At 72.2% G+C, this 56,741-nt stretch carries 50 protein-coding genes, 1 tRNA gene and 3 pseudogenes (1 of these 54 running past the window's edge); 32 read left to right on the top strand and 22 right to left on the bottom strand.

Annotation, left to right across the window (positions count from 1 at the left end; all coding sequences use genetic code 11):
• The 7 genes from ABT106_RS07535 to ABT106_RS07505 all read right to left on the bottom strand — a co-directional run.
• On the bottom strand, positions 1-478 hold the 5' portion of the coding sequence (locus ABT106_RS07535) for an ATP-binding protein (protein ID WP_351273692.1). 1,523 nt of this gene lie to the left of the window's left edge; the window shows 478 of its 2,001 coding nt (coding positions 1-478); the start codon lies at positions 476-478; its stop codon lies beyond the left edge, outside the window.
• Between the two features lie 286 nt (positions 479-764).
• Positions 765-1,157 (bottom strand): nuclear transport factor 2 family protein, encoded by a 393-nt coding sequence (locus ABT106_RS07530; RefSeq protein WP_351273690.1) that lies wholly within the window; start codon positions 1,155-1,157, stop codon positions 765-767.
• 88 nt (positions 1,158-1,245) lie between these two features.
• Positions 1,246-2,487 (bottom strand): cytochrome P450, cyclodipeptide synthase-associated, encoded by a 1,242-nt coding sequence (locus ABT106_RS07525; protein ID WP_351273687.1) that lies wholly within the window; start codon positions 2,485-2,487, stop codon positions 1,246-1,248.
• Between the two features lie 449 nt (positions 2,488-2,936).
• Positions 2,937-3,356 carry a hypothetical protein gene (locus tag ABT106_RS07520; protein WP_351273684.1) on the bottom strand — a complete coding sequence of 140 codons (420 nt, stop codon included), beginning with the start codon at positions 3,354-3,356 and terminating at the stop codon, positions 2,937-2,939.
• Positions 3,356-3,943 (bottom strand): hypothetical protein, encoded by a 588-nt coding sequence (locus ABT106_RS07515; RefSeq protein WP_351273682.1) that lies wholly within the window; start codon positions 3,941-3,943, stop codon positions 3,356-3,358. The genes ABT106_RS07520 and ABT106_RS07515 overlap by 1 nt, the downstream gene beginning before the upstream one ends.
• Positions 3,940-4,299 (bottom strand): PadR family transcriptional regulator, encoded by a 360-nt coding sequence (locus ABT106_RS07510; protein WP_351273679.1) that lies wholly within the window; start codon positions 4,297-4,299, stop codon positions 3,940-3,942. The genes ABT106_RS07515 and ABT106_RS07510 overlap by 4 nt, the downstream gene beginning before the upstream one ends.
• A 226-nt stretch (positions 4,300-4,525) precedes the next feature.
• Positions 4,526-4,726 carry a serine protease inhibitor gene (locus ABT106_RS07505; protein WP_351273677.1) on the bottom strand — a complete coding sequence of 67 codons (201 nt, stop codon included), beginning with the start codon at positions 4,724-4,726 and terminating at the stop codon, positions 4,526-4,528.
• A 170-nt stretch (positions 4,727-4,896) separates the two neighbouring features.
• On the opposite strand from ABT106_RS07505, the gene ABT106_RS07500 reads away from it, so the two are divergent.
• A complete protein-coding gene (locus ABT106_RS07500; RefSeq protein ID WP_351273674.1) occupies positions 4,897-5,700 on the top strand; it encodes a GNAT family N-acetyltransferase in 804 nt (267 codons plus the stop codon).
• A gap of 57 nt (positions 5,701-5,757) precedes the next feature.
• Here the strand turns inward: ABT106_RS07500 and ABT106_RS07495 are convergent, their stop codons facing one another.
• Positions 5,758-6,132, bottom strand: coding sequence for a DUF6415 family natural product biosynthesis protein (locus ABT106_RS07495; RefSeq protein WP_351273671.1), 375 nt, complete (start codon positions 6,130-6,132; stop codon positions 5,758-5,760).
• A 300-nt stretch (positions 6,133-6,432) separates the two neighbouring features.
• Between ABT106_RS07495 and ABT106_RS07490 the strand changes: the two genes are divergently transcribed.
• From ABT106_RS07490 to ABT106_RS07470, 5 genes are all read left to right on the top strand, one after another.
• Complete coding sequence (locus ABT106_RS07490; protein WP_351273668.1) at positions 6,433-6,558, top strand: hypothetical protein; 126 nt, start codon at positions 6,433-6,435, stop codon at positions 6,556-6,558.
• 32 nt (positions 6,559-6,590) lie between these two features.
• Positions 6,591-7,175 (top strand): RNA 2',3'-cyclic phosphodiesterase, encoded by a 585-nt coding sequence (gene thpR / locus ABT106_RS07485; RefSeq protein WP_351273666.1) that lies wholly within the window; start codon positions 6,591-6,593, stop codon positions 7,173-7,175.
• A gap of 349 nt (positions 7,176-7,524) precedes the next feature.
• Complete coding sequence (gene argG / locus ABT106_RS07480; RefSeq protein WP_351273663.1) at positions 7,525-8,973, top strand: argininosuccinate synthase; 1,449 nt, start codon at positions 7,525-7,527, stop codon at positions 8,971-8,973.
• Positions 8,974-9,184: 211 nt separating this feature from the next.
• Positions 9,185-9,685 (top strand): hypothetical protein, encoded by a 501-nt coding sequence (locus ABT106_RS07475; protein WP_351273660.1) that lies wholly within the window; start codon positions 9,185-9,187, stop codon positions 9,683-9,685.
• 302 nt (positions 9,686-9,987) lie between these two features.
• Complete coding sequence (locus tag ABT106_RS07470) at positions 9,988-10,332, top strand: GNAT family N-acetyltransferase (protein ID WP_351273657.1); 345 nt, start codon at positions 9,988-9,990, stop codon at positions 10,330-10,332.
• A gap of 149 nt (positions 10,333-10,481) precedes the next feature.
• On the opposite strand, the gene ABT106_RS07465 is transcribed toward ABT106_RS07470, so the two are convergent.
• Together ABT106_RS07465 and ABT106_RS07460 are read right to left on the bottom strand one after the other, a co-directional pair.
• A complete protein-coding gene (locus ABT106_RS07465; protein WP_502979252.1) occupies positions 10,482-10,928 on the bottom strand; it encodes a DUF7144 family membrane protein in 447 nt (148 codons plus the stop codon).
• 69 nt (positions 10,929-10,997) lie between these two features.
• A complete protein-coding gene (locus tag ABT106_RS07460) occupies positions 10,998-11,501 on the bottom strand; it encodes a hypothetical protein (protein ID WP_351273655.1) in 504 nt (167 codons plus the stop codon).
• Positions 11,502-11,709: 208 nt separating this feature from the next.
• Here ABT106_RS07460 and ABT106_RS07455 point away from each other — a divergent pair, with 208 nt between their 5' ends.
• A complete protein-coding gene (locus tag ABT106_RS07455; RefSeq protein ID WP_351273653.1) occupies positions 11,710-12,429 on the top strand; it encodes an antibiotic biosynthesis monooxygenase family protein in 720 nt (239 codons plus the stop codon).
• 340 nt (positions 12,430-12,769) lie between these two features.
• On the opposite strand, the gene ABT106_RS07450 is transcribed toward ABT106_RS07455, so the two are convergent.
• Positions 12,770-12,967 (bottom strand): hypothetical protein, encoded by a 198-nt coding sequence (locus tag ABT106_RS07450; RefSeq protein WP_351273650.1) that lies wholly within the window; start codon positions 12,965-12,967, stop codon positions 12,770-12,772.
• Positions 12,968-13,021: 54 nt separating this feature from the next.
• Complete coding sequence (locus tag ABT106_RS07445) at positions 13,022-13,186, bottom strand: hypothetical protein (RefSeq protein ID WP_351273647.1); 165 nt, start codon at positions 13,184-13,186, stop codon at positions 13,022-13,024.
• Between the two features lie 160 nt (positions 13,187-13,346).
• On the opposite strand from ABT106_RS07445, the gene ABT106_RS07440 reads away from it, so the two are divergent.
• From ABT106_RS07440 to ABT106_RS07425, 4 genes are read left to right on the top strand one after another with little or no spacing between them, the layout of a single operon-like run.
• Complete coding sequence (locus tag ABT106_RS07440; RefSeq protein ID WP_351273645.1) at positions 13,347-15,998, top strand: DUF4118 domain-containing protein; 2,652 nt, start codon at positions 13,347-13,349, stop codon at positions 15,996-15,998.
• On the top strand, positions 15,995-16,681 hold the full coding sequence (locus ABT106_RS07435) for a response regulator (RefSeq protein ID WP_351273642.1): 687 nt from the start codon (positions 15,995-15,997) through the stop codon (positions 16,679-16,681). Before ABT106_RS07440 ends, ABT106_RS07435 begins: the two co-directional genes overlap by 4 nt.
• Before the next feature lie 24 nt (positions 16,682-16,705).
• Entirely contained in the window at positions 16,706-17,125 is a 420-nt protein-coding gene (locus tag ABT106_RS07430) for an OB-fold nucleic acid binding domain-containing protein (protein ID WP_351273639.1), read from the top strand.
• Between the two features lie 3 nt (positions 17,126-17,128).
• Entirely contained in the window at positions 17,129-17,884 is a 756-nt protein-coding gene (locus ABT106_RS07425) for a DUF3159 domain-containing protein (RefSeq protein WP_351273637.1), read from the top strand.
• Between the two features lie 119 nt (positions 17,885-18,003).
• On the opposite strand, the gene ABT106_RS07420 is transcribed toward ABT106_RS07425, so the two are convergent.
• Positions 18,004-18,669, bottom strand: a complete 666-nt coding sequence (locus tag ABT106_RS07420; RefSeq protein WP_351273635.1) for a potassium channel family protein — start codon at positions 18,667-18,669, stop codon at positions 18,004-18,006.
• Positions 18,666-19,334, bottom strand: a complete 669-nt coding sequence (locus tag ABT106_RS07415; RefSeq protein WP_267723707.1) for a potassium channel family protein — start codon at positions 19,332-19,334, stop codon at positions 18,666-18,668. Before ABT106_RS07415 ends, ABT106_RS07420 begins: the two co-directional genes overlap by 4 nt.
• Positions 19,335-19,555: 221 nt before the next feature.
• Between ABT106_RS07415 and ABT106_RS07410 the strand changes: the two genes are divergently transcribed.
• Positions 19,556-21,625: an APC family permease gene (locus ABT106_RS07410; RefSeq protein WP_351273632.1), complete on the top strand. Its 2,070-nt coding sequence runs from the start codon at positions 19,556-19,558 to the stop codon at positions 21,623-21,625.
• Between the two features lie 145 nt (positions 21,626-21,770).
• Positions 21,771-23,102 (top strand): class I SAM-dependent RNA methyltransferase, encoded by a 1,332-nt coding sequence (locus ABT106_RS07405; RefSeq protein WP_351273629.1) that lies wholly within the window; start codon positions 21,771-21,773, stop codon positions 23,100-23,102.
• 514 nt (positions 23,103-23,616) lie between these two features.
• On the opposite strand, the gene ABT106_RS07400 is transcribed toward ABT106_RS07405, so the two are convergent.
• A tRNA-Arg gene (locus ABT106_RS07400) sits at positions 23,617-23,677 on the bottom strand.
• A gap of 27 nt (positions 23,678-23,704) precedes the next feature.
• On the opposite strand from ABT106_RS07400, the gene ABT106_RS07395 reads away from it, so the two are divergent.
• The 3 genes from ABT106_RS07395 to ABT106_RS07385 are packed head-to-tail and all read left to right on the top strand — an operon-like array spanning position 23,705 to position 25,036.
• Positions 23,705-24,016, top strand: coding sequence for a hypothetical protein (locus ABT106_RS07395; protein ID WP_351273627.1), 312 nt, complete (start codon positions 23,705-23,707; stop codon positions 24,014-24,016).
• A 20-nt stretch (positions 24,017-24,036) separates the two neighbouring features.
• Entirely contained in the window at positions 24,037-24,606 is a 570-nt protein-coding gene (locus tag ABT106_RS07390; RefSeq protein ID WP_351273624.1) for a class I tRNA ligase family protein, read from the top strand.
• A gap of 13 nt (positions 24,607-24,619) precedes the next feature.
• The gene (locus ABT106_RS07385) at positions 24,620-25,036 is read left to right on the top strand and encodes a helix-turn-helix domain-containing protein (protein WP_351273622.1); all 417 of its coding nucleotides are present in this window, start codon (positions 24,620-24,622) and stop codon (positions 25,034-25,036) included.
• Positions 25,037-25,137: 101 nt separating this feature from the next.
• Here the strand turns inward: ABT106_RS07385 and ABT106_RS07380 are convergent.
• Positions 25,138-25,320: pseudogene (locus ABT106_RS07380) on the bottom strand (phytanoyl-CoA dioxygenase); the annotation flags it as partial.
• Between the two features lie 520 nt (positions 25,321-25,840).
• Between ABT106_RS07380 and ABT106_RS07375 the strand changes: the two are divergent.
• From ABT106_RS07375 to ABT106_RS07350, 6 genes are read left to right on the top strand one after another with little or no spacing between them, the layout of a single operon-like run.
• Positions 25,841-26,773: a glycosyltransferase gene (locus ABT106_RS07375; protein ID WP_351273619.1), complete on the top strand. Its 933-nt coding sequence runs from the start codon at positions 25,841-25,843 to the stop codon at positions 26,771-26,773.
• Positions 26,766-28,391 carry a carbamoyltransferase family protein gene (locus ABT106_RS07370; RefSeq protein WP_351273617.1) on the top strand — a complete coding sequence of 542 codons (1,626 nt, stop codon included), beginning with the start codon at positions 26,766-26,768 and terminating at the stop codon, positions 28,389-28,391. Before ABT106_RS07375 ends, ABT106_RS07370 begins: the two co-directional genes overlap by 8 nt.
• 22 nt (positions 28,392-28,413) lie before the next feature.
• On the top strand, positions 28,414-30,513 hold the full coding sequence (locus tag ABT106_RS07365) for a phosphotransferase (RefSeq protein ID WP_351273614.1): 2,100 nt from the start codon (positions 28,414-28,416) through the stop codon (positions 30,511-30,513).
• A gap of 14 nt (positions 30,514-30,527) precedes the next feature.
• Positions 30,528-31,145 (top strand): hypothetical protein, encoded by a 618-nt coding sequence (locus ABT106_RS07360; protein ID WP_351273612.1) that lies wholly within the window; start codon positions 30,528-30,530, stop codon positions 31,143-31,145.
• The gene (locus ABT106_RS07355; protein WP_351273610.1) at positions 31,142-31,540 is read left to right on the top strand and encodes a hypothetical protein; all 399 of its coding nucleotides are present in this window, start codon (positions 31,142-31,144) and stop codon (positions 31,538-31,540) included. Before ABT106_RS07360 ends, ABT106_RS07355 begins: the two co-directional genes overlap by 4 nt.
• Positions 31,537-31,821, top strand: coding sequence for a PTS glucose/sucrose transporter subunit IIB (locus tag ABT106_RS07350; protein WP_351273607.1), 285 nt, complete (start codon positions 31,537-31,539; stop codon positions 31,819-31,821). Before ABT106_RS07355 ends, ABT106_RS07350 begins: the two co-directional genes overlap by 4 nt.
• A gap of 31 nt (positions 31,822-31,852) precedes the next feature.
• Here ABT106_RS07350 and ABT106_RS07345 read toward each other — a convergent pair whose 3' ends face one another.
• Complete coding sequence (locus tag ABT106_RS07345) at positions 31,853-32,737, bottom strand: phosphotransferase (RefSeq protein WP_351273604.1); 885 nt, start codon at positions 32,735-32,737, stop codon at positions 31,853-31,855.
• Between the two features lie 2,204 nt (positions 32,738-34,941).
• Between ABT106_RS07345 and ABT106_RS07340 the strand changes: the two are divergent.
• The 5 genes and pseudogenes from ABT106_RS07340 to ABT106_RS07320 form a co-directional block, all read left to right on the top strand.
• Positions 34,942-37,614, top strand: a pseudogene (locus tag ABT106_RS07340) (TIGR02680 family protein); the annotation flags it as partial.
• Positions 37,509-38,893: pseudogene (locus tag ABT106_RS07335) on the top strand (TIGR02679 family protein). The pseudogenes ABT106_RS07340 and ABT106_RS07335, both read left to right, overlap by 106 nt.
• Positions 38,894-39,018: 125 nt before the next feature.
• Positions 39,019-40,692 (top strand): SWIM zinc finger family protein, encoded by a 1,674-nt coding sequence (locus tag ABT106_RS07330; protein ID WP_351273602.1) that lies wholly within the window; start codon positions 39,019-39,021, stop codon positions 40,690-40,692.
• 246 nt (positions 40,693-40,938) lie between these two features.
• Positions 40,939-42,762 carry a GmrSD restriction endonuclease domain-containing protein gene (locus ABT106_RS07325; protein WP_351273599.1) on the top strand — a complete coding sequence of 608 codons (1,824 nt, stop codon included), beginning with the start codon at positions 40,939-40,941 and terminating at the stop codon, positions 42,760-42,762.
• On the top strand, positions 42,759-43,805 hold the full coding sequence (locus ABT106_RS07320) for a CBS domain-containing protein (protein WP_351273596.1): 1,047 nt from the start codon (positions 42,759-42,761) through the stop codon (positions 43,803-43,805). The genes ABT106_RS07325 and ABT106_RS07320 overlap by 4 nt, the downstream gene beginning before the upstream one ends.
• Positions 43,806-43,887: 82 nt before the next feature.
• Here the strand turns inward: ABT106_RS07320 and ABT106_RS07315 are convergent, their stop codons facing one another.
• On the bottom strand, positions 43,888-44,340 hold the full coding sequence (locus tag ABT106_RS07315; protein WP_351273594.1) for an Lrp/AsnC family transcriptional regulator: 453 nt from the start codon (positions 44,338-44,340) through the stop codon (positions 43,888-43,890).
• Between the two features lie 135 nt (positions 44,341-44,475).
• Between ABT106_RS07315 and ABT106_RS07310 the strand changes: the two genes are divergently transcribed.
• Complete coding sequence (locus ABT106_RS07310) at positions 44,476-45,477, top strand: asparaginase (protein ID WP_351273591.1); 1,002 nt, start codon at positions 44,476-44,478, stop codon at positions 45,475-45,477.
• A 219-nt stretch (positions 45,478-45,696) separates the two neighbouring features.
• Here the strand turns inward: ABT106_RS07310 and meaB are convergent, their stop codons facing one another.
• The 4 genes from meaB to ABT106_RS07290 all read right to left on the bottom strand — a co-directional run bounded on the left by meaB (position 45,697) and on the right by ABT106_RS07290 (position 52,016).
• On the bottom strand, positions 45,697-46,680 hold the full coding sequence (gene meaB / locus ABT106_RS07305; RefSeq protein ID WP_351273588.1) for a methylmalonyl Co-A mutase-associated GTPase MeaB: 984 nt from the start codon (positions 46,678-46,680) through the stop codon (positions 45,697-45,699).
• A 10-nt stretch (positions 46,681-46,690) separates the two neighbouring features.
• A complete protein-coding gene (gene scpA, locus ABT106_RS07300; RefSeq protein WP_351273585.1) occupies positions 46,691-48,880 on the bottom strand; it encodes a methylmalonyl-CoA mutase in 2,190 nt (729 codons plus the stop codon).
• Positions 48,877-50,733, bottom strand: coding sequence for a methylmalonyl-CoA mutase family protein (locus ABT106_RS07295; protein ID WP_351273582.1), 1,857 nt, complete (start codon positions 50,731-50,733; stop codon positions 48,877-48,879). The genes scpA and ABT106_RS07295 overlap by 4 nt, the downstream gene beginning before the upstream one ends.
• A 62-nt stretch (positions 50,734-50,795) precedes the next feature.
• A complete protein-coding gene (locus ABT106_RS07290) occupies positions 50,796-52,016 on the bottom strand; it encodes an ROK family transcriptional regulator (RefSeq protein WP_351273721.1) in 1,221 nt (406 codons plus the stop codon).
• Positions 52,017-53,039: 1,023 nt separating this feature from the next.
• Between ABT106_RS07290 and ABT106_RS07285 the strand changes: the two genes are divergently transcribed.
• From ABT106_RS07285 to ABT106_RS07270, 4 genes are all read left to right on the top strand, one after another.
• The gene (locus tag ABT106_RS07285) at positions 53,040-53,993 is read left to right on the top strand and encodes a TauD/TfdA dioxygenase family protein (protein WP_351273579.1); all 954 of its coding nucleotides are present in this window, start codon (positions 53,040-53,042) and stop codon (positions 53,991-53,993) included.
• A gap of 148 nt (positions 53,994-54,141) precedes the next feature.
• Entirely contained in the window at positions 54,142-54,705 is a 564-nt protein-coding gene (gene ssuE / locus ABT106_RS07280; RefSeq protein WP_351273577.1) for an NADPH-dependent FMN reductase, read from the top strand.
• 53 nt (positions 54,706-54,758) lie between these two features.
• Positions 54,759-55,793 carry an ABC transporter substrate-binding protein gene (locus ABT106_RS07275; protein ID WP_351273574.1) on the top strand — a complete coding sequence of 345 codons (1,035 nt, stop codon included), beginning with the start codon at positions 54,759-54,761 and terminating at the stop codon, positions 55,791-55,793.
• Positions 55,794-55,798: 5 nt separating this feature from the next.
• On the top strand, positions 55,799-56,623 hold the full coding sequence (locus tag ABT106_RS07270) for an ABC transporter ATP-binding protein (RefSeq protein WP_351273572.1): 825 nt from the start codon (positions 55,799-55,801) through the stop codon (positions 56,621-56,623).
• Positions 56,624-56,741 lie beyond the last annotated feature (118 nt).

The following is a 56,741-nucleotide window of genomic DNA, read 5'->3' as shown; positions in this document are numbered from 1 at the left end:
CTTCGGAGAACGGTTCCAGTTCGGCGAGGTGCAGGAGGCCGGCCCAGGCGGGGTCGGCGGTCCACTGGGGCTGTGGGGCGTGGCGGCCGGCGAGGACGGCGAGGGTGCCTTCCGCGGTGCGGGGCAGGAAGTGCTGCCACAGCCAGCTTTCCAGCCATTGGCAGTGTTCGAAGGAGTCGACGAACAGGACGGTGCCGGGATTGTTCAGGGCGGGGGCGGCGGCGCGTTCGAAGTCGGCCGGGTCGCGGCTGACGAAGCGGCCGTCGAGTTCGACGAGCGGCCGGCCGGCGGCCCGGGCCCGGTCGGCCAGGCAGCGCAGCAGCGCCGACTTTCCGATGCCGCCGGGGCCGTGGGCGTAGAACGCGAAGGGGGCGTGTGGGTCCCCGTCCAGTGCCTGGTCGAAGCGTGCGAGTTCCCTCTCGCGGCCGATGAACGCGCGGGTGCGCGCGGTGCGCAGTCTTTCTCCGACAGACGCCATGACGTCTCACATCCCCCTGTCCCGGTACCGGGACCCCTGTCCGGAAGTATTCTGGCGGGCTGGGCGGCGGCGGTCCGGTGCGGGGCACGCGTGGGTGGTGGTCGGTCACCACGCTGTGCCGGGGCGCCGCGCCGGCCGGTCGACGACCAGGCCCTGTCGGCCGAAGGACGGGGCGTCCGGTGGTGGGACGCCGAGTGGGCCGTCGGCCGGGCGGCCACTCTCCGAGGATCCTAACAAGCGTTCGGGTTTCGGAAGTTGGCCTGAACTGCGAGTGCTGTGACCGGCACTAGCTGACGTGTGCCAGGTTCCCGTCGTCGGAGTGGCCGTCGAGGTGGCGGGTGTTCTCCACTACGCGCCGGAAGCGTCCGTCGGGGGCGTGCTCGGCGAAGAGGTACACCTCGATGCGGGAGGTCTGGCCGTTGTGCTGGGTGATGGTGACGGTGTGGCGGTCGGCGTAGCGCGGTCCGTCGCGGAGTTCGTCGTGGACCTCGACGTGGCCGGAGCGGACCAGGGAGCGCAGGCGGGTCATGTGCCGGGCGAAGGCGGTGCGGTCGCTCCACACGCCGTCCGTGCACTGGTTGTAGTCGGGGGTGAAGTGGCGGTCCAGGGCCTCGTCGAGGCTGGGGAGGGGGGTGAACAGCAGGTCGTCGAGGGCGCGGGTGATGTCGGTCGGTGTCATCGCGGTGGTCTCCTGAGGCGGGTGGTGCGGGTGGGGGCGGGTGGGGCGGGTGTGGGGATCAGTGCGGGCGGGGTCAGTGCGGGCGGGGTCAGTGCGGGACGGGGGTGAAGTCCGTGACGGGGGTGAAGTCCAGGGGCAGGGAGGCGGGGCCGCGGGTGTAGAGGCCGGTTTCCCGGTAGGGGTGGCCGGGGCTGTGGCGGACCTGGTCGAGGAGGGGCAGGAGCATCGCGGCGACGGTCTCGAGCTCGGCGCGGGCGAAGGCGGCGCCGACGCACTGGTGGAGTCCGGTGCCGAAGGCCAGGTGCTGGGCGGCGGCGGTGAAGGAGCGGGCGGCGCCGAGATCGGGGCGGTGGATGTCGAAGGTGTCCGGGTCGGTGAACGCGTCGGGGTCGCGGTTGGCCGCGCCGATCATGCAGAAGACGGTGGCTCCCGCCGGGACGGTGGTTCCGGCGAACACGGCGTCCTGCTCGGCCTGCCGGGGGATGAGCTGGACGGGCGGGGTGTAGCGCAGGGTCTCGGCGATCGCGGCGGGCAGCAGGCCGGGATCCTGGCGGACCTGGGCCAGCTGCGCGGGGTGGTCGATGAGGTGTTTGAAGAGCAGGGCGAGGGTCTTGTCGGCGGGTTCGGTGGCGGCGGCCAGGACGTTGACGATCAGCGCGGTGACGTCGCGGTCGCTCATGGCGATGCCGTCGAACTCGGCGGTGCACAGCGTGGAGATGAGGTCGTCGCCGGGGTGGCGGCGGCGCTGTTCGATGACGGGGAGGAGGTACGCCTCCAGCTGCTCGGCGCAGTCCAGGCAGTGGCGGCGGCGTTCGGGGGTGAGGACGATGCTGGTGATGAACTCGGCGACGCCGCTGTGCCAGGCGGCGATCCGCCGCCAGTCCTTCTTGTCGAGGGCGAGGACGTCGAGGGTGACGTGGACGCCGAAGGGCTTGCCGAAGTCGTTGACGAGGTCCACCCGTCCCAGGGGCAGGAAGGGTGCGATGAGCTCGGCGGTGTTGGTGCGTACGGCTTGGATCTGCTCGTGCAGGGCGGGTCCGGTGAAGGCCCGGATGACGATCTTGCGTTTGGCGGTGTGCTCGGCGCCGGTCATCTGGGCCAGGACCGGGCCGCGCATCACCGGTTCGGCGCGTTCCTGGAGCGTCTCGGTGCTGAACGCCTCGTGGTCGGTCAGCACCCGCTTCACGTCCTGGTAGCGGGAGAGGAAGTAGCTGCCGGTTTCGGGCTCGTAGTGCACCGGTGTCCGCTCCCTCAGGCGGGCGAAGTGGCGGTAGGGATCGGCGGCGAAGTCCTCGGACAGGATGCTGAAGCGGGAATCGATCAGGGACATGGCGGGTGGACCTAACGGGTGAGGGAAGCGGGGGCTCGGGCCGGGCGGGGAGCGTGTGCTGCCCGGTGGTGGGGCGTGGGGTCCGGGATATGGGGCGGGGGTGCGGGGCGGGCGGCAGGGGGGCGGGACGGCGGGGGGCGGGACGGCGGGTGGTGCCTCCGTGGGCTGTCCGGGCCGGCCGGCCGTCTTCCCGCGTACCGGGTCACGCCGCGGGCCGCGGGCGTTCGCGCGGCGGTCCGGCGGCTGTGTCCGTGACGTCTTCGGCGGGGCCGCGGGGCTGACCGGCGGCGGGTGGGCGGTGGCCGCCGCCGGAGTGCGCGACGGTACGGGCACGGCACCGTGGTCCGGGACGGCCCGGGACGGCCCGGCCCGGCCCTGACGGCGTAGCCCTGCCCGGTCCTGACGGCCCGGTCCTGACGGCGTGGCCCCGCGAGATCCGAAGGGGCGCCCTACCGCGCGGGCGGGCCGGAGGGGCGTCCGCGTGACCGGCGGGTGGCGAGGATCGCCAGGTGCACGGCCAGGGCCCCGGCGGCCAGCCCGATCTGCCAGAGGGGGCCGCCGGAGGCGATGCCGGCCACCAGGTAGCCGGTGAGGATCACGGCGAGCACCGCGTCCGGCAGGACGCCGCCCCGCTTCCACCCCGCGCGGGGCGCGTCCGCTTCGGCCAGGCGCAGCGCGTACAGCTCCACGGGGCCGAACTCCTGCCCTGCGGCGTGTCCGGTGGCGTCGAGGTGGCCGGCGGCCTCCTCGGTCAGTTCCGCGGCGCGTGCGCGGGGTATCGCGTGGCGCTCTTCGAGCAGCCGGGTCAGCTCGCGCAGCCAGAGTTCGCGCTCTTGGGCGTCCGGGGCGTCCGTTTCGGGTTTCATCATCAGTCCTTCGGGGTCTTCGGTCGGTGTGCGCCGTACGGCAGGAGCAGCGCGAGGCCCGGCAGGCACAGGAGCGGGGCGGGGAGGTGGCCGACCGGCTCGCCGGGGAGGGAGGTGAGGGCGGCCGCGCCGAGCAGCGTCGCCGCGGCCACGGCCGCCCACCCCGGTGCGCGGCGCCGCCGGTTGGGGAGGGTGGGCAGGAGGCCGGCGCCGGCCAGGGCCGCGGCGATGAGCGCGGAGCCGGCCAGTGCGCCCGGAGTCAGGGGCAGCATGAGGCCGTGCACCGCCCACAGGCAGGCGCCGGCTGTCAGGGAGGCCAGGGCGACCGGGGCGGCGGCGGCGCGGAGGGCTTCCCGGGGTGTCGGGTCGGGGTGGGCCCGGCGCAGGCGTTCCCCGGGCGGGAGGCGGGCGCCGGCCACGGCGGTGGCGTACTCCTCCGGTGGGCCGAAGGCGTCTTGGGGGCTCTCGCCGCTGTCCGCGCAGTGCTGCGTGACCTCGTCGAGCACCGTGTCGGCAGTGTCGGCGTCCACGGAGCGCGCGGCCAGGGCGAGCCGGACCCGCGCGTTCCATCTGATGGCGGGGTCACTCATGGGTCTCCTTTACGGGTCTCCTCCGCGCCGGGTGACAGGAGCCGGGCCATGGCGTCGGAGAACCGGCCCCAGCCGGCGGTCTCCTGTCGCAGCCGGGCGCGTCCGGTGTCGGTGAGGCGGTAGACCTTGCGGCCCGGGCCGCCCTCCCCCGGTTCCCACCGGGCCTCCACCGTCCCGTCGGCCTCCAGGCGGCCGAGTACCGGGTACAGCGCGCCGCCGCGGACGGTGCCGAAGCCCCGAGCGGCCAGTTCCCGCACCAGCGCGTAGCCGTGCCGGTCGCCTTCGGCGAGCACACCGGCGAGGGCGAGGGGCAGCACTCCGCGCAGCCAGCCGGTCATGGGCTCCGTACCGGTCATCCGCAGGTCACCTCGCTCTCTACTCCCGGAACCCGACTAGTTCGTTCTCAGAGTAGTGTGGACGTGTGTTCGCTCCGCGTCAACGTCCATTCGGACGGGGTGACTTGGCGGGCGGAGTGGCCTGTACGGCCTACATCAGCGGGTGTTGGGGGTGCGGGCGGGCGGGGCGGCCGCGCCGCGCCCGCCGCCGACGGGTGCGGCGGGGCGGGCGGGGCGGGGGCGGGGGTCAGCCGACGCGCGGTATCCGTGTGACGTGGCCGCGGGCGTCGGTGAAGACGCGGACGCGGTCCTCGCGGAAGTCCATCGTCACCGCGGAACCGTCCGCGACGACCGGGACCTGGACGATGCCGGGGTTGGTGCGGCGGATCAGCGCGACCGCCTCGTCCGCCGGGCGCCCCACCAGTTCGGGCCATTGCTCTGCGGCCATGTGCGTCGTCCTCTCTCGATGCGGGTGTCCGTCTCCCCCTACCCGTCCGGCCGGGGGCGAACGGGCGGGAGCGGGCCGGGTCCGCCGGCCGGCCGCGGCGCGGAAACCGGCCGGGCGGGCGGGCCGGGGTCCGTGCCGGGGCCGGTGGGGGGCCGCCGTAGGCTGGGCGGGTGACCCTGCGCAGCCTTCACGACCGATCCGCCCTGGCCGACCGCTTCGGGCGCGACCCGGCGATGCACCTGATGGAACTCGGCGACCTCGACGATCTGCTGTGGCCGCACACCAGTTGGTACACGGTGTCGGACGACGGCCCGGTCGCCCTGCTGTACGCGGTCGGCGACATCCCGACCCTGCTCGCCTTCGCCCGCCCGGGGGAGGCCGCCGGGCTGGAGGAGCTGGCCGGGGCGCTGCTGCCGGTCCTGCCCCGGAGTTTCTTCGGGCACCTCACCGGAGCGGCCGGCAAGGTCCTGGAGTCGGCGTACGCGGTCCGGCCGCACGGCACGCTGCTGCGGATGGCGCTCACCGACCCCGGCCGGGCCGCCCTGCACGCGGACGGCCCGTGGCGGCCCGCCCCGCTGGACCGGAGTGATCTGCCGGAGCTGCTGGCGCTGTTCGAGCAGGCGTACCCGGGGAACTGGTTCGACCACCGGATGCTCGACACCGGCCAGTACGTGGGGGTCCGGCAGGACGGGCGGCTGGTCGCCGTCGCGGGGGTGCACGTCTACTCGGCCGCCTACCGGGTCGCCGCGATCGGGAACGTCGCCGCGCACCCCGGGGTGCGCGGGCGGGGCGCGGGCGGGGCCTGTGTCGCGGAGCTGTGCCGGCGGCTCGGGCGGAGCGTGGACCACATCGGGCTGAACGTGCGGGCGGACAACGCCACGGCCGTCGGGCTCTACCGCAGGCTCGGGTTCTCGGAGGTCACCGAGTTCGCCGAGGCCACCTTCACGGCGCTCCCGCGGGCGTCGGCCGGCTGAGGCCGAGCGGGGCCGCCGCTTCCCGCGGGCGGTCCCCTGCCCGCGGGAGGTATCCGCTCACCGCGTGGCCGTCGGCCGGTCCGTGGCCAGGCCCAGGAAGAAGCGGCAGGTCCGGGCGAGTTCCTGGAGCTGTACGTACGCGGCCGGGCCGTCGTCGGGCAGTCCGTCGGCCAGGACGCGGCGGGTGTCCTCCAGGGTCGCGGTGTCCGGGCGCTGTCCGGGCCGGACGGCGAGCGGCATGAGGAGGCCCAGGTGCCCGCTGAGCCACAGGAACCACAGGCGGCGCAGGGGGGCGGGCGGCAGGTCCTCGTACGGTGCGAGGACGATCGTGATCGACTCGCCGATGACCGCCACGTCCAGCGGTGCCGCGGCGGCGGCCGGGTCGTCGGCGTCCTGTACGAGGAATGCGCCGGCCTTCGCGGTTGCGCTCACGCGTGTCCCTGTCCCTTCTCTCCACAGCTCACCGGTGGTCCCGGGCTGGTGCACCACCGGGGAGAAGTCTCGCGCGGAACCGGCGGCGGGGCCGTGAAATGCGCCGAGGACGCACCACGGGGCATCGTGTGGGAGTAGCGTCTTCCCTCTTCCTCTCTTCTTCGCCCCGCCGGACCGCTTCCCCGGGCTCCTTCGCCGGGCGCGGGCCAGGCCGCGCAGGGTCAGGCCGCGCAGGGCCAGGCCGTCGGCGCCCGAGGCGGCGAGGACGGCTTCCGCCCGTTCCGGCAGGGCGGCCCTGAGATGTCCGTGGTGGTACGGGCCGGCGGCAGGCTCGCCACGGCCGGGCGGGTCGTCGGCGCCGCCCGCCGTGCCCTCGAACGCGGCACGACCCCGCCGAGCGTGGTCGCGGGCCTGGGGCGGAGGTGACGGGGACCGTCCGGGCAGGGTACGAAGTCCTGGTGAACGAACAGACCCCGGCCGCGACCGTCCGCGTCTTCATCGCGCTCGCCCCGCCCGACGACGCGAAGCAGGAACTGGTGCGGGCGCTGGGCCCCGCCTACGAGGCGTACCCGCGCATGCGGTGGAACCGGGTCGAGGACTGGCACATCACGCTGGCGTTCCTCGGTGAGCTCCCGGTGGGGGCCGTGGCGCTCCTGCGGACGCCGCTCGCGGGCCTCGCGGCGGCGGGCAGGCCCGTACGGCTGGCGCTGCGCGGCGGCGGGCACTTCGACGAGCGGGTGCTGTGGAGCGGGATCGACGGGGACCTCGACGGGCTGCACCTGCTGGCCGCCGGGGTGCGGGGCGTGGTCAAGGAGTGCGGGATCGCCTTCGAGGACCGGCCGCTGCGCCCGCATCTGACGCTGGCCCGGGCCCGGCGGGGCGATCCGTCCGGGGCGGTGGGGGCCGCCGCCGGGCTCGCCGCGTTCACCGGCCGCCCGTGGGAGGCCGGGCGGCTGCACCTGGTCGGCAGCAACATCGGCCGCGGCCCCGGGCCGATCCACTACCGCGACATCGTGGCCTGGGACTTCGGCGGCGGGAGCTGACGGCCCCCGCCCCGGCCGGGTGCCACCGGTGAACCGCACCCGGCCCTGGGGGCGGCAGGCGCGTCGGCCCGGTCCGGCGGAGCCCCGGCGCCCGCGGACCCGGACCCGGCCCCGGACACCCCGTTTACCGGGGCGGAAACGGGAAACGCGGGTGTCAGCGGGCCGGCACGACATCCCCCCTGTCGCAGGCCCGTCCGGTGGAGCGCCGTACGCGCACGCCCCGTCCCCCCGGGCGCGCGTACGGCCCACCCTCCCCCGCTCCCCCTCCGCTCCGCGGCCCGTGGCCGGCCGTGTGGAGAGAACCGCGGCCAGTTTTGCATGAACATACGCACTCATGCATAATCTTCCTATGTCTAAGGTCCTCACCTCCCTTCCCGCCGGCGAGCGCGTCGGCATCGCCTTCTCAGGCGGCCTCGACACCTCGGTCGCGGTCGCGTGGATGCGCGACAAGGGCGCCGTCCCGTGCACCTACACCGCCGACATCGGCCAGTACGACGAGCCCGACATCGCCTCGGTGCCCGGCCGGGCGAAGGCGTACGGCGCCGAGATCGCGCGCCTGGTCGACTGCCGTGCGGCGCTGGTGGAGGAAGGTCTGGCCGCCCTCGCCTGCGGGGCGTTCCACATCCGCTCGGGCGGCCGCGCCTACTTCAACACCACGCCGCTCGGCCGCGCCGTCACGGGCACCCTCCTGGTCCGGGCGATGCTCGAGGACGACGTGCAGATCTGGGGCGACGGCTCGACGTTCAAGGGCAACGACATCGAGCGGTTCTACCGCTACGGGCTGCTCGCCAACCCGCACCTGCGGATCTACAAGCCCTGGCTGGACGCGGACTTCGTGACCGAGCTGGGCGGCCGCAAGGAGATGTCGGAGTGGCTCGTGTCCCACGAGCTGCCCTACCGCGACAGCACGGAGAAGGCGTACTCCACCGACGCCAACCTGTGGGGCGCCACCCATGAGGCCAAGACCCTGGAGCACCTGAACACCGGGGTGGAGACCGTGGAGCCCATCATGGGCGTGCGGTTCTGGGACCCCTCGGTCGAGATCGCCGCCGAGGACGTGACGATCGGCTTCGACCAGGGCCGGCCGGTGACGGTCAACGGGAAGGAGTTCTCCTCCCCCGTCGACCTGGTGATGGAGGCGAACGCCATCGGCGGCCGCCACGGCCTGGGCATGTCGGACCAGATCGAGAACCGGATCATCGAGGCCAAGAGCCGCGGCATCTACGAGGCGCCCGGCCTGGCCCTGCTGCACGCCGCGTACGAACGCCTGGTCAACGCGATCCACAACGAGGACACCCTCGCCCAGTACCACAACGAGGGACGGCGCCTGGGCCGGCTGATGTACGAGGGCCGCTGGCTGGACCCGCAGGCCCTGATGGTCCGCGAGTCGCTGCAGCGCTGGGTCGGCGCGGCCGTCACCGGCGAGGTGACGCTGCGGCTGCGGCGCGGTGAGGACTACTCGATCCTCGACACCACGGGCCCGGCGTTCAGTTACCACCCGGACAAGCTGTCCATGGAGCGCACCGAGGACTCGGCGTTCGGCCCGGTGGACCGGATCGGCCAGCTCACCATGCGCAACCTCGACATCGCCGACTCCCGGGCCAAACTGGAGCAGTACGCCGCGCTCGGCCTGATCGGCACCGGTGGACACCACGCCATCGGCGCCGCCCAGGCGGCCGCGACCGGGCTGATCGGGACCCTGCAGGAGGGCGGCGCCGAGGCCATCGCCTCCCGCGGCGAGGTCTCGGACGACGACGTGATGCTGGACCGCGCCGCGATGGAGTCCGGCACCGACTGACCGGCAGCGCCGGGAAGCCGGGAAGCCGGGAAAGGGCCGGCCGGGCGCCATCGGGCGCCCGGCCGGCCCTTTCGCGTGGGGGCGGCGCGTCGGCGCGGGCGGGGCGCGTCAGACCGGCAGGTCGCCGAAGGCCATGGCACCGCGCCCCGTCACGGGCGGCGGCCGGTGTGGTGGCGCCCTCGCGGCGCCGCGGGCCCCTACGGTGGGCCGGGTGACCGAACACGCGGCGGACCCCCAGGCGGCCGCGGCCCAGCTCAAGGAACGGCTGTACGCGACGATCACCATGATCTCCGTGGTCATCGGGCTCGCCGCCAGCGGCCACGTGGACGTCCTCGGCGCCGTGGCGACGGTGGCGACCACGTCGCTGGGCCTGTGGCTCGCCTCGCTCGTCGCCGACCAGCAGGCCCACCGGGTCACCCACGGCGCCTTCGCGACGGGACGGGAGCTGCGCGCGATGCTCTTCGTCAGCAGCCCCCTGCTGCTGTCCGCGGTGGGGCCGCTGGCCCTGATCGGCTTCTCGGCCCTGGGGGCGATGGCCCTGGAAACCGCCCTGCTCACCGCGGCCGGCGTCAACGTCGCCACCCTGTTCGCGTGGGGGTGCTACGGCGGGCTCCGCATGGGCGGGGGAACGGCGTTCGCCCTGCTGGCCGGTGCCATCGACGCCGCGATCGGCACGGCGGTGGCGGTGGTGAAGGCCTCCGCCGGCCACTGAGCCGGCCCGCGGCCTCCCCCGGGGCCGTCCGGCCGGTGCGCGGGCCCGTGCTCCCCCGCTCAGCACTCCCCGGGCCGCCTGCCCCGGCGGGAGCGCCGCCCCGAAGCCGGCCCCGCCCAGGGCGGAGCGGGCCGCGGCGGCGGCCCGGTCGGCGCGGCGGCGCCCGGCATGCGGTCCGGTTCCGGCGGGGCCGGCGGGCCGGTTCACGGCCGGGCGGGAGGGCCGGTCCGGTCGCCGGGCGGGTGGGGCGGGGCGTCCGGTTCTGGCCCTGTGCGGGAGGGAGGGCCGCATACGATCGGCCGATGGCGCGTTCCCTGCCGGTTGCCCCTCCGTCCTCGGTGCTCTCGGACGGAGTTGTCGTCGTGCGGCTGCGGCGCGCGTCCGATCTGGATGCCATCGCGGAGGCGGGTCACGACCCCGAGAGCAGGCGCTGGCTGGACGACGCGCCGATGGACGGGGAGGCCCGCGGTACGAGCATGGCGCGGGTCGAAGAGGCGTGGCGGAGCGGGCGGGCGGCTCCGCTGGTGGTCGCGGACGCGGTGACCGACGTACCCGTCGGGATCGTCAACCTGCAGTTCCGGGGGGACGACGTCGCCACCGTCGCCTACAGCGTGTTCCCCGCGAGCCGGGGGCGCGGCCTCGCATGACGGTCGTCTTCGCCCGCCGGGCACCGCGGCGGTGGCGGCGGGCGAACGCGGCGGCGCCCTCCGCCGGGGGCGGGCGGGCGCTCGGGGCGGCGCCGGGCAGGCGGTCACGCGGGGCCTCGGGCCGGCGGGCAGGCGGGGCGGCGGTCGGGTCAGGTGGCCCGGTCGGTGTCCGCTTCGCGGTGCATTCCCGTGCACAGGGCCCACACGACGAAGAGGTTGACGGCGATCAGCACCAGGGCCCACCAGGGGTAGTACGGCAGCCACAGGAAGTTGGCGATCGCTCCCAGACCGGCCACGGCGACGCCGAAGAAGCGCGCCCACAGGGCTCCGGTGAGCACGGCGCAGCCCGCGATGATCAGGACGATGCCCAGGATGAGGTGGATCCAGCCCCAGCCCGTCAGGCTGAACTCGAACACGTAGTGGCGGGTCGCGAGGAACAGGTCGTCCTTGGCGAGGGCGGCGATCCCCTCGAAGAGCGCCATCACCCCGCCGAAGATCATCAGGGCTGCCGCCAGAACGGTGGTACCGGATGTGGGCGCGTGCCAGGGGCTGGGCTGCGCCCGGCCCGCTCGGGGCCTGGTGGCATCACTGGCCATGGCGGTCTCCTCAGGTGGCGGAACCGGCCGCGCGTGCCGAGACCGGCGAGGTCCCCGGTTTTCAGCGTGTCACGGCCGCTGTCCCTCGGCACTCCGGCCCGCGGACCGGGCCGCGTCGGCGGCCGCGAGCACCCCGGCGAGGGCGGCGGCCCGGGGCCGGTCCCAGCGTTCGGCGCAGGCGGGGAGGTCGTGGTCGTCTCCGGCCAGCAGGAGCGGGAGCACGGCCCGGATCGCGGCCGGGGAGGCCAGCCGGTCCACGGGCAGGGGCTCGGCGAAGTCGGCGCCGCCCCACTCGTCGGTCAGGGCGGCATAGCTCCAGCCGTCGACGGAGTTCCAGAACAGCAGCATGCCGTGCGGCCACTCCTCCGTGTCGAGCACCGGGCCGACGGCCGCCGGGAGCCCGTCGCGCCACACCGTCCTGGGCCCGGTGCGCCGGTAGTAGAAGCCGGCCTCCAGGCGGCCCCCGTCCTCCTGCGCGGACCACTCGTCCGGCTCGTACGCGCCGCCGGGCCCGTCCATGGCGGCGACGGCCTCGGCGTAGGCGCGGTGCGGTAGCTCGGGCGCTGCGGGCACGGGGCGTCTCCTCATGGGCCTTGCGGGCGATGGCGGGGGCGGCCGGAGCGCGGTCACGCGTACGGCCGTCCGTCCGGCTCAACGGTCCCGCCGGGGCCGGGGAGCGGCCGGGGCGCCGATTTCACCCTGGGGGGCGGGTCCTTGACCTCAAGTGTGCTTGAGGGCGCAGGCTCGGGGTGTCGTCGCGTCCTACGGGAGGGAACCCGCCGTGAAGTCCGCCGTCGTGAAGTGCGCCGCGCAGTCCGTCATCCGCCCCGGCTTCGCCCGGGCGGGCGTCGGCGCCGTCAAGGCGAGCAGATGGCGGCTGGGCACCCCCGAGCGGCAGCGGGCCGCCGTGGACGCCATCGCCGGGGCCTGGGAGGGGCGGCCCTGGCCGGCCGCGGCCCTCCTGTCGTACACGGTGCTGGCCGGGACGGACGGCGACACCCTCTTCCACTTCTCGCAGTGGGCGGACGGGGCGGCGTACGAGGAGTTCTTCCGCACCACGCGCGACGGCCGCAACGCCGAGGTCGACGCGGCGGTGCCGGGCATCGTCCGGGTGGGCGTGGACGACTACCTGCCCTACCGGTCGGTGGGCACCGCGGCCGTGACGCCCGGCTGCGTGGTCGTCGTCGAGGCGGCCTTCGGCCCGGCCGTGCCGGACGCGGCGCGCGCGTTCGCCGACCTCGTCCTCGACGCGCGGGCCACCGACCCGGCGCCGGCGGCCGGCGGGCTCTCCGGCAATTTCCACCTCTCCCCGGACGGGACCCGCATGCTCAACTACGCCGAGTGGGACAGCGAGCGGGCCCACGCGCGGGCGCTCGCCTCGCCCGGTCCCGGTGTCGGATCCGACACCGGGCAGTGGCGCCGGGTCCTGGACTTCGCGGCTCTGGGCACCAACGGGTTCCGGCGCTACGTCCCGGCCCTGGCCCTGGTCCCGCGGCCGTAGGGGGTGTCGCCGGAGTCGTCCCGTACGCCCGTACGCCCGCACGGCGGGAGCGGCCTGGCCGGCACACCCCCGGGGTCACCGGGCCCGTGCGCGGCGGCGTTTGGGAGGGAGCGGGCGGGTCATACGCGGGGGTACGGGAGACGGCGAGGAGCGGCGCGGTCCCCGCGGCGGTCCCCAGCCGTGCGATGGCGTGAGCCGCCATCGCGCGGCTGGGGATCCGTTGTGAACCGGCCCGGTGGGCGACGGGCCCGCCCTGCCGGGGCGTACGGCCGGGCCACGCGTACGGCGGTCGCGTACGGCGGTCACGCGCGCGGGCGTACCGGGCCCGTGCGTACGGCGGTCAGGCGCGGCGGAACATGTCCGCGGCGCCGCCCCGGTGCCGGCCGCCCCGGACGGGGCCCTCCTGGCGGGGGACTTCGCGGCCTTCCCGGAGCCACTGCCGTTCGAGGGCGTCGTAGATCGGCGACTCGGAGGCCGGCCGGCGGAGCGCCGGCGGCTCGGCGAGGCCCGACTGCGGCGTAACGGTTCTCTGGTCCATACCCGGCCCAACGACCCCACCCGGCCGCCGTGGCGGGCCGTGATCCATCCGTCATCACCGCCCGGGCCCCGCCGGGCGGCTCGGTGCCGGGCGGGGCCGTGCGCCGGCGAAGACGGTGACGGGGTGGCCGGACTCCATGAGCACGGAGGTGATGACCTTCCGCTGCTCGCCGTTGTCGGAGCCCCAAGAGGCCGTTTTGAGCCCGAAGAGGTCACCCATGATCCGGCCCACCGGCCTTTAGCGCGCGGCGCCCCCGCTCCCGCGGGGCGGGCCGAGGGGGCGTGGCCCGCGCCGCCGGGTGCGTCAGGGATGCGTCAGGGATGGGTGCGCGGGCCCCCACCGGTGCGTGAACAGCGCGGACGTCCCCGAGAATGGGCGCATGGGACGCGGCAAGCTCAGGATCTACCTCGGCGCGGCGCCCGGAGTGGGCAAGACGTACGCGATGCTCTCCGAGGGCCACCGCAGGGTCGAGCGCGGCGGGGACGTCGTCGTCGGCTTCGTCGAGCACCACGGCCGGCCGCGCACCGAGGTCATGCTGCACGGCCTCGAAGCGGTGGAGCGCAGGGAGCTGGCCCACCGCGGCGCGGCCTTCACCGAAATGGACGTGGACGCGCTGCTCGCCCGCGCGCCCGCCGTGGCGCTCGTGGACGAGCTGGCGCACAGCAACGTGCCGGGTTCGCGCAACGCCAAGCGCTGGCAGGACGTGGAGGAGCTGCTGCGGGCCGGCGTCGACGTCGTGACCACCGTGAACATCCAGCACCTGGAGTCGCTGGGCGACGTGGTGGAGTCGATCACCGGGGTCCGGCAGCGCGAGACCGTGCCCGACGAGGTGGTCCGGCGGGCCGACCAGATAGAGCTGGTCGACATGTCGCCGCAGGCCCTGCGTCGGCGGATGGCGCACGGCAACATATACAAGTCCGACAAGGTCGACGCGGCCCTGTCCAACTACTTCCGCCCCGGCAACCTCACCGCCCTGCGCGAGCTGGCCCTGCTGTGGGTGGCCGACCGGGCCGACGAGTACCTCCAGCAGTACCGGGGCGAACACGACATCCGCTCGACCTGGCAGGCGCGCGAGCGGATCGTGGTCGGCCTCACCGGCGGGCCGGAGGGGCGCACGCTGATCCGGCGGGCCTCCCGGATGGCGGCCAAGGGCTCGGGCAGCGAGATCCTGGCCGTCTACATCGCCCGCAGCGACGGGCTCACCGGCGCCTCGCCGAAGGAACTCGCGGTCCAGCGGACCCTGGTCGAGGACCTCGGCGGAACCTTCCACCACGTGATCGGGGACAACATCCCTGACGCCCTGCTCGCCTTCGCCCGCGGGGTCAACGCCACGCAGATCGTGCTCGGCTCCAGCCGCCGCCGATCCTGGCAGTACGTCTTCGGCCCCGGCGTCGGTGCGAGCGTCGCCCGCGACTCGGGGCCCGACCTCGACGTGCACATCGTCACGCACGAGGAGGTGGCGAGGGGGCGCGGCCTGCCCGTGGTCCGCTCGGCGGCCCGGCTGGGACGGCCGCGGATCGTGGCCGGCTGGGTGGTCGGCGTGATCTTTCCCGCGCTGCTGTGCGTGCTGCTGACGCACGTGGACGCGGACCCGGGTCTCGCCAACGACATGCTGCTCTTCCTGGCGCTGACGGTCGCGGCCGCCCTGCTCGGCGGGCTCTGGCCCGCGCTGGCCTCGGCGGCCTTCGGCTCGCTGCTGCTGAACTACTTCTTCGCGCCGCCGCTGCACCGGTTCACCGTCTCCGACCCCAGGAACATGGTGGCCATCGCCGTCTTCTTCGGGGTGGCGGTCTCCGTGGCCTCGGTGGTGGACCTGGCCGCCCGGCGGACCCACCAGGCGGCGCGGCTGCGCGCCGAGTCGGAGATCCTCTCCTTCCTCGCCGGCAGCGTGCTGCGCGGCGAGACCCGGCTGGACGCGCTGCTGGAGCGGGTGCGCGAGACCTTCGCCATGGAGTCGGTGGCCCTGCTGGAGCGCGCCAACGACGTCGAGCCGTGGAACCGGGCCGGCAGCGTCGGCCCCAGCCCCGCCGCCCGGCCCGAGGACGCCGACGTGGACATGCCGATCGGGGACCACATGGCGCTGGCCCTGTCCGGACGGGTGCTGCCCGCCGAGGACCGCCGGGTGCTCGGGGCGTTCGCCGCCCAGGCCGCCGTGGTGCTGGACCGCCAGCGGCTGGTCGGCGAGGCCGAGGACGCCCGCCGGATGGCCGAGGGCAACCGGATCCGGACCGCGCTGCTGGCCGCCGTCAGCCATGACCTGCGTACGCCGCTGGCCGCCATCAAAGCCTCCGTCACCTCGCTGCGCTCCGACGACGTGGAGTGGTCCGAGGAGGACCGGGCCGAGCTGCTGGAGGGCATCGAGGCCGGCGCCGACCGGCTCGACCACCTGGTGGGCAACCTGCTGGACATGTCCCGGCTCCAGACCGGGACCGTCACCCCGCTGATCCGCGAGATCGACCTCGACGAGGTGGTCCCGATGGCGCTGGGCGGCGTACCGGAGGACAGCGTCCTGCTGGACGTGCCCGAATCGCTGCCGATGGTGGCGGTGGACCCGGGGCTGCTGGAGCGCAGCGTGGCCAACGTGGTGGAGAACGCCGTCAAGTACAACCCGCCGGGGCAGCCGGTGCTGGTGGCGGCCAGCTTCCTCGGCGACCGGGTCGAGGTACGGGTCGTCGACCGCGGCCCCGGCGTGCCCGACGAGGCCAAGGACCGGATCTTCGCCCCCTTCCAGCGGTACGGGGACGCCCCGCGCGGGGCGGGCGTGGGCCTCGGGCTCGCGGTCGCCCGCGGCTTCGCGGAGGCCATGGACGGCACCCTGACCGCGGAGGACACCCCGGGCGGCGGGCTCACCATGGTGCTCACGCTGCGCGCGGCGGCCCGGGCCGGCGCGCCTTCGGGCGTCGTGGTGGACGGCGAGGGGCGGAGCGTGGAACACGGCCGGGAGCAGGGCCCCGGCCGCGACCACAGCCAGGACCGCGGTCGTGACGACCGCGACCGTGATCGGACACGACAGAAAGCAGGACCCCAATGACCCGGGTGCTCGTGGTGGAAGACGAGCCGCAGATCGTGCGTGCCCTCGTGATCAACCTGAAGGCGCGCAAGTACGAGGTCGACGCCGCCGTCGACGGCGCGAGCGCCCTGGAACTCGCGGCCGCCCGCCATCCCGACGTGGTCGTCCTCGACCTCGGCCTGCCCGACATGGACGGGGTCGAGGTGATCAAGGGGCTGCGCGGCTGGACCCGGGTGCCGATCCTGGTCCTGTCCGCCCGGCACAGCTCCGATGAGAAGGTCGAGGCCCTGGACGCCGGCGCCGACGACTACGTCACCAAGCCCTTCGGCATGGACGAGCTGCTGGCCCGGCTGCGCGCCGCCGTGCGCCGGGCCGAGCCGGCCGCCGGCGCGGGCGGGGGCGAGGTGGTCGTGGAGACCGCGGGCTTCACGGTGGACCTGGCGGCCAAGAAGGCCGTACGGGAAGGACGCGACGTCCGGCTCACCCCCACCGAGTGGCACCTGCTGGAGGTGCTGGTCCGCAACGGGGGCAAGCTCGTCAGCCAGAAGCAGCTGCTCCAGGAGGTGTGGGGACCCTCGTACGGCACCGAGACGAACTACCTGCGCGTCTACATGGCGCAGTTGCGCCGGAAACTGGAGGCGGACCCCTCGCACCCCCGCCACTTCATCACCGAACCGGGCATGGGGTACCGCTTCGAGAGGTAGCCGGGGCGCCGGTACGCTTCCTGTATGAGTGCTGAACCGCGTCCCGAGAAGTCCGCGAAGCCGGTCAGGCCCGCGGGCCGGTTCCGCCGGATGATAGAGCGGCTGTCCACCTCGCAGGAGGACCTGCATTCGGCTGAGCTGCAGGAGGACGCAGAGGCCGCGGGGTGCCTGCGGATCTGCGACTGTTCCGACCGCCAGATAGTCAAGGTGACCGGAACGCTGCGTACGGTCACCCTCAGGCCCCGGGCCGGCGTCCCGGCCCTGGAGGCGGAGCTGTTCGACGGCTCGGCCGCCTTGGACGTGGTCTGGCTCGGCCGTCGCTCGATCGTGGGAATCGAGCCGGGCCGGCGCATGATCGCCTCCGGACGGATTTCCATGTCCCATGGCCGCCGGGTGCTCTTCAACCCGAAGTATGAACTCCGACCGCTCGGACAGGAGCAGTAACCGGTGACGTCATTCGGCAAACCGACCACCCCAGAGCCCGCGGACCCCGCCTCCACCCCTTCCGAGGACCAGAAGGCGGTGACGCAGGCGGCGCTCTTCGACGCCTTCGGAGGCATCCGGGGCACCGTGGAGACGATGCTCCCCGGGCTGCTCTTCGTCATGATCTACACGATCAACAAGGACGTGAAGCTGTCCGCCATCGCGGCGGGCGCGGTCGCGGTCCTGCTGGTGATCGTGCGGCTGCTGCGCAAGGACACGGTGAAGCACGCCTTCAGCGGCGTCTTCGGCGTGGGCGTGGGCGTCGCCTTCGCCCTCTTCACCGGCAGCGCCAAGGGCTTCTACCTGCCGGGCATGATCTACGGCGTCGGCCTGGGCGCGGCGTTCACGATCTCGGCGCTGGTCGGCTTCCCGCTGCTGGGCGTGATGCTGGGGCCGGTCTTCAAGGAGAACCTGTCCTGGCGCACCCGCAACCCGGGCCGCAAGAAGGCGTACACCAAGGCCAGCCTGGCGTGGGGCCTGATCTTCCTCGCCAAGTACGCGATCCTCTTCCCGCTGTACTGGTGGGGCGACGCGACGCAGCTGGGCTGGGTGCTGATCGCGCTGAAGCTGCCGCCGATGGTGCTCGCGGTGTACTTCACCTGGCTCTTCCTGGCCAAGGCGCCGCCGCCGATCAACGTGATCGAGGAGTGGGAGGCCGAGGAGCGGGCCGAGAAGGCCGCGAAGGCGGCGAAGGCAGCCGCCAAGGAGCCCGGCCTCTGACAGCCGTGGGGCAGCCGGCAGAAGGCAGCCCGCAGAAGGCAGCACGAAGGGGGCGGGACGACCGGTCGGTCGTCCCGCCCCCTTCGTCGTCACCCACCGGACGGGCCTGTGGACGCGTCCTACGGGCGGCGGGCCTGGAGGAGGATCTCCAGCTGTTCCTCACGGGCCTGGGCGGCCACGAAGAGCAGCTCGTCGCCGGGCTCCAGGGTCTCCTCCCCGTGCGGGGTGAGCACCCGGTTGCCCCGGATGATCGTGACCAGCGAGGTGTCCTCGGGCCAGCTGATCTCGCTGATCTGGGTGCCCGCGACCGAGGAGTCGGGCGGCAGGGTCAGCTCGACGAGGTTGGCGTCGCCGTGGCTGAAGCGGAGCAGCCGTACGAGGTCGCCGACGCTGACGGCCTCCTCGACGAGCGCCGACATCAGGCGCGGCGTGGAGACGGCGACGTCGACGCCCCAGGACTCGTTGAAGAGCCACTCGTTCTTCGGGTTGTTGACGCGGGCCACCACGCGGGGGACCCCGTACTCGGTCTTGGCGAGCAGCGAGACGACGAGGTTGACCTTGTCGTCTCCGGTCGCCGCGATGACCACGTTGCAGCGCTGGAGCGCGGCCTCGTCCAGCGAGGTGATCTCACAGGCGTCGGCCAGCAGCCACTCGGCCCGCGGGACCCGCTCCACCGAGATGGCGGTCGGGGCCTTGTCGACGAGGAGCACCTCGTGTCCGTTCTCCAGCAGTTCGGCCGCGATGGACCGGCCCACCGCGCCCGCCCCGGCGATCGCGACCCTCATGCGTGTGCCTCCTCAGGCCCCTCGGCGAAGGCCGCCTCGACCTTGTCGATCTCGTCCGTGCGCATCATCACGTGGACGAGGTCGCCTTCCTGGAGCACCGTCGCGGACGTCGGCAGCACGGCCTCGCCCAGGCGGGTGAGGAACGCGACGCGCACGCCGGTCTCCTCCTGCAGCTTGCTCACCTTGTGGCCGATCCAGGCCGTGGAGGTGTGCACTTCCGCGAGCTGTACGCCGCCGCTGGGGTCACGCCACAGCGGCTCGGCGCCCGACGGCAGCAGCCGGCGGAGCATCTGGTCGGCGGTCCACCGCACGGTCGCGACGGTGGGGATGCCGAGGCGCTGGTAGACCTCGGCGCGCTTGGGGTCGTAGATGCGGGCGGCGACGTTCTCGACTCCGAACATCTCCCGGGCCACGCGGGCCGCGATGATGTTGGAATTGTCACCGCTGGAGACGGCCGCGAAAGCGCCCGCGTCCTCGATCCCGGCCTCCCTCAGGGTGTCCTGGTCGAAGCCGACACCGGTGACGCGGCGGCCGCCGAATCCGGCTCCCAGCCGGCGGAATGCGGTGGGGTCCTGGTCGACGACCGCGACCGTGTGTCCCTGCTGTTCCAGGGTCTGCGCGAGGGCGGAGCCCACTCTTCCGCAGCCCATGATGACGATGTGCACGGCCGTCCTTCCGGCTGTCAGCGCTCGCTGGTTCCCAGCCTCATTGCATGCTCTGGCATAACAGGGTCTCAGACCATGGCCCAAGCTACACACGGGCGGTCACGAGGGGGGCCTCTTGGCGGGGTCTCCCGCGATGTGGTCGCGGAGGAATCGCGAAGGGATCGCGATACGAGGGGGTGGGGGGTTCGTCAGCCCGATTTCGAACGCTTACGATCCTCTCCGTGTCCAAACTGACCGACGTGCCCAAACGGATCCTGATCGGCCGGGCGCTCCGCAGCGACCGCCTCGGAGAAACCCTCCTGCCCAAGCGGATCGCCCTACCCGTCTTCGCCTCCGACCCGCTCTCCTCCGTGGCGTACGCCCCGGGCGAGGTGCTGCTGGTCCTGTCGATCGCGGGCGTGTCGGCGTACCAGTTCAGCCCCTGGATCGCCCTCGCGGTGGTCGTCCTGATGTTCACCGTGGTGGCCTCCTACCGGCAGAACGTCCACGCCTATCCGAGCGGCGGCGGCGACTACGAGGTCGCGAACACCAACCTCGGGCCCCGGGCCGGTCTCACCGTGGCGAGCGCCCTGCTCGTGGACTACGTCCTGACGGTCGCCGTGTCGATCTCCTCCGGCGTCGAGAACCTCGGCTCGGCGGTCGATTTCGTTATCGAGCACAAGGTGCTCTCGGCGATGATCATGATTGTGCTCCTCACGCTCATGAACCTGCGCGGGGTGAAGGAGTCCGGGAATCTCTTCGCCATCCCGACGTACGTCTTCGTCGGCGCCGTCTACATCATGATCGCCTGGGGCGCCTACCAGGGCATCGTCCTCGACGAGACCATGAAGGCCCCCACCGCGGATCTGGAGATCAAACCCGAACACGAGGGACTGGCCGGCTTCGCGCTGCTCTTCCTGCTGCTGCGGGCCTTCTCCTCCGGCTGTGCGGCCCTGACCGGCGTCGAGGCCATCAGTAACGGCGTCCCCGCCTTCCGCAAGCCCAAGAGCAAGAACGCGGCCACCACCCTCGCCCTCATGGGCGGCCTGGCCGTCACCATGTTCTGCGGCATCATCGGCCTGGCCATGGCCACCGACGTCAAGATGGCCGAGAACCCCGCCACCGACCTGATCGATAACGGCGTCGCGGTCGGCTCCGACTACGTCCAGCACCCGGTGATCTCCCAGGTGGCCGAGGCGGTCTTCGGTGACGGCAGCTTCCTGTTCCTCGTGCTCGCCGCCGCCACCGCGCTGGTCCTCTTCCTGGCCGCCAATACCGCGTACAACGGATTCCCGCTGCTCGGCTCGATCCTCGCCCAGGACCGCTACCTGCCGCGCCAGTTGCACACCCGCGGCGACCGGCTGGCCTTCTCCAACGGCATCGTGCTCCTCTCCGGCGCCGCCATGCTGCTCGTGTGGGTCTACGACGCGGACTCGACCAAGCTGATCCAGCTCTACATCGTCGGCGTCTTCGTCTCCTTCACACTGAGCCAGATCGGCATGGTCCGGCACTGGAACCGCCACCTGAAGTCGGAGCGCGACCCGGCCGCCCGCCGCCGGATGCACCGCTCGCGGGCCATCAACACCTTCGGTGCCTTCTTCACCGGCATGGTCCTGGTCGTCGTCCTGGCGACGAAGTTCACCCACGGCGCCTGGGTCGCCCTGCTCGGCATGGTCATCTTCTACGGGACCATGAGCGCGATCCGTAAGCACTACGACCGGGTCTCCGCCGAGATCGCCGCCGCCGAGGGGCCGAGCGACGACAGCGTGCGGCCCTCCCGGGTCCACTCCATCGTCCTCGTCTCCAAGGTCCACAAGCCCACGCTGCGGGCCCTGGCCTTCGCCAAGCTGACCCGCTCGGACACCCTGGAAGCGCTCAGCATCAGCGTCGACCCGGTCGAGACCAAGGCGCTGCGCACCGAGTGGGACCGGCGCGGGATCAACGTCCCGCTCAAGATCCTCGACTCCCCGTACCGGGAGATCACCCGGCCGGTCGTCGAGTACGTGAAGGGCCTGCGCAGCGAGAACCCGCGCGACGCCGTCAGCGTCTACATCCCCGAGTACGTCGTCGGCCGCTGGTACGAGCACCTGCTGCACAACCAGAGCGCGCTGCGACTGAAGGGCCGGCTGCTCTTCACGCCCGGTGTGATGGTCACCTCGGTGCCCTACCAGCTGGAGTCCTCCGAGCTGGCCAAGCGGCGGGCCAAGAAGCGCCAGGACTGGAACGCCCCGGGCGCCGTGCGGCGCGGGCCCGTCGACACCCCGCGCCCGCCGAAGGCGAAGGCGCCGCCGAAGAACCCTTCGGCGAAGTAGCGGGGCGGGGCGCGGCCCGGGGCGGGCTCGGCGCGGGGCCGGGTGCGGGCCGGGCGGGACGGTTGGCGAACGGCCGGACGAGATCCACGTAAACTGGTGGGTCGGTCGTCCGGCCGTTCCCTTTCATTTTTGGAGTCTCCCCACCATGACCGAGCAGAACGAGAAGCAGTCACTGGTCGGGGAGGAGTACGAGGTCGAGGTCGGTCCCGTCGCGCACGGCGGCCACTGCATCGCCCGGACCGCCGAGGGCCGGGTCCTGTTCGTCCGCCACACCCTGCCCGGCGAGAAGGTCGTCGCCAAGGTCACCGAGGGCGACGCCGACTCGCGTTTCCTGCGCGCCGACGCGATCACCGTCCTGGACCCCTCCAAGGACCGCACCCCGGCCCCCTGCCCGTACTCCGGCCCCGGCAAGTGCGGCGGCTGCGACTGGCAGCACGCCAAGCCCGGAGCGCAGCGCCGGCTCAAGGGCGAGGTCGTCGCCGAGCAGCTGCTGCGCCTCGCCGGGCTCACCCCGGAGCAGGCCGGCTGGGACGGCACCGTCATGCCGGCCGAGGGCGACAAGCTGCCGGCGGGCGAGGTCCCGCAGTGGCGCACCCGGGTGCAGTTCGCGATCGACGAGGACGGCAACGCGGGCCTGCGCAAGCACCGCTCGCACGACATCGAGCTCATCGACCACTGCCTGATCGCCGCTCCCGGCGTCAGCGAACTGGGCATCGAGAAGCAGGACTGGCCGCAGATGGCCACGGTCGAGGCGATCGCGGCGACCGGCTCCCAGGACCGTCAGGTCGTCCTGACCCCCCGCCCCGGCGGCCGCCTCCCGCTCGTGGAGCTGGACAAGCCCGTCTCGGTCCTGCGCGTCGAGGAGAAGGACGGCGGGGTCCACCGGGTCCACGGCCGCCCCTTCGTGCGCGAGCGCGCGGACGGCCGTACGTACCGCGTGGGCATGGGCGGCTTCTGGCAGGTCCACCCCCAGGCCGCCGACACCCTGATCAAGGCCGTCATGCAGGGCCTGATGCCGCGCAAGGGCGAGATGGCCCTCGACCTGTACTGCGGCGTCGGCGTCTTCGCCGGAGCCCTGGCGGAGCGCCTCGGCGAGACGGGTGCCGTGCTCGGCATCGAGTCGACGAAGCGCGCGGTCGAGGACGCCCGGCACAACCTGGAGGACTTCCCCCGGGTCCGCATCGAGCAGGGCAAGGTCGAGCAGATCCTCCCGAAGACCGGGATCACGGAGTGCGACCTGGTCGTCCTGGACCCGCCCCGCGCGGGCGCCGGCAAGCAGACGGTCCGCCACATCGCGGGCCTCTCGGCCCGCCGCATCGCGTACGTGGCCTGCGACCCGGCGGCCCTGGCCCGCGACCTGGGCTACTTCAAGGAGAACGGCTACCGCCTGCGCACGCTGCGGGTCTTCGACCTGTTCCCGATGACGCACCACGTGGAGTGCGTCGCGATCCTGGAGCCGGTGGCCAAGGGCGCCTGACCTGCAGGTTCGGGTGGTGTGCGTTATGTGCGCTGTGGGCGTTACGGGCGATATCTTGACGCACGTTTGACGCACGCGGCGCATGTTTGACGCACGTTTGACGCATGTTCTGATTGGTTGTCAGGTACGAAAGGTGTGCTGCTAATCCGGCTCTGAGCGAGCTGGCAGCACCCTTCTCGGTCACCGCAGTGGGAGATCGCAGGCCGGTCCTGCCTCATGTCTACGGTTGCGGATAGCGCGGAGCCGGATCGGGTGTAGGTCGTACTGGGACTACATCCTTAGACGGGCTGCGGCAGCTTCAGGGCCCTGTCCACTGGCCCGTGGGGGAGGGTGAGCAGCGGGTCTCCTTGCCGTCGTGGGTAGCCTCTCCGAGCAAGAATGCGGGCTGTTTACTGATCGGAGTGGTGCGAGGCGGACCCTTCACGGGAGCAACTTGGGCGGAGTGCTTGGAAGGCGCCTGGTGCATGATTCTGCATCCGTGGCCCGACCTGCTTTAACCCGCCGCAGGCATCCGGGCAGGACTTGAACCTGCGGCCAAGCGCTTAGAAGGCACCTGTCGTTTCCATGGCTCAACCGTTGGCACCCCGGCCTTCGGCGTCGAGGTGCCCGTCGTCGCGCACAAGCTGGCAGATCCCGAGAAGGGCTCAGGGATCGCCATGGTGTGCACCTTCGGCGATATCACCGACGTGACATGGTGGCGCGAGCTACAACTGGAGACCCGCCCGGTGATCGGCTGGGACGGCCGGTTCACGGCCGAGCCTCCCGTCGGCCTGGACTCGGAGCGAGCACGCACCGCGTACGCACAGCTGGCCGGCGCCACCGCGCACACAGCCCGGGAGCGGGTCGTGGCGATGCTGCGGGCGAGTGGAGAGATGGAGGGCGAGCCCCGCCCGATCACGCATGCGGTGAGGTGACGGAACCGTTGGACCGGGCGATGCTCGCCGAACTCGCGGCCACGGTTGACGAGGCCACCGCAGCGTTCGAGGACTTTAACTATGTGCGCGCCCTCGAGCGTACGGAGCAGTTCTTCTGGCGCTTCTGCGACGACTACCTGGAACTGGTGAAGACACGCGCCTACGGCGAGCACGATGACGAGGCGGGCACAGGGTCGGCCCGCGCGGCGCTGATGACCGCCCACGACACGCTGCTGCGCCTGTTTGCTCCGGTCCTGCCATTCGTGACGGAGGAGGCATGGTCGTGGCGGGCAGAAGGCTCGGTGCATCGCGCCGCCTGGCCGGCTGCGGACGAGCTCCGTCAGATGGCCGACGGCGTGGACGGTGAGCTGTTGGCCACCGCGGCGGACGTCATTGCGGCGGTCCGAAAGGCCAAGTCCGAGGCGCAGGTGTCCATGCGCACAGATGTGGCCAGGGCCGTCATCTCCGGGTCCCGCGCGGCACTCGACCGGTTCGCTCTGGTTCACGCCGACGTGCGGGCTGCGGGCCGCATTGGTGCCGTGGACCAGCAGGTGGGAGATGGGACGTTGACCGTGCAGGTCAGTCTCTGACGGTGTGTGGCGCATGGTGGAAGATCCCGACCTGGGCTTCGATCATGCGCCGGTGACTACTGGCCTCCTGGTGGCGCGGGACAGTCGCGATAACCGGCACCAGGCACGGACCGCGCACAGCGTCCCGATGGGCGTCTGGCAGTTACCCGATGTCCGGCAAGCCTTGGACAACCGAGAATTCGGGCGTATGTGCCAGTTGATCAGACAGCACGGCGGGATCCGCCAAGACGACATAGCCGCAATCACCGGCTTGAGCCGAGCCTTCCTGTCGATGCGCGAGTCCGGAGCCCGCAAGCTGACCAACATCGACAAGATCATTCAACTGCTGGATGGTCTGCAAGCTCCGCCAGAACTCACCGGACCGATGCTGCGGCCTAGCATCCATCACCAGCTTCGTGGCTCAGCGTCGACGGCTCTCTCGCGGCGCTGACTCGCTGTCTTCGCCGCCTACGAAGACAGCACCACCGCCCGGAACCTCGCAGCCAACACAACGTCGTAGCACTCAACGGGCATCTGTCCGGTTCCGAAGATTCACTTACCCAAACCGCGCCGGATGGCGAGTTCCACGGGCGAATAACGTCCATCCGGCCGTTCGAGCCGATACTGCTCAGCCGGGCACAGCGGCGGCTGTGCCATGAACCGGGACATCCCACGATGAGGGTGGGCAGCGTGCACCAGAAACGGGTGATACATGTAGACGTCGCCCGCCTCACCCCGGCCAGGACCTGGCAGATGACGGCAAGGGCCATGCGGAACAACGCTGATCATGCAGCACGCCGTCGAGCATCACCCGCGTGATATCACCGCTGAGATGTGCCCTTCCGGTGATTCCAGAGCACCCTCATGGACGGGCCAACGCGCCAACGGGTGCCGACACCTCATCCGCGGGTCAGTTACTCCGGGCGAATGGCACACATCGTTTTCGGCAGAGCAATGAGGCGTCGGCGCTGGGTGCGCTCCAAATGAGCTGTCGGCCGACCTGATGCGGTTGTTCGTGCCGCCGAGCTGGCCGAGACCCACTGCACCGACACCCTCCGTTGGGGCAGAAGGAGCTGAGCTTCAGCTGTGCATTACCGCAGCAGACCTTCGAGGTCGTCTACCGCGACCAGGTTCACTGCCAGGCCGTGGTCCGTCCCGTACGCGAGCGGCCCCGTGCCCGGCCCCAGGCTCCGCACTTCCCCCGAGGGGACGACCGCACCGACCCGGCGCGCCACATCGACAGCGGAGGAAGAGCATGCAGGTGAGCATCGTGGTTGCGGTGCGGGGCAATACCGGCGCTCTGGGCGGCCTGGTCAGGGCCGTCCGGGCACAGGACTATCCGGCTGGGGACCTTGAGTTGGTAATGGTGGACAACCATCCGGTGCCGGTGCTGCCGCCAGGCCGGTACCGGTTGGGGCCGATGCCATGCCGGGTCGTCCACGAGACGCGGCCGGGGCTGTCGCGGGCGCGCAATGCCGGGATCCGCCAGGCGCGCGGTGAGATCGTGCTGATCACCGATGCGGATGCCCGTCCCGAATCGGACTGGGCTCGGCGGATGGTCGCCGCGCTGGGGGCGACGGGGGCGTACTGCGCGGGCGGCAAGGTCGCCCCACGCTTCACCGGTGGGGCTTCGGTCGATGTGCCGGCCGACGTACTTCAATTATTCGTGCCGCCTACGTGGCCACGGGTCACTACGGAACTCGCCGCCCCGTACTGGGTAGTCGGCTGCAATCTGGCGATCCGCCGGAGCCCGCTACCGCAGTTCGACACTCGGCTCGGTGTCACCGGTCGGCGGCATCTGAGCTGCGAGGAACTGGAGTTCACCGTCCGTGCCCAGCGCGGCGGGCATCTGGTGGTCGTCGTGCCGGACGCTGTGGTTCACCGCGCGATCCATCCGGCCGACCTGACGACCGTCTCTGTGCAGGGACGTGCTCTGTGGCACGGCGTGTCAGTGGCTCGGCTGCTGGCCATTCACCCTGGCGCGGACATCTACGACAGCTACCGGCTGCGCGACGCGCTCGCCCCCGCACGGCTGCGTAGCCGTACAGGCCGCCGCAGCGCGGTGGCCGACCTCGCAAGGGTCGTGGGGCTGCGGGCGGAACGACTCCGGCTGGCGGTGGCTGGGCTGAGCGCACATACCGCGAGCGCGGGGGAGTCCGCGACGAAGGAGGAGGTCTTCCATGGGTGACACGCCTATAGCGGTGGGGTTGAACCTTGGGCACGACGGCGGGTGCGCGATCGTGGCCGGGGACCGGGTAGTGGCGATCGCCGAGGAACGGTTGAACCGCGCCCGGTACAGCGGCGGTTGGCAAGCTGCCCTCGCCTATTGCCTGGATGCCGCCGACCTCACCCTCGCGGACGTCGGCATCGTGGTGTTCTCGTGCGTCGGCCCCCGTCTGGAAGACGCCTTCACGGGCGGTCTTGAGCGGTACGGGGTGGATCCTCGCCGGATCGTGTCCGTCGACCACCACATGTCCCACGCCTACGGTGCGTTCTGTCTGTCCGGCGCCGACGAGGCGCTGGTCGTGGTCGCGGATGGATCGGGCAACGACCACCAGACCGAGAGCTACTTCCTCGCCGACCGTACGGGGCTGACCCGGGTGGGAGGGAACCGTGCAGGCAGGCCTCGTGCCGGCGGAATCGGCGCGACGTACGAGGCGGTGACGAACTGGCTCGGGTTCGACGGGCAGGAGTCCGGCAAGACCATGGCCCTCGCCTCGTACGGTGACCCCAAGGCCATCGACCTCCCGCTCTTCGACGTCATCGACGCCCACGTAGAAGGTCACCTGGAACGGACCCACGACCGAGGGCTGGCGGAGTTCGCCGCTGCGTCCGGGCTCGATCTCGGCATGCCCTACGCCTGGAGCGAGCCCCGGGCGCGTGACCTGGCCGCCTGGGTCCAGGCACAGACCGAGGACGCCCTCGTCGGCGTCGTCACCCATCTGATGGCCGAGCACCGGCAGACCAACGTGTGCTTCTCCGGCGGGGTCGCGATGAACTGCGTCGCCAACGAGGCGATCCGTCGCCGCACCGGCGCCAACCTGTTCGTGCCCCCGCCGGCCTCGGACCGTGGCCAGGCCCTCGGCAATGCCCTCTGCGGCATCCACCGGCTCACTGGGAGCGTGCCGAGCCTGCCGCTCGCCGGACGGGACTCCTTCGGTCGCATCTACACCGACGACGAAATCCACCTCGCGCTGCGCCGGCACCCTTTCTCCGGCCTGGCCGAGCGGCATCCGCACCGGCCCTTCGCGTACCGGCGCGAGTCCGATCCGGCCTTCGCGGCGGCCGAGTTGATCGCGCAGGGCAAGCTGATCGGCTGGTTCGACGGCGGCAGTGAACTCGGCGCCCGTGCCCTCGGGTCCCGCAGCATTCTTGCCGACCCCCGCCAGGAGGCGACGCGGGACGTGCTCAACACCAGGGTCAAGCACCGCGAGTTCTTCCGCCCGTTCGCCCCTGCGGTGCTGGCCGAGCACGCTGGCACGTGGTTCGAGATCGACCGGGCCAGCCCCTACATGCTCTTCGCCCCGCAGGTCCGCGCACCGCATCGGGACCAACTCGCCGCGGTCACCCACGTCGACGGCAGTGCTCGCGTCCAGACTGTCGACCGCACCGTCCATCCGGCCTTCCATCGGCTGATCGCCCGACTCGGGGATCTTACCGGCGTGCCCGTCGTGCTGAACACTTCCTTCAACGACACTGAGCCGATCGTGGAAACCCCGGCGCACGCGGTGGCCACGTTCTGCCACACCGACCTGGATGCCCTCGTTTTCAGCAGCGGCTTCGTGGCGGTGAAGACCGGTGCCTGAACCCCGCCAGCGGCTTCGGGTCGTGGTGCTCTTCGACACCGCCGGATTTCAACGCTCCCTTCCCCTGACTGGAGCCGCCGCTCGGACCCTGCACCTGAACCGGCACCTGTCCAAAGCCGGGGCGGAGGTCACGCTGCTGCTGTGCGACCTCAACCCCCGCTCCAGACCGACCAGCCACTGGCCATTCCCGGTGCGCTATTTGCCGTACGAGGCACTGTACGAGGACACAGACCCGCTCACCGCGCACGTGAAGGACCTCGCCCCCGACGTGCTGGTGATGTCCAACACCCAACTGACCGTCCGCTACGGACGCGCCCTCGCATGCGCCGCCGGGGCCGCCCTGTTGTACGAGATGCACGACGACGAGGCCGCCGTCGCCCGGACGATCGGCAGCGGTGAGTGGGAGTGCCGCCAGGCCGCCGTACTGCAAGCCGCCGCCGTGGCTACGGCCGATGCCGTGATCGCCTTCACCGGCCGTGACGCTGACCTCGCGGCCGCTCTGCGCGCGGCGGCGGTGCACGTGGTGCCGTGTGGAGTGGAGCCCGGCCCGGCCCCACTTCGCGAGCGGGAGACTGCGGGCTCGGCGGCGTTCGTTGGCAACCTCTACTACGAGCCGAACGCCCGCGCCGCCGCTTTCCTTCGTACCCGGCTCGCCCCCGCACTGGCGCCGCGGGGCGGGTCCGTCGACGTGTACGGCCGGTACCCGCGAGCCTTGCGCGCCCTCGGCACCGGCAGCACCGTGCGGCTGCACGGCCCCGTCCCAGATCTGCCGTCCGCACTGTCGACCGCGGAAGTAGGCTTGGCCCCGCTGGACTCCGGCGGCGGGATGAAACTGAAAGTGCTCCAGTACATGGCCGCCGGCCTGCCGGTCGTCGGCACTGCCGAGGCCTTCGCGGGTCTGCCGGACCCGGGCAGCTTCGCGTTGGTCTCCAGTGACCCGTCCATGGCCGACATGCCCGGTCTGGTCGCCCGCCTACTGGACGACGCAACCCTCCGGCGTCGGCTTGGCACCGCCGGACGCCAACTGATCGAGACCGAGTTCTCCTGGGCAACAGCGGCCGGGCTGGCGCTGCGCGCATACCAATCCGCATGCGGGATCGCAGTAACACCAACAGCCCCGGCGACCGGGGCGGGCGACATCCGGGAACTGGCAGGCCGGACACCATACTGGCTGCACGAATGGCGAACACTGGAGGAACCCATCATGGGCGACACGCCTGCACCGGCGACCGGCCGCGAGCACCCGGTGCTGGCACGGCTTGCGAGCGAGATCGACTGCGCCCGCCAAGCCGCCGAATCCGCACTCGACACGGTCTTCGACCATGCCGCGATCGTTGGCTACGGCGGCCGGTCCATGGTCTTCCTGTCCAAGACCGCTGTCCTGAAGATCTACACACACCGGCCCACCGAACGGGCCCGCCGCGAGATCATCGGCCTCCGTCTCTGTGGGCAGGTACCGGGGCTGCGCGTGCCCGAAGTCGTTGGCCACGACGATGTCGAAGGCGCCCTTTCATGGGTGGCCGCCACCCGCCTGGACGGCACCGCTCCCGACGACATCCACAACCAGGACGAGACGCGGACGCTCGGCGCAGTCGCGGCCCGTCTCCACAATCTGCCCGTCGATGCCCTCGCCGGGCTGCCGGCCTTCGGCCGGAACATCCGGCCCCTCGACGTTGACGCGCACCCAGTACGGGCCCGCCTGTCCGCTGTCCTCGCCAAAATCGAAGCCGTCCAACAGGCATCGTGCGTATCGGGATTCGTGCACGGTGACTACTCCGCCCGCAACTTGCTGCTCACCCCCGGCCTTCCGCCCGGCGTGATCGATTTCGAAGGCTGCGGCGTGGGGTGCGTGTACGAAGACCTCACCAACCTGTACGTCCAGAACTGCCTGATCGACGGCCGCGAGGCGGCTCTCGCCCTGTCCTGCTACGAGGATGAGGGCGCCCGCCTCGGCCGCACTTCAGGCTTGGACGCCCGGCACCTGTTGTGGCACACCGCTCGCTACTTCCGCTGGGTCCTGCAGTGGGCCGTCGAGATCGACACCTCACTCGCCGACCAGATCACCGCACTCGCCCCCCGCGTCCTCGTCGCCCTGGAAGCCGAAGGGACGCCCCAGCTGTGATCGTCCTGGACGGCATGCCTGGCGCTGGCAAGACCACCCTGCTCCTTCGGCTCAGGACCGCGTTACCGCACCACCTGCTGGTCTTCCCCGAGGCTCAGCCCCCGGAGGACAGCTCCTCGGATGCCGAGACCGCCCGGATCCTTCTGGTCAAGGCCCGCGACCGCCTCGAAACCGCTCGGCACCTGGCGCGGACCCGCCCGGATCTGACCGTCGCCTCCGACCGGTGCCACATTGGGGTCCTCGCGTACCGGTACGCGCTGGCCGCCACAGACCGTGCCCCGAGCGGCGATTTCGAGCACGCACTGGCTCTGTGTCACGACCTCAAGCTCCTACGCCCGCAACCGGACCTCATCCTCCTGGTCCTGATGACCGACCCCGGCACCTCGATATCCCGACGGGCCGCATACGCGGACGACCAGCGATACAGCCTGTGGTTCGACCACGGCTTCCTCACCGCCTACCGCGACTTCCTCGACAACCTGCCGGTCTGGCTCCCCACCACTACCTTCACCGCGCTGGACGTCACCGGCACCTCCGGCTGGCCGACCCTGCTCGACGCGCTGCCGTCCCACCTCGTCCGCCGGCTCCTGCCGGGAGAAGCACTGATCGACTCATCTTCGGAGGCGGTATGACACAGGCGCCCACAGCTGCGACCACCCGCCGCCTCCTGACTGCTCTGGCACCCCCTCCCGACGACACGGCCACCTCCGAGGCGGCGGACGGCCTCCGAGCCACAACCGAAGAGATTCGGGCCTTCCTCGCCGAAGCCGACAAACGCGACACACAGGCCATGCGGGCCGAGGTCCTGCACGAGTGGCGGAACACCCTGGACCGATTCCATCGCGAATTGGAAGAGGCCGACCCTGGCGAATGGTCGCACTGGCGACTGCCGGGGACCTGGCTCGACTCCCACCTCCGCCTGCGCTCGCTGATCGCCCACGAGGTCGGCAAGGCATACTGGGACGACCGGGCTGAGATCCGCTACGCGGACATCGACGTCGAACGCTACCTGTGGGGCGCCCGATGACCCCGGCATCCGCTCAGGAGAAGCCCGTGGACAAGTACCTGCGCACCGCAGCCGTCCTGCACGACCTGCTGGGCGGCACAGGCAACATCGTCTCCTTGGCGCATTGCGTCACCCGGCTACGGCTCACCCTCACCGACCGCGCCCAGGTCGACGACACTGCACTGCGAGCCCATCCGGCCGTCCTGGGAGTGCTGGAACGGGACACCTTCCAGATCGTCGTCGGCCCGGCCGCCGTCACCCCACTGGCCGCTGCCCTTGCCCAACTCCTGGCCGACTCGTAACCGCAACCTGCCGGGGCGGCGCAGCGGGTCGTCACCGCCAGCCGGTCCGGTACGCAGTCCATGCGAGCGCCGCCGCAGCCTCCCGGTCCTGATAGGCCCGCAGGACGGGCCGCGACGGGCGGCGGCGCGCCAACTCCCAATGTCCGGCAACCGATACGGCCAGCGCCGTGACCGCATCGGGATGCGCTGACTCCCATGCAGGAATCCCGGCCAGGGCTGCTTCCGCCGATGCCGGCGTGTGGCCATCCATGATCAGGTACGGGATGATCCAGGCCGTGTCGAACCACGCAGCCCCGCGATACCCGAACGCCCAATCGACGACGAACACCTCTCCACCGGCGTGCTCGCGGACCATATTGTCCGGCCGCAGATCAGCGTGTAGAAGAGTGTCGCCCTCCGCCGCGGACATCCACCGCGTCTCCCACTCGACCATGTTGGCCAGGTGCCGCACACACCACGGCGCAAGATCGCTCGGCGGCTCGGCGGCCAGCATCCGCCAGCAGTTGGAGACCCGGGCCATCGCCTCGGCCACCGGCCGCGCACCGGCATACGGACACGGCGAGAGCACCTCCCCCATGGACGCCACTGTGTCCAGGACAGCCGGCAGATCGGCAGAGCCCGGAGCCAGGCTGGGATGACGCCCGTCGATGTCATCGAACAGCAGCAGAACCCAGTCCTCGACCCCACCCGACCACAGCAGCGCCGGCGAGGAGAAGCCGAGCGGAACGGCCGCCGCAACGGCCGCCTCCTGTTCGTACATTCCCGCCAGCGGATGCCCCGTCGGCATGCCCTTAACGAAGACCCACCGACCGTCTGCCAGAAGAAGCCGGGCAGCCAGACCAGAAGTAAAACCGCCCTCCTGTGACTCGGCCCGCAACACCGAGGCGCCGCAGCGCCCCTTGATCTCACCGAGCACTGCGGGCGGGAGATCCTGCCATGTCCGCCGAGGCTCTGAACCAGCACGCATCCGTACTTCTCCTGTGTCATTTGCGCATGGTGGGTGAGATCGTTCCGTGAAGGGGATGACGCGCCCGCCGGTGGAAACCGCAATGCAGCCACGAGATGTGTCCGCTCGTTACGCCACAGGTGTGCCAACAGCGGTGCGTAAGGGTGGGGGCCGGCCTGGGTGGGGGCAGCTCAGGCTGCTTGATGCTCGATTCGTGTAGGTGCACTGGTTATTGGCGTGGGATGCTCTGCAGCGGCATCAGAGTGTGAGGCGGTCACGGCTGCGGTCTCCTCTACGGAAGCGGGGATTGCCAGTTCGAACCAAGTTTTCTTCCCCGCTGTACAAGGCTGTGAGCCCCACTCGGTTGCCAATGCGTCAAGAGGAAGAGACCCCGCACATTTTCGTCCATCGCCTCGGCCTGGGACGGACGTACCAAGGTGGGGTCTACGTCGGTGACTTCCACGCGCAGCGGCTCTCCGGTCCACTGCACGGACACCACGCACGCGGCCCGCGTGTGCGTGACCGAGTTCGCGACCACTTCCCCAGTGAGCAACCGCAAGTCGTTGCTCAGTTCCCCATCCAAGGCCAGCCCAAGCCGCTGCGCACGGTTGACAACACGGTCTCGCGCCGCTGGCACCGCCTCGACCGAGGGCAGGACAGTGAACGCATAGGGCGAATCTCCGGACAACCGGGGCATGGCTGAGACCTCTCGCGGGGCGGGAGCGCTAGGGCGTCGACGCGATCTCCCATAAGTGAACGGACCGCTCGCCGACTTCACCGGGCGCGTCCTCAGGTACCCAAATCCGACAGCAACCCAGCAGGTGCGGAGGACCACCATGGACCACAAGCGGCCGGACTCCCTATCCCTGAGGTGATATCACTGCCGCAATTGTCGTTGGAGCGCGCTCAATGGGCAGATCCAGTTGGAAGCACACGCCCTGAGAAGAGCCGTCAGAACATCGTGTGAGTGTGGCTTCTGGGGGCGTCATTTGCGAGCGGTGCCTCGTAGAGCCCGGCTCGCGCTGAGCGACGCCAGGGCCGGGCGAGGCGCACAGTCTGACCTTGCCCGGCGACCTGGACTCTCTCGCCCCTTCGCACAGCCGCACAGTTCGGGTTCCGCTCGGCGGATGAACCGGTCGACGATGCTGTCGATGCGGTACCGGCCAAGGATCTCCGCCAGGCGGGCATCGCCCGTAGTGGGCTGACCGTTCGGTGTCGTCAGCATGTCGCAGTAAGCGCCGAACTCCATTGAGCGGACGGAACCCGGTCACGGCCAGCGGGCAGCGCTGAGCAGGGAGCGAGTGCCAGCCGACGCCTTCAGCTGATGGCAGACGAGAAAGAGCCCCAACGGACTGGAACCTCCTCGCAGATCATGTCAACGTACAACGACCTAGAAAAAGCCCAGGTCAGCGAAGGGGTGTGGGCCGTGGGGGCAACCGGCAGACGGCTGGCGGCCCTTGAGTCCACAGCCCGCGCTACTCGGTCCCGTGACAGAACACAGCCCCAAGGAGGTCCACCTGTCGAATCCTGCAATCCGATCGGCCCGCTTCACTGCCCCCATCCTCTCGGGGCGTTGGTCCTCCGGGCGCGCTCGTGTCCGCAACCTCCACCGACTCATGGGCGACGAGTTCTTGATGCTCGTAACGGACGACGTGACTCCCGCCCGTAGCGGTATGCCTGTTGGCCTTCTGTCTGAGATTGACGCGGTGCGCGGGTATCTCCCAGTCGCACAGAGCGATACCTAGCAGACGATCCCCGGTTACCGAAACCGGGGTTTCTCCGGACAGTTGATGTCGTCCTCACCGGCTGCTTGGCGGTGGATTCGGTGCGGCCAGGGACGACCGGAACCAGGCGGCGGGCCTGCATACCCGGGCGCTCGGGCGGCTCGGTGAGGCCGAAAACCGGCTGCGTACCGCCGACCGGCTGGCCGAGGACACCTTCCGCACCGTGGAGGAGGCGGCCGCTGCCGCACGGATCGACCTGCCGGGGGACGACGGGCTGCCGGAGCCTGAACTGAGGCGCGCGGTGGAGCAGTCGATGGACCGTGGGCACCGCGCGCTCGCCCACGCGGAGGATCTCGCGGAGACGGCAGAGCGGGCGGCCCGGGGCAGCGGCAGGCATCCGTCCGCCTCGACGAGGCGGACACCGACCTCGACCAGACGACCGCGGTCCAGGACCAGGCGGAGGAAGCGGCCGCACGGGCGGGGCAGGCGCTGCTGGACGAGGTACGGGAACATGCGCGTGCCTGCACCCGGCTGGCGTACCCCGACCCGGCCGGCCTGCTCGACGAACTCCAGGAGTGGACGCGGCACCTCGACGGGCCCTACCCGGCCCGCGTGCACGCGGCACGAGCCCACAGCGCGGCCTCGGCGCGACTGGCCGACGAGGCGGCCGGTGCGGCGCGCCGGACGACGGAGCTGGCCGTACACATCGTTCGGGTCCGCGAGGAGATCACCACGCTGGAGGCTGGCGGTCGACGAAGTCCCCAGCCCCCGCTCAGCCGCACGCCCGGCCTGCGCGAGCGACTTCCCGGCGCACCGCTGTGGCGGCTGGTGGACTTCCACGACGGCCTCCCGGAACAGGAGCGAGCCGGACTGGAGGCGGCGTTGGAAGCCTCCGGACTGCTCGACGCGTGGGTGCTTCCCGATGGCTGCGCCCTCGCCGCGGACGGGCACGACGTACTCCTCGCCCCGACGACCGGGCCGGTGGCCGGGCCCTCGCTCGCGAGGCTGCTGCGCCCGGCCGTCGACAGCGGCGATGCGCAGGCCGCGGCGGTGGGCGAGAACGCGGTGGCGCGGCTGCTCGCCGCCATCGGCGCGGGAGGGGACGGCGGAGCGGGCACCTGGGCGGGGCCGGACGGGCGTTTCCGCGTCGGCACGCTGACCGGCCGCTGGGCCAAGCCCGCCGCAGAGTATGTCGGCGAGGGAGCGCGGGAGGTGGCGCGGCGGGCTCGCATCGCCACCCTGCGCGCCGAACTCGATGTGCTCCGGGTGGAGTCGCGTACGGTCGCGGCAAGGTCCGAAGAGGTGGCCGCGCAGCGCCGTATCCTCGACGCCGAGCTGGCCGGCGTACCCGATGAGAGCCCCCTCACCCGGGCGCACGCCCAGGTGACCGCTGCCGTCGAGGCGGTGCGTCGCACTCGTTCGAGGCGCGAGGAGCGGGTGGCCGACCTCCTGGAGGCGGCCGGGCGCGCCGAAGCGGCCGCCACCGAACTCGCGGAGACCACGGCCGAACTCCGCCTGCCCGCCGACCGGGCCGGCCTTGCCGAGGTGCGCCAGGCCCTGGGTTCCCTCGCCGTGGCCTTGGCTTCCCTGTGGCCGACCCTGCGTGAACGCGGCGAGTCGGCCCGCCAGGCGCAGGAGGAACGCGTCGAGGCCGCGCAGGCCGAGGAGCGAACCGCCGAACTCACCCGGCGCGCCGATGACGCCGGGCGCGAGGCGGCGGCGGCAGACGAGCGCCACGCCACCCTGCGCTCCACCGTCGGCGCGGCCGTCGCCGAACTCGAACGACGGCTCACCGAGACGGCCGAAGCCCTGCGCACCTGCGAGGCGGACCAGAGGATCACCCGGCAGCGCCATGGCGAGGCCGACCGGCAGGCGAGCAAGGCCGAAGGCCATATCGAGCGGCTGGAGAAGAACCTCGCGGAAGCGGCGGAGACACGCGCGGAAGCCATCTCGGGGCTCCAGCGGTTCACCACTACGGGCTTGATCACGGTCGCACTGCCCGACCTTCCGATGCCGGCCGCGGGCGACACCCCCTGGGCGGCCACCCCGGCGATCACCTTCGCCCGCGCCATCGAGTCCGGGCTGGCGTCGACCGACGACTCGGACAGCGCCTGGGAACGCGTACAGCGACGGCTGAGCGAGGAGCTCAAAACCCTTCAGGACACCCTGTCCCGGCACGGGCACACCGCCTCCGCCCGGATGGTGGAGGACGGCATGGTCGTCGACATCGTCTACCAGGGCCGTGAGCGCGCCGTACCCGAACTCGCGGACGCACTCACCGCCGAAGTCGGCGAACTCACCCGAATCCTCTCCGCCCATGAACGGGAGATCCTCGAAACCCATCTGATCACCGAGGTCGCGGGCACCCTCCAGGAACTCATCGGGGCCGCCGAACGACAGGTGCGGGACATGAACGGCGAACTGGAGGACCGGCCCACCTCGACCGGGATGAAGCTGCGGCTGGTCTGGCGGGCCTCCCGCAAGGCCCCCTCCGGACTCGCCCCGGCGCGCGAGCGGCTGCGCCAGTCCGCCGACGCCTGGACCCCGGAGGACCGGGCGGCGGTGGGCGAGTTCCTCCAGACACAGACCGCCCGGCAGCAGAGCGACGACACCTCCGGCAGCTGGCTCGAACACCTCACCGCCGCGCTCGACTACCGGGCCTGGCACGAGTTCGGGGTCGAGCGGCACCAGCACGGCCGCTGGGTCCCGGCCACCGGCCCGGCCTCGGGAGGCGAACGGGTCCTCGCGGTGTCCGTGCCGTTGTTCGCCGCCGCGTCCTCGCACTACGCGAGCGCCGGCAGCCCGTTCGCGCCCCGTCTGGTCACCCTCGACGAGGCATTCGCCGGAGTGGACGACGACTCGCGGGCCAAGTGCCTGGGCCTGCTGCACGCGTTCGATCTGGACGTGGTGATGACGAGCGAGCGGGAGTGGGCCTGCTATCCGCAGGTGCCCGGCGTCGCCATCGCCCAGCTGTCGCGGATCGACGAGGTGGCGGCGGTACTCGTCACCCGCTGGGAATGGGACGGCACGCGGCGGCTGCGCCGAGAGGACCCGGTGCGGTCGCGGAATGCGGAGTCGGCCCCGCAGGAGGAAGCGGTGGGAGTGGAGCCTCTGTGGACGTGACATCCGGCGCTGCCCCGGTCGGCGCTGCCCCGGTCGGCACCGCCCCGGTCGGCGCTGCCCCGGTCGGCACCGACCGGCTGCGCCGTCTGCTGGGCGCCCCCGAACTCCGCTGGCTGGTCGACCGGGCACGCCGACGCCTGGAGCGCGAGCAGTCCCTCACCGGCCCGGTCTCCCTCGGCGCGCCCACCGCGGCCCAACGGGTGGCGGCCGAACGGCTGCTGGGCCGTTCTCCCGGCAGCGGGCGCACCCTGACCGTCCGGCTCGACGAGGTGGACGGGATCCTGCGCCGCTCGGGCGTCAGTCCCGACGGATTCGCCGCCGCCGTGGCCGTCCTCACCGGGCCGGTCGCCCTGCTCGGCCCCGCCCGTCAGGCCGAGGACCGAGCGTGGCAGGCCGCGTAGGCCCCGCTCGAAGCCCTCGCGCGGGAGGTCCCGGCCCTCGCGGCATGGGCCGCCCGGATCCGCGGCGACGGCCTGGTACGACGCCTCGCCGGCCACCCCGCCGCCGCTCAGGCCCTGCTCGGCCAGGCCGCCACCGCCCTCCGCGCCCTCCCCGCGGACCCTCCCGTCTCGCTTCCCGCCTTCGCGGCCAGGGTCCTCGGCAGCGCCCACGCCCTGGACGAGGGCACTCCGGGGCCACCGTCACCCTGGCCGGTATCCGCGCGCTGACCGGATTCCCCGATGGCACCGGCGCCGAGTGGCGCCGGGAGGGCTGGGCATCGGCGGGCCTGCTGCGCGACGAACTGTCCTCGACCGTCCTCACCCTGAACCTGCGGGGCACCCCCGCCCTCGACTGGATGGCAGGGGCGGGTGAGCCCTCCGTCCTGACGCTGCGGCAGCTAATGCGCCACTCTCCCAAGGTGTCCGACGCGACCATCCACATCTGCGAGAACCCGGCGGTGCTCGCCGCGGCAGCCGATCGGCACGGCCCGCGCTCCGCGCCGCTGGTCTGCCTTCAGGGCCAGCCGTCCGCCGCGGCGCTCGCCCTCCTGCGCCATCTGCACGAGGGCGGAGCGGCACTCCTCTACCACGGAGACTTCCACTGGGGCGGGCTCCGCATCGCTTCCGCACTGCTGGGCCGCGTCCCCTGGCAGCCGTGGCGCTACGCGGTGGCCGACTACCGCGCCGCGGTGGCGCTTGCGGGTCCGCAGGGCCTGCCACTCGCGGGCCGGCCGGCCGAGGCTCCCTGGGACCCGGCCCTGGCGCGGGCTCTCTCGGAACTGGGTGTCCGTGTCGAGGAGGAGACGGTCCTCGACGCGCTGCTGACCGACCTCGCGTGACGACGACCCGAATGTCGGCGCCGAAGGCCCGGCGGTGTCAGCCCGTCGGCGGACATGGCGGCTCCGAGCGCATCGGGGACCGCGAGCTGCCCAGAGAAGCCGAAGGCAGTGAAGAGGAGGGGAAGATGACCGGTTTCACCGAGACGGACCTGCGCGCGATCGCCGGCCGGCGCTCGTTCGAGAGGGCCCAGGAGTATCTGGACGCCGTCACCGTCACCGAGGTCGGTGACGGCTGGATCACCGCCACCGTGCACGGGACACACCCCTACGCGGTGGAGCTCTCCCTCGACGGAGGCGACGCGCCCGCGGGAGAGTGCGACTGCCCGTACGGCCTGGAGGGCAACTTCTGCAAGCACCTGGTCGGCGTCGGCCTGACCACGCTCTCCCGCGCGGAGAGTCTGCCGGAGCAGCGCACCCGGGCCCGGTCCCGCACCCGGCGCCTGGACGCGTGGCTTGCGGCGCTGTCCAAGGAGGAGCTGCTCGCGCTCGTCAGGGAACAGCTCGGCGAGGACCCGCAGTTGCGCCGCCGCCTGGAGTTGCGCGCCGCCAGTGCCCGCGGGGATCTCGACGAGGTCCGGGCCCGGGTCCGCGAGCTCCTGGACATCGGCCCCTTCACCCAGTACGGATACGTCGAATATGCCGACGCCCGCGCCTACGGCGACCAGGCAGCGCAGGCCGTGTCCGCGATCACCGCGCTGACCTCCGCCGGCCGGGCCGCCGACGCGCTCTCCCTCGCGCGGGAGGCGATGAGTCTCCTGCACGCCGTACAGGAGAGCATCGACGACTCCGACGGGCGCCTCGGCGAGGTCGGCGCCGAGCTGGCCGAGGCCCATCTGGACGCGTGCCGTGCGACGCCGCCCGACCCCGAGGAGCTGGCGCCCTGGCTGGTCGAGCACCTGCTCGGCGACGTGGACGATCTCACCGGCATCGACCCCCTCGACTACGAGGAAATCCTCGGCGCACAGGGGATGGCCGGCGTACGGCGGCTGGCGGCCGAGGCCTGGCGCCGCAATCGCACGGGCTGGGCGGAGAAGTACCTGATGGAGCGCCTGGCCAAGGCGGGCGGCGACGTGGACGCCGTGGTCGCCGTCCACGCGGCCGACCTCGATCCGGACGGCGGCACCCATCTGTTCATCGCCCGCGAGCTGGACACCGCGGGCCGCCCGGACGAGGCCCTGCGCTGGGCGGAACGCGGTGTCGAGGAGGCCGAGGATCCTGCCCTCGTCGCCACCGATTTGATCGACTACCTGTGCGAGCGCCACTCGCGCGCCGGCCGGCTGCCGCGAGCCGTCGCCGTGCGCCGGGACCACTTCGCCGCCCGCCGCACCCTGGCCGCGTACCAGCAACTGCGCACGGTGGCGCGAGCCGCCGACCGCTGGGACGCCGAGCGCGCCACCGCCCTCGCCCTGCTGCGCGCCGACGCCGAACAGCGCCCGCCGCATCGGTACGGCGGCCCGGTCCTGCTCGACGCCCTGCTCGACGACGGGGACGTCGACGCCGCCTGGCAGGCCGCCACCGAGACGGGTGCCCACGACCGGCAGTGGCTCACCCTCGCCGACCGGTCGCGCGTCAGCCGTCCCGCGGACGCGCTGGGCGTCTACCTGCGCCTGATCGGACCCCTGTTGCAGGAGACGGGCAACGCCGTCTACGAGCAGGTGACCAGTCTGCTTCTGGGCATGCGCGCCTGCCATCAACGCCTGAACACGCAGGATGAGTTCACGACGTACGTCGCCGCCCTGCGCGCCGCCCACAAGCGCAAGCGCAACCTGATGCGGCTCCTCGGCGAGCACGGCCTGTGAGCCGGGGACCGGCCTCGCCCAGACCGCCCCTCGCATGCGCTGCGGGGGCGCGACCCGGGGGAGTGCGCGCAGCCACCGTGCGGGCCGGGCCGCACGGCCGCGCCATGACCACCGCGGCCTTGCCTCCTCTGGCTGGCCGAAGTCCACTACCGGCGTGTCCGGCCTGTTGACCGATATGTCGCACGGTTGGTGTAATCGCGCACCGCGTAGAGAGCGCGCAGGACGGCGAGGGTGGGGAACAGGCACGTGGCGGGACTCGACAATGTGAAACTCAAGGCGCTCCTCACGGATGTGGCATCCGGAGCTCTCCAACTGCCGGACTTCCAGAGGGACTGGAAGTGGGATGACGATCGAATTCGAGCCATTGTCGCGACGGTGACGCTCGACTACCCCTTGGGCGTGGTGATGACGCTGGAGGCGGGTGGCGACTCACCCTTCCGTGCCCGTGCCCTCACCGGCGCGAAGGTGTCGCAGGACGTGACTCCGAGCCTGCTGCTCCTCGACGGGCAGCAGCGCCTCACCTCCCTCTTTCAGGCGCTGTTCCAGGAAAGCCCTGTCGAGACCAGCGACACGCGGGGCAATGCCGTCAGGCGCTGGTACTACGTGGACATCGGGAAGGCGGTCGGATCCCCCGCGGACCGGGACGAGGCCATTGTGTCCGTGCCGGAGGACAAGGTCCTGCGAGCCAACTTCGCCCGTGACATCGTCCACGACCTGACCACCGCGAACGGCGAGTGTGCCGCGGGGCTGTTCCCCCTGCGCATCGTTTTCGACACCGCGAAGGTGAACGCCTGGCGGCGGACGTACGAGAAGATGGACGACGGTCATTTCGACCGGTGGAGCCGCTTCGAAGAGCAGGTCCTCGAACCGGTGCGCTCGTTCCAGGTGCCCATGATCAAGCTGGCCGCCTCCACGTCCATGGACGCCGTGTGCGCCGTGTTCGAGCGGGTGAACACCGGCGGGGTGCCCCTCAACGTCTTCGAACTGCTGACGGCGACCTACGCCGGCGATCGTGCCTACCGCGAGCGGACGGACGACTACTACCAGCTGCCGCAGGTCTGGCGGGCCGTCAAGGAGGAGCTGGCCGGCGGTCATCCGGTGTTCGGACGGCTCGAGGCGGGCCTCGACGACGGACTGAGCAGCAGCGACTTCCTCCAGGCCGTCGCCCTGGTGCGCACCTGGTCGCGGAAACAGGGCGGGCAGGGTACCGGTGTCTCCTGCAAGCGCCGCGACCTCCTCGAACTCCCCCTCGCGGACTTCGAGTCGCTGGCTCCGCGGCTCGCCAGGGCGTTCGCATGGGTGGGGGCCTTCCTGGAGCGGCAGTGCATCGTGCGCGCCGCCGATCTGCCCTACCGCACCCAGCTGGTACCCCTGGCCGCCGTCCGGGCCATCCTCGAGGAGGCGACCGACACGCTCGGCGCGGAGGAAATGATCACACAGTGGTATTGGTGCGGCGTGCTCGGTGAGATGTACGGCGGCTCCACCGAGACCCGCTTCACACGGGACGTCGAGCAGCTCGTGGCGTGGGTCCGGCACGGAGGGCCCGCCCCCGAGACCGTCACCGACGCGTACTTCTTCCCGGAGCGGCTGGACACGCTCACCACGCGTAACAGCGCTGCCTACAAGGGAATCTACGCGCTGCTCATCAAGCAGGGTGCGGTGGACTGGCACTACACGGAGACCCCGCTGTCGCCCAGTCTGATGAACGAGTACGGAGTGGACGTCCGGCATGTCTTCCCCCGCCCCTGGGTACGCCGGCACCAGGACGGCGGCAAGAAGTTTCCGTCCAACTCCATCGTGAACAAGACGCCGCTCTCGCTGCGCGCGGCCGGGGCCCTCACCGGCGCCCCGGGAACCTATCTCGACTCGCTCGCCGCTGCCTCCGACATGCGCCGCGAGTGGTTCGACGACGTCATCGCGACGCATCTGATCGATCCGTACCTCCTGCGGAAGAACGACTACGAGGCGTTCTACACGGCACGGGCCAGGCGGCTCGAGGACATGGTCTACCACGCCATGGGCAAGCGGACGATCCTGCGCGACATGAGCGAAGCCCAGGCGGCCAGGTGACCGGGAAGCCGAGCGTGGAGGAGCTCCTCCAGCTCAAGGGAACGGATCTCCCCCTGGGGGAACTGCTGGACCTGTTCGGCGTGCGGGTGCGCCGGCCGTGGAACGTGCACGAGATCGCCCGGGCACTGACCGACGCCGGACTCGCCACTCTTCCGGACTTCGCCAACTGCGCCCCGGGCGAGCACGTCCAGATCGTCGCCCTCGCCACGGCCGTACAGGCCGCGGCCGAGCCCGATGAAGCCGAAGAAGTGGCGCGGGACCCGCTTCCCTCGGCTTCGCTGCCGCAGCGGCTGCGGATCGGTGACCTGCCGTCCGCCCGCGGTGGAGTGCGATGCGTGTCCGCCACCACGGAGCTGTCCCAGGCGACGTATCTGATGCGCCATCGGGGCTACGCGCAGATTCCCGTCACGACGGGCATGACGACCCTTCACGGCGTCATCACCTGGCGGTCCCTGGCTCTCATGTACGAGCGGGGCAAGGAGAGCAGCCTGGAGAACGCCATGCAGCAGGAGTCCCTGCCCGTGGCCGACGCACGGCAGGAGTTCTTCGCCTGTCTGCCGATGCTGTCGGAGCACGGCTATCTGCTGGTCCGCGGTGAGGACGGCAGCCTGTCCGGCATCGTGACACAGGCGCACGTCGTGCACCGCTTCGAGAGTGCGGCCCGACCCTTCTTCCTCCTCGGTGAGATCGAGTCACTTCTGCGCCGTTGGCTGGGAGGCAAGCTCACCGATGACGCGGTCAAGGCCGTCCAGAGCAACAAGAAGCCCGAGCACCGCTCGGGCAGGGTCGAGGACCTGACCTTTGGCGACTACGTCTACCTCCTCAACGGGGAACAGCGGAAGTCGGCCATGGCCCGGCAGGCCGACCTCAACTGGGCAGCACTCCAATGTGAATCCCTGGACCGCGGCCAGTTCGTCCGTCACCTGCAGAGGGTGAAGGACGTCAGGAACCGAATCGCCCATTTCGATGCGGAACCCCTGCCGTCCGAGTCGATGAGGGAACTGACCGCCTTCACCGCCCTGCTGCGGGACTACGTCGGCTGAGCCGCCGGTAGGCAGGGACATTGCGGACCACGGCATTGTTTTCCGGAACCAGCCGGTGCATTGGCGCGAAACGCGCCGAGGGTCAGTTCACCGGGAGGCCCGTGTGGTCCTTGATGCGTTTCATGATGATCTGGGAGTTGACCTCGGTGACCCCGGAGAGGGCCGTCAGCTGCTCGATCCACAGGCGTTCGTACGCGCGCAGGTCCGCCACCGCGATCCGCAGCAGGCAGCCGGGGCTGCCGAACAGGCGGTACGCCTCGATCACGTCCGGGATGTGCTGGAGGGCGGCCTCGAATGCCTCGACCGCCTCGCGGTCGCGGCGCACCTCCACCGAGACGAGCACCTCGAAGCCGCGGCCCACCGCCTCGGGGGAGATCACCGCGCGGTAGCCCTGGATCACGCCGTCCTGTTCGAGCTGGCGTACGCGGCGCATGCAGGGGGAGGGGGTCAGACCCACCCGCTGGGCGAGCTCCTGGTTGCTGAGGCGGCCGTCGGCCTGGAGCTCGCGCAAGATATCTCTGTCAATGGCATCCATCACGCAATCATCATGCATCGAATGTGACGGGAGGGGTGAAAGACGCAATCGCCTTGCGCGTAGATCGCTCTATCATTGCTGGTTGCAGTACACCTGTACGAGCCATGCACGCGTGAGGGAAGGACGGCCACGGCCATGGGACGGATCGTCGTCATCAGCACCGGCGGGACCATAGCCAGCCGCTGGCAGGGCTCCGGTTTCGCCGCGGACGCCGACGGGAGCGAGGTCGTCGCCACCGCGCCGCTCCCCGAGGGCGTCACCGTCGAACTCGTGGACCTGTTCAGCGTGAACAGCCCCCGGCTCACCACCGCCCACCAGCTCACCCTGCTGCGCACCGTGCACGAGGTGCTCGCCGACCCGGGGGTCGACGGGATCGTCGTCACGCACGGCACCGACACCCTGGAGGAGTCGGCGTTCCTCGTCGACCTCCACCACCACGACGAGCGGTCCGTGGTGTTCACCGGCTCGCAGCGCCCCATGGGCACCGCCGACGGGGACGGCCCCGGGAACCTGTACGACGCGCTCCTGACCGCCGCGACCACGCGCGGGCTCGGCGTGCTGATCGCCTTCGCGGGCCGGCTGCACGCGGCCCGCGGCACGGTGAAGACGCAGACCGTGGCCCTGGACGCGTTCGCCGACCCCTCGGCCGAGCTGTTCGGGAAGGTCGGCTTCGGCAAGGTCACCACGCTGCGTCCGCCCCAGCGGTCCGTCCCGCTGCGGCTGCCCGCGATGCCGGAGGTGCCGCCGCGGGTCGACATGGTCATGCACCACGCCGACGGCGACCCGGTCCTGCTGAACGCGGCCGTCGAGGCCGGGGCGCAGGGCATCGTCCTGCTCGGGACCGGCGCGGGCAACGCGACACCGGAGATCGTGGACGCGGTGAAGGCCGCCGTCGGGCGCGGGGTGCTGGTCGCGCTGACCACGCGGGTCGGCGCCGGGCCGGTCACCGAGATCTACACACACGGCGGGGCCGTGGACCTGGTCGCCGCGGGCGCCGTGGCGACCGGGACGCTGCGGGCCGGGCAGGCGCGGATCGCGGTGCTGGCCGCGCTGCTGGGGAGCGGGGATCCCGTCGAGCGGACCGGGCTGCTGCGGCAGGCGCTGGGCTCCCCCGGGTCGGTGCTGGTCGGGGCGTAGCCCTTGCCCTTTCCCTCGCCGGGCCGGGGCCGGGCCTTCGGGGCTCCGCCCCGGACCCCGCGCCTCAAACGCCGGCGGGGCTGGATGTGGTCCCCCCGTTCGGATGCCGCCGCGCCGCTGCACGGGGCTCCGCCCCGGACCCCGCGCCTCAAACACCGGCGAGGCTGAATTCGGCCCCGCGCCGGCCTCGAACGCCGGCGGGGCGGAGAGTGCGCGCGGTCAGGGGGCGGTGAAGGCCGACAGGATGCGGTCCGCCGCCGAGGTGGCCGTTACCGTGCCTTCGCGGACCGCCGCCTCCAGAGCCGGCGCCAGTTCCCGTACGGACGGGTCCGCGCGCAGCCGTGCCAGCAGTTCGTCGCGGACCATCGACCAGGTCCACTCCACCTGCTGCGCCGCCCGCTTCGCCGCCAGCCGGCCCCCCGCCTCCAGCAGCGCGCGGTGCTGTTCGAGGCGGTTCCACACCTCGTCCAGGCCGGCCGACTCCCGGGCGCTGCACGTCAGGACCGGCGGTGTCCACGCGGCGTCGGACGGGTGCATCAGGCGCAGGGCGCCCGCCAGTTCGCGGGCCGCCGTCTTCGCCTCGCGCTCGTGCGGGCCGTCCGCCTTGTTGACGGCCAGGACGTCGGCGAGTTCCAGTACGCCCTTCTTGATGCCCTGGAGCTGGTCCCCCGTACGGGCCAGGGAGAGCAGGAGGAAGGAGTCCACCATGCCCGCGACCGTGGTCTCCGACTGGCCCACGCCGACCGTCTCGACGAGGACCACGTCGTAGCCCGCCGCCTCCATCACGATCATCGACTCGCGGGTGGCCTTGGCGACCCCGCCCAGCGTCCCCGCCGACGGGGAGGGCCGCACGAACGCGGCCGGGTCCACGGCGAGGCGTTCCATACGGGTCTTGTCGCCGAGGATGGAGCCGCCCGTACGGGTGGAGGAGGGGTCCACGGCCAGGACCGCCACCCGGTGGCCCAGCGCCGTGAGCATCGTGCCGAACGCGTCGATGAACGTGGACTTGCCCACCCCCGGCACCCCGCTGATGCCGATCCGGCGGGCGCGTCCCGCGTGCGGCAGCAGCTCCGTCAGGAGCTTCTGGGCCAGCTCCCGGTGGGCGGGCAGGGTGGACTCGACGAGCGTGATCGCGCGCGCGACGAACGCGCGCTTCCCGTCGAGGACCCCCTTCGCGTAAGCCTCGATGTCGATCTTCGGCATCGACGCCCGCCTACAGCTCGTGCCCGAGGTCCGCGGCGAGCCGCGTCACCAGGTCGTGGGCCGCGTCCGGGATGACCGTGCCGGGCGGGAAGACCGCCGTCGCGCCCATCTCCAGGAGGGTGGGCACGTCCGCGGGCGGGATGACCCCGCCGACGACGATCATGATGTCCTCGCGGCCCTCCTCCGCCAGCTGCTCGCGCAGCGCCGGTACGAGGGTCAGGTGGCCGGCCGCCAGCGACGAGACGCCCACCACGTGGACGTCCGCCTCGACGGCCTGACGGGCCACTTCCGCCGGGGTCTGGAACAGCGGGCCGACGTCCACGTCGAAGCCCAGGTCGGCGAAGGCCGTGGCGATCACCTTCTGGCCGCGGTCGTGGCCGTCCTGGCCCATCTTGGCGACCAGGATGCGCGGACGCCGTCCCTCCGCCTCCTCGAACCGGTCGACGAGGGCGCGCGTGCGCTCCACGGACGGGGACTCGCCTGCTTCCATGCGGTACACACCCGAGATCGTACGGATCTGACTGGCGTGGCGCCCGTAGACCTTCTCCAGGGCGTCGGAGATCTCGCCCACGGTCGCCTTGGCGCGCGCCGCGTCCACCGCGAGGGCCAGCAGGTTGCCCTCGCCGCTGCCCGCCGCGTTCGTCAGTGCCCGCAGGGTGTCCTGGGTGACGGCCTCGTCGCGCTCCTCGCGCAGCCGCCGCAGCTTGGCGATCTGCTGGGCGCGCACGGAGGAGTTGTCGACCTTGAGGACGTCGATCTGCTCGTCGGTCTCCACCCGGTACTTGTTGACGCCGATCACCGGCTGGCGGCCGGAGTCGATACGGGCTTGCGTGCGCGCGGCGGCCTCCTCGACGCGGAGCTTGGGGATGCCCGCGTCGATGGCCTGCGCCATGCCGCCGGCCGCCTCGACCTCCTCGATGTGCTGCCAGGCCCGCCGCGCCAGGTCGTACGTCAGCTTCTCGACGTACGCGCTGCCGCCCCACGGGTCGATGGACCGGCAGGTCCCCGACTCCTGCTGGAGCAGCAGCTGCGTGTTGCGGGCGATGCGCGCCGAGAAGTCCGTCGGCAGGGCGAGCGCCTCGTCGAGCGCGTTGGTGTGCAGCGACTGGGTGTGCCCCTGGGTCGCGGCCATCGCCTCGATACAGGTGCGCGTCACGTTGTTGAAGACGTCCTGTGCCGTGAGTGACCAGCCTGAGGTCTGTGAATGGGTGCGCAGCGACAGCGACTTGGCGTTCTTCGGGTCGAACTGCTTGACCAGGCGCGCCCACAGCAGGCGGGCGGCGCGCAACTTCGCGACCTCCATGAAGAAGTTCATGCCGATCGCCCAGAAGAACGACAGCCGCGGCGCGAAGGCGTCCACGTCCAGCCCGACGGCCTGCCCGGCCCGCAGGTACTCCACGCCGTCGGCGAGGGTGTACGCCAGCTCCAGGTCGGCCGTGGCCCCGGCTTCCTGGATGTGGTAACCCGAGATGGAGATCGAGTTGTACCGCGGCATCTTCTGCGAGGTGAACGCGAAGATGTCGGAGATGATCCGCATCGAGGGCTTGGGCGGGTAGATGTAGGTGTTGCGGACCATGAACTCCTTGAGGATGTCGTTCTGGATGGTCCCGGCGAGCTTGTCGGGGGAGACGCCCTGCTCCTCCGCCGCCACGATGTACAGCGCGAGGACGGGCAGCACCGCGCCGTTCATCGTCATCGACACCGACATCTTGTCCAGCGGGATCCCGTCGAACAGCTGCCGCATGTCGTAGATCGAGTCGATCGCCACGCCCGCCATGCCGACGTCGCCGGTCACGCGCGGGTGGTCGCTGTCGTAGCCGCGGTGCGTCGGCAGGTCGAAGGCCACCGACAGGCCCTTCTGGCCGGAGGCCAGGTTGCGCCGGTAGAAGGCGTTCGACTCCTCGGCCGTGGAGAAGCCGGCGTACTGCCGGATCGTCCAGGGCTGGTTCACGTACATCGTCGGGTACGGGCCGCGCAAGTACGGGGCCACGCCCGGGTAGGTCCGCAGGAAGTCCAGGCCCTCCAGGTCGCGTCCGGTGTACAGCGGCTGCACGCCGATGCCCTCGGGCGTCTCCCACAGCAGGTCGCCGGGGGCGGTGCCGGTGGACTCCTTCACGGAGGCGCGCCACTGGTCCTCGGAGCCGGCGGCGGGACCGGCGCCGTTCAGCGCCAGCTCGGAGAAATCGGGGATGCCGCTCACGACGTGACTCCCATCCGGTCGAGTACGCAGGACAGCACGGCGACCGCGTCGCAGCCGGCGAAGACGTACGCGTCCACCGCTTCCGCGGCGGTGCCGGGCTTCCCGGCGAGGAAGACGGTCGTGGCGCCGGCCTCACGCAGGGCGGCGGCCACCGCCTCGGCCTGCTCTTCGTAGAGTACGTCGCTGGAGCAGATCACGGCCGTGCCGTCCGCGCCGCTCGCCGCGTACGCCGCGGCTGCCGTCGCGGGCGTCACCGACACGGGGTCGTGGACCGGCTCGATGCCGCCCGCCTGGAACAGGTTCGAGGCGAAGGTGGCCCGCGCGGTGTGCGCGGCGGCCGGGCCGAGCGCGGCGAGGAAGATCCGCGGCCGGGCGCCGGTCGCGTCCAGGTGGGCGTCGCTGCGGGCGCGCAGCACCTCGTACGCCTCGTCGCGGCGGACCCGGGGCAGGCCGCCGACGGGTCCCGGGGGCGCGGGCTCGCGTACGACCGGCTTCTCCGACAGCAGCGGGAACTCGCTGACGCCGGTGATCGGCTCGCGGCGCTTGGCCAGCTTCTTGGACCGCTCGGCCCAGGTGGCGGCGATGCGGTCGGCGACCAGGCCGGAGCGCAGGGCGGCCCCCTGGCCGCCGGCCTTCTCCACGGTCTGGAAGAACTCCCAGGCGGCGTGGGCCAGTTCGTCGGTGAGGCGCTCCACGTAGTAGGAGCCGCCGGCCGGGTCGATCACGCGGGCCAGGTGCGATTCCTCCAGCAGGATGGTGGAGGTGTTGCGGGCGATGCGGCGCGCGAAGGCGTCCGGCAGGCCCAGTTCGTGGTCGAAGGGGAGCACGGTGACGGAGTCCGCGCCGCCGACGCCCGCCGCCATGCAGGCGACGGTGGTGCGCAGCATGTTCACCCAGGGGTCGCGGCGGGTCATCATCACCGGCGAGGTCACGGCGTGCTGCCGCTGGGCGCCCGCCTCCGGGGCCCCGCACGCCTCGGCGACCCGGGCCCACAGGCGGCGGGCGGCGCGCAGCTTGGCGATGGTGAGGAACTGGTCCGCGGTCGCCGCGTAGCGGAACTCCAGCTGGCCGAGGGCCGCTTCGGTGTCCAGCCCGCCGTCGGTGAGGGCGCGCAGGTACGCGACCCCGGTGGCCAGGGACAGGCCCAGCTCCTCGCCGGCCGAGCCGCCGGCCTCGTGGTACGGCAGCGCGTCCACGGTCAGGGCGCGCACGTCGGGGTAGGCGGCGGCCTCCCGGGCCAGCTCGACGGCGTCGGCGAGGTCCAAGACCTCACCCGTACGGGCCTCGTGGCCCAGCGGATCGGCGCCCAGGCTCGCACGGGCGGCCTCCGGGGCCACGCCGCGCCCGGCGTACAGGTCCAGCAGCGCGCGGGCGGCCCGGGCGTAGCCGGCGCCGGCGTCGAGGGAGACGGGCGCGAGGTCGAGGTAGACCCCCTCCAGGGCGCGGGGGAGCGCCTCGGCGGGGAGAGCGCCGTCGCCGAGGGTCAGCCAGAGGGAGGTGACCCCGTTCTCCAGGTCGGAGAGGACCGCCTCGTTCACCCGTACGGGGTCGCTGCCCAGGTGCCGCTGGCGCACGTCCCAGCCGTTCGCGGCGTTCCCCTCGGCCCTGCCTCCCCGTACGAAGGGGGCGAAGCCGGGGAAGCCGGTGTCGGGAGCCGTTTCGGGCGCGGTGTACAGCGGGCGGGTGGTGAGCCCGTCCTGGAGCGTGGTGGACAACGCGTCTTCCGCTGCCTCGCCGGAAACTTCCTTGCCCGACTTGCGCAGCACGCCTTCTACCAGGCGCTGCCACTGCTCATGCGTCGCGTCAGGGAATTCGGCGGCCAAGGAGAGCCCGTCATCAGGCAGGACCGTCATGGCTCGAATGCTAGGGGGGCGCTCAGGGAACAACCAGGACCACCTGATGTGATCTCCCCCTCTCATGTGAGGGAGGAGGGGTCACGAAAGAGCGGACCGAGCAGGACGGTCGCCGCCGCCCCCGGCAGTACGGCGGGTCCGGCGTGCGGCGGAACGATCCGCCCGGGGTCTCCGGGGGCCCGGGCGAGGGCCGCGGCCGCCTCGCGGATCTCGTCGAGATAGCCGTCGTGCAGCACGCTCGACCACTCGGTCACCACCATGACGGCCGGGTTGAAGACGTCGAGGAGCAGGGCGGCGGCCCGGCCGACGGACCGCGCCCGCTCGCGCAGCAGCCGGTCGGCGCGGGGGTCGCCGGTGGCGGCCGCGTCCACGAGCATCGGGACGGACGGGTCGGGGACGATCCCGCGGCGCACGGCCTCGGCGCCGAGCGCCGTGTCGGAGGCGGTCGCCTGGAGACAACCCGTACGGCCGCACGCGCAGGGGGCGTCCGAGCCGGGCACCGGGAGGTGCGCGACGTCGCCCGCGGCCGCGCCCGGACCCTGGTGCACGGTGCCCTCGATGCCGAAGGCGGCGTCGACGACGTTGCCGATGAAGAGGTGGACGAGGCTGCGGCGGGCCTCCGGGCGGCCGAAGAGGATCTCGGCGTGGGCCACGGCGCGGGCGTGGTTGTCGACGGACACGGGCAGGCCCAGCTCCCGTGACAGCTCGGCGGCGAGCGGCCGGTCCCGCCAGCCCAGCGCCTCGTGGCGTACGACGACCCCCGCGCCGGGCCCGTCCGCCGCCCCGCCCGCCCCGTCCGGTCCGCCCGCCCCGTCCGGTCCGCCCGGGCGGACCCAGCCGCCCAGGGCGGCGCCGACGCCGAGGAGTGGCCGGCCGGTGTCGGAGTCGCTCAGGAACCGGGCCAGTTGGGCGGCGATGTCCCGGCCGAGACCGGGGGAGCGGGGGTCCCGGTGCGGGAAGGACCGCCGGGCCAGGAGACGGCCGCGCAGGTCGACGAGGCTGAAGGTGGACTGGGGCACCCCGATGTGCAGCCCGGCGGCGACGGGCCCGCCGACGGCCCCGGTGTTCAGGTCGAGGGGGATGCGGGGCCGTCCCACGCCGTCGGCGGGCCCGGACAGCTCCCGCAGCAGCCCGGCGCGGAGCAGCCCGGTGGTCTGCCGGGACACGGCGGCCGGGCTGAGTCCGCACAGCCCGGCGATCCCGCTCCGCGCGACCGGCCCGTGGTCCAGCACCGTCCGCAGCACGGTGGCGGCATTGGCGGCGGCCCGGCTGTCGCCGGCCATACGGTTCACGGGGTCTCCTCGGGGGGCGCGGACGCGCGGGCGGTCCCCCCGATGATGCAGGAGCCCGCTAAAGCGGCCGGGCTTGCGGTCCTGCGGCCACTGGCCCTGCGGTCTGCGGCCGGGCTGCCGGGCGGTCCTGCGGCCTGGGGGCCCGGCGGCCCGGTGCCCCGGCGGCCCCGGCGCTCGATTGGACCGGGCGGGACGCTCGGTGGCCGCGCGGCCCGCCCCGTCGGCGTCGTCCCTGCGCAGCCGGGCCGAGCCGGACCGAAGCTCTGCACCGACCCGGGCCGGGCCGCCACACCCGCGGCCGTGCCGTGCCCGTGCCGTGCCCGTAACGCGGCCGTGCTCGCGCCGGGGCGGGGGCCGGCGGGCTTCGTGCGATGCGGGGGCGTGGCGGTCGCGTTGCGGGACCGTGAAATCCGGCCACGGGATTCAGCCGCCGGGGGAGGGGGACCGGGGCTTCGGCCTGTGGGGAAGGGCCAGCTCAGGAGGGGTGCGCGGGGGGTCGTGGGGGTTCCGGTCGGCGGACCGGGCGCGGGCGTTGGCGGGGGTTGACCGGCGGCGCGGCCGCTGACAGGCTCCGAGCCATGTCCGCGACCGAGTACCTCGCCCCGCGGCTCCACACCCCCGGCCGCCGTACCGCGCCGGGCGAGTGTCCGGGCCGCTGTCCGGCCCCGCGCCGAGCCTGAGCTCCCGCCACACCGCCGCTCCCGCGCCCCTGCCGGTCCCGCTCCCGCACCCTTTCGCGCCGCTTCCCCGCCGTACTCACCGGCACGCCGCACCGCCGCGTACGCCTCGCCGCCGCTGGGGCGCGGTCGGCGCGGTCGCCGCGGGCCGCGGTTCGCGCTCCGCGCCGGGAGCCCGTACCGGGGAGACCTCCGCGGCCCCGGTCCGGTCCGCCCTCACCCCCTCCGTCGCCGCCCCGCGACACCCCGAACCTCGTTCAGCAGCACCGTGTCCGACCCGTACGCCTATTTCTTCCGCTGCGGAAATAAATACCGCAGCCCTGCCCAGGGAGTCGTCATGGCCACCGCCACCCAGACCGCCGCGAGCACCACCACCGTCTCCAGGATCGGCGGCCGCCTCGGCGCCGAGATCGGCGGCGTCCGCCTCGGCGGCGACCTGCCCGACGCGACCGTCGCCGAGATCCGGGCCGCGCTGCTCGCCCACAAGGTGGTGTTCTTCCGCGGCCAGGACCACCTTGACGAGGCCGGCCACGAGGCGTTCGCCCAATTGCTCGGCGCCCCCGTCGCCCACCCCACGGTTCCCTCCGCGGACGGCCGCTACGCCCTCGGCATCGACTCCGACCACGGCGCCCGCGCCAACCAGTGGCACACCGACGTCACGTTCGTCCCCGCCTACCCGGCCTTCTCCGTCCTGCGCGCCGTCACCATCCCCCCTTACGGCGGCAACACCCTCTGGGCCAACACCGCCAGCGCCTACGCCCACCTCCCCCAGCCGCTGCGCGCCCTCGCCGACGGCCTGCGGGCCGTCCACTCCAACGAGTACGACTACGCCGCCCTGAGGCCCGACGCCCTCCCCGAGGCCCTGGCCCAGTACCGCGAGGTGTTCACCTCCACGAAGTTCCTCACCGAACACCCGGTGGTCCGCGTGCACCCCGAGACCGGCGAGCGCTCCCTGCTCCTCGGCAACTTCGTCCAGCGCATCAGCGGCCTCACCGGCCGCGACTCCCGCGCCCTCCAGGACCTCTTCCAGTCCCACATCGAGAGCCCCGAGAACACCGTCCGCTGGCAGTGGCGCGCCGGCGACGTCGCGATCTGGGACAACCGCGCCACCCAGCACTACGGCGTGGACGACTCCGACGACCACGAGCGCACCCTGCGCCGCGTCACCGTCGACGGCGACGTCCCGGTCGGTCCCGACGGCGCCCCCTCCCGCCTGATCAGTCCCGAGGCCGTACCGGCCCCCTCCTTCGGCATCCCCTCCGGCGCGTCCACCGCCGAGTCCGGAAGCTGACGGCCGCCCGACCCCGACCCCGACCCCGACCCCGACCCCGGCGCCGATCCCGGCGCCGATCCCGCCCCCGTTCCGTCCCGCACCCGCCGCCCCGCCCCGCCGCGCCCGTCCCACCGTCCAGCTCCCGTACGACGCCCAAGGAGCCCCCGTGCCCCAGCTGCTCGCCATCACCGGCAGTCCCTCCGTCAACTCCCGCACCGCCGTCGTCGCCGACCACGTGCTCCGCCGCCTCTCCCACGCCGGCTTCACGACCGCGCACCTCTCGGTGCGCGAGCTTCCCGCCGCCGACCTGCTCTCCGCCCGCCGCGGCGAGCCCGAGATCCGCCGGGCCGTGGAGGCCGTCGCCCAGGCCGACGGCCTGATCATCGCGACCCCGGTCTACAAGGCTTCGTACACCGGCCTGCTCAAGGCGTTCCTCGACCTGCTCCCGCAGGACGGACTCGCCGGAAAAACGGTGCTTCCGCTGGTCACCGGCGGCAGCCTGGCCCACGTCCTGACCATCGACTACGCCCTGCGCCCCGTACTCGCCGCCCTCGGCGCCCGGCACGTCACCGCCGGCCGGTTCGTCCTGGACTCCTCCGTCGAGCGCGGGGACGGTCCGGACCGGCTGCGCCCCGAGGCGGAGCTGGACCTCTTCCAGGCGGTCGACGAGTTCGCCGCGTCCCTGCGCGCCGTTCACGGTGCCGGGGCCGCGCTGACGACCGCACCGTAACGACGCCGGAGCCCCACCCCGCACCCCGCACCCCGTACCGACAAGGACCCGCCATGCCCGCAGGCTTCTCCTCGACCACCACCTCCCGACGCCAGTTCCTCGCCCTGCTCGGCATCTCGGCGGCCGCGGTGAGCTGCGGCACGGCCACCGCGAACGGCGGCGGTTCCGGCGCGCAGGTCTCGACCCTCAAGTACCAGGGGGCGGTCGGCTCCGTCACGCTCCCCGAACTCGCCGCGGACCTCGGCTACCTCGGCGACGTGAAGCTGGAATGGGTCGGCAACACCATCAGCGGCCCGCAGGACATCCAGTCCGCCGCCACCGGCCAGACCCACTTCGGCAGCGCCTTCAACGGCGCCGTCATCAAACTCGCGAGCAGCAACGCCCCGATCAAGGCCGTCATCTCCTCCTACGGCTCCGACCAGTACTCCTACGGCGGTTACTACGTCCTGGAGGACAGCCCGATCCGCTCGGCCCGGGACCTGATCGGCAAAAAGGTCGGAATGAACACCCTGGGCGCCCACTACCAGGCCCTGCTGGACATCTACCTGAGCCGAGGCGGCCTCTCCAAGGCCGACGCCGGCAAGGTCGAGCCGCTCGTCGTGCCGCCGGTCAACACCGAGCAGTCGCTGCGGCAGAAGCAGATCGAGGTCGGGGTGCTCACCGGCGTCCTGCGCGACAAGGCCCTCGCGACGGGCGGCATCCGCCCGCTGTTCACCGACGTGGAGCTCCTCGGCCCGTTCAGCGCCGGGACGTACATCATGACGGAGCGCTTCATCAAGCAGAACCCGGACACCGTACGGGCCTTCACGACCGGCGTGGCCAAGGCCATCGACTGGTCCCGCGCCACCCCGCGCGAGGAGGTCATCGCCCGGATGACGCAGATCGTCAAGAAGCGCGGCCGCAACGAGGACACCGCCACCCTCCAGTACTGGCACTCGTACGGGGTCGCCGAGGCGGGCGGCCGGATATCCGACACGTCCTTCCAGCTCTGGCTGGACTGGCTCGGCGAGCGCGGGGAGATCAAGCCCGGCCGGCTCAAGGCCGCCGACCTCTACACCAACGAGTTCAACGGCCACGGGAAGGGCTGACGGCCATGGCGAAGATCGTGTTCGAGGGAGTGGGCAAGACCTTCCCGACCCAGCACAAGAACCGCACCGAGGGGGAGTTCACCGCCCTCGACGGCATCGACCTGGAGATCGGGGAGGGGGAGTTCGTGGTCGTCGTCGGCCCCAGCGGCTGCGGCAAGTCCACCCTCCTGGACCTCCTCGGCGGACTGACCCGGCCCAGTTCCGGACGCATCCTGCTGGACGGCAGGCCGGTCACCGGCCCGGGACTGGACCGGGGGATCGTCTTCCAGCAGTACGCGCTGCTCCCGTGGCGGACGGCGCTCGGCAACGTCGCCTTCGGCCTGGAGGCGACCGGCGTACCGCGCCGCGAACGTGCCGCCAGGGCGCGGGAGTTCCTGGATCTGGTCGGCCTGACGGGCTTCGAGGACCGGCACCCGCACGAACTGTCCGGGGGCATGCGCCAGCGCGTCGCCATCGCCCGCTCGCTCGCCTACGACCCGGACGTGCTGCTGATGGACGAGCCGTTCGCCGCGCTCGACGCGCAGACCCGCGAGTCCCTGCAGGACGAGCTGCGCCGCATCTGGCAGCGCACCGGCAAGACGGTCGTCTTCATCACGCACGGCATCGAGGAGGCCGTCTACCTCGGGCAGCGGGTGGCCGTCATGACCTCCCGCCCCGGCCGCGTCAAGGAGGTCGTCCCGGTCACCTTCGGCGACCGCGGCGCCGGGCTCCAGGGCGAGGACCTGCGCTCCAGCCCGGAGTTCGCCCGCTACCGCCACGACATCTGGAGCCTCCTCCACGACGAGGTGGCCCGCGCCCGGCAACTGGAGAAGGAAGAGGCCACCGTATGAGCACGCCGGCCGACACCGCCGTCGCCCCTGCCGCACCCGCCGGGCAGGAGGTACGGAGCCCCGGCAACCCGAGAACCTAAGGAACCGTCCATGAGCTCCACGACGACCCTTCAGAAGG

The sequence above is a fragment of the Streptomyces sp. NPDC002044 genome, from assembly GCF_040296725.1.
Classification (GTDB): domain Bacteria; phylum Actinomycetota; class Actinomycetes; order Streptomycetales; family Streptomycetaceae; genus Streptomyces; species Streptomyces antarcticus.
This window is presented reverse-complemented; position numbering and strand designations above follow the sequence as displayed.

Excerpts from the sequence above, each read along its gene's own strand:
- ABT106_RS07530 (WP_351273690.1), bottom strand. The coding sequence starts at position 1,157 with ATGACACCGACCGACATCACCCGCGCCCTCGACGACCTGCTGTTCACC.
- ABT106_RS07525 (WP_351273687.1), bottom strand. The coding sequence starts at position 2,487 with ATGTCCCTGATCGATTCCCGCTTCAGCATCCTGTCCGAGGACTTCGCC.
- ABT106_RS07520 (WP_351273684.1), bottom strand. The coding sequence starts at position 3,356 with ATGATGAAACCCGAAACGGACGCCCCGGACGCCCAAGAGCGCGAACTC.
- ABT106_RS07515 (WP_351273682.1), bottom strand. The coding sequence starts at position 3,943 with ATGAGTGACCCCGCCATCAGATGGAACGCGCGGGTCCGGCTCGCCCTG.
- ABT106_RS07510 (WP_351273679.1), bottom strand. The coding sequence starts at position 4,299 with ATGACCGGTACGGAGCCCATGACCGGCTGGCTGCGCGGAGTGCTGCCC.
- ABT106_RS07505 (WP_351273677.1), bottom strand. The coding sequence starts at position 4,726 with ATGGCCGCAGAGCAATGGCCCGAACTGGTGGGGCGCCCGGCGGACGAG.
- ABT106_RS07490 (WP_351273668.1), top strand. The coding sequence starts at position 6,433 with ATGTCCGTGGTGGTACGGGCCGGCGGCAGGCTCGCCACGGCCGGGCGG.
- argG (WP_351273663.1), top strand. The coding sequence starts at position 7,525 with ATGTCTAAGGTCCTCACCTCCCTTCCCGCCGGCGAGCGCGTCGGCATC.
- ABT106_RS07470 (WP_351273657.1), top strand. The coding sequence starts at position 9,988 with ATGGCGCGTTCCCTGCCGGTTGCCCCTCCGTCCTCGGTGCTCTCGGAC.
- ABT106_RS07465 (WP_502979252.1), bottom strand. The coding sequence starts at position 10,928 with ATGGCCAGTGATGCCACCAGGCCCCGAGCGGGCCGGGCGCAGCCCAGC.
- ABT106_RS07450 (WP_351273650.1), bottom strand. The coding sequence starts at position 12,967 with ATGGACCAGAGAACCGTTACGCCGCAGTCGGGCCTCGCCGAGCCGCCG.
- ABT106_RS07445 (WP_351273647.1), bottom strand. The coding sequence starts at position 13,186 with ATGGGTGACCTCTTCGGGCTCAAAACGGCCTCTTGGGGCTCCGACAAC.
- ABT106_RS07440 (WP_351273645.1), top strand. The coding sequence starts at position 13,347 with ATGGGACGCGGCAAGCTCAGGATCTACCTCGGCGCGGCGCCCGGAGTG.
- ABT106_RS07435 (WP_351273642.1), top strand. The coding sequence starts at position 15,995 with ATGACCCGGGTGCTCGTGGTGGAAGACGAGCCGCAGATCGTGCGTGCC.
- ABT106_RS07430 (WP_351273639.1), top strand. The coding sequence starts at position 16,706 with ATGAGTGCTGAACCGCGTCCCGAGAAGTCCGCGAAGCCGGTCAGGCCC.
- ABT106_RS07420 (WP_351273635.1), bottom strand. The coding sequence starts at position 18,669 with ATGAGGGTCGCGATCGCCGGGGCGGGCGCGGTGGGCCGGTCCATCGCG.
- ABT106_RS07405 (WP_351273629.1), top strand. The coding sequence starts at position 21,771 with ATGACCGAGCAGAACGAGAAGCAGTCACTGGTCGGGGAGGAGTACGAG.
- ABT106_RS07390 (WP_351273624.1), top strand. The coding sequence starts at position 24,037 with ATGCTCGCCGAACTCGCGGCCACGGTTGACGAGGCCACCGCAGCGTTC.
- ABT106_RS07385 (WP_351273622.1), top strand. The coding sequence starts at position 24,620 with ATGGTGGAAGATCCCGACCTGGGCTTCGATCATGCGCCGGTGACTACT.
- ABT106_RS07375 (WP_351273619.1), top strand. The coding sequence starts at position 25,841 with ATGCAGGTGAGCATCGTGGTTGCGGTGCGGGGCAATACCGGCGCTCTG.
- ABT106_RS07370 (WP_351273617.1), top strand. The coding sequence starts at position 26,766 with ATGGGTGACACGCCTATAGCGGTGGGGTTGAACCTTGGGCACGACGGC.
- ABT106_RS07360 (WP_351273612.1), top strand. The coding sequence starts at position 30,528 with ATGCCTGGCGCTGGCAAGACCACCCTGCTCCTTCGGCTCAGGACCGCG.
- ABT106_RS07355 (WP_351273610.1), top strand. The coding sequence starts at position 31,142 with ATGACACAGGCGCCCACAGCTGCGACCACCCGCCGCCTCCTGACTGCT.
- ABT106_RS07350 (WP_351273607.1), top strand. The coding sequence starts at position 31,537 with ATGACCCCGGCATCCGCTCAGGAGAAGCCCGTGGACAAGTACCTGCGC.
- ABT106_RS07330 (WP_351273602.1), top strand. The coding sequence starts at position 39,019 with ATGACCGGTTTCACCGAGACGGACCTGCGCGCGATCGCCGGCCGGCGC.
- ABT106_RS07315 (WP_351273594.1), bottom strand. The coding sequence starts at position 44,340 with ATGGATGCCATTGACAGAGATATCTTGCGCGAGCTCCAGGCCGACGGC.
- ABT106_RS07310 (WP_351273591.1), top strand. The coding sequence starts at position 44,476 with ATGGGACGGATCGTCGTCATCAGCACCGGCGGGACCATAGCCAGCCGC.
- meaB (WP_351273588.1), bottom strand. The coding sequence starts at position 46,680 with ATGCCGAAGATCGACATCGAGGCTTACGCGAAGGGGGTCCTCGACGGG.
- ABT106_RS07295 (WP_351273582.1), bottom strand. The coding sequence starts at position 50,733 with ATGACGGTCCTGCCTGATGACGGGCTCTCCTTGGCCGCCGAATTCCCT.
- ABT106_RS07290 (WP_351273721.1), bottom strand. The coding sequence starts at position 52,016 with ATGGCCGGCGACAGCCGGGCCGCCGCCAATGCCGCCACCGTGCTGCGG.
- ABT106_RS07285 (WP_351273579.1), top strand. The coding sequence starts at position 53,040 with ATGGCCACCGCCACCCAGACCGCCGCGAGCACCACCACCGTCTCCAGG.
- ABT106_RS07275 (WP_351273574.1), top strand. The coding sequence starts at position 54,759 with ATGCCCGCAGGCTTCTCCTCGACCACCACCTCCCGACGCCAGTTCCTC.
- ABT106_RS07270 (WP_351273572.1), top strand. The coding sequence starts at position 55,799 with ATGGCGAAGATCGTGTTCGAGGGAGTGGGCAAGACCTTCCCGACCCAG.